Annotated in this window: 50 protein-coding genes and 1 tRNA gene (2 of these 51 cut by a window edge); 25 read left to right on the forward strand and 26 right to left on the reverse strand. The window is 46.6% G+C overall.

The genetic code is table 11. The features are described from left to right. Positions 1 to 126, reverse strand: the start of a protein-coding gene (gene nadA / locus DXN05_RS04980) for a quinolinate synthase NadA (RefSeq protein ID WP_245975126.1). It extends 861 nt beyond the left edge of the window; the window shows 126 of its 987 coding nt (coding positions 1-126); its start codon is at positions 124 to 126; its stop codon lies beyond the left edge, outside the window. Between the two features lie 621 nt (positions 127 to 747). Between nadA and DXN05_RS04985 the strand changes: the two genes are divergently transcribed. Next, positions 748 to 2,859, forward strand: a complete 2,112-nt coding sequence (locus DXN05_RS04985; RefSeq protein WP_116846075.1) for a peptidylprolyl isomerase — start codon at positions 748 to 750, stop codon at positions 2,857 to 2,859. 151 nt (positions 2,860 to 3,010) lie between these two features. Further along, a complete protein-coding gene (locus DXN05_RS04990; protein ID WP_116846076.1) occupies positions 3,011 to 3,523 on the forward strand; it encodes a DUF2480 family protein in 513 nt (170 codons plus the stop codon). On the opposite strand, the gene corA is transcribed toward DXN05_RS04990, so the two are convergent. The 3 genes from corA to DXN05_RS05005 all read right to left on the reverse strand — a co-directional run bounded on the left by corA (position 3,520) and on the right by DXN05_RS05005 (position 6,710). Further along, a complete protein-coding gene (gene corA, locus DXN05_RS04995; protein ID WP_245975127.1) occupies positions 3,520 to 4,629 on the reverse strand; it encodes a magnesium/cobalt transporter CorA in 1,110 nt (369 codons plus the stop codon). The genes DXN05_RS04990 and corA overlap by 4 nt on opposite strands. Positions 4,630 to 4,694: 65 nt before the next feature. Then, positions 4,695 to 5,069: a YccF domain-containing protein gene (locus tag DXN05_RS05000; RefSeq protein WP_116846077.1), complete on the reverse strand. Its 375-nt coding sequence runs from the start codon at positions 5,067 to 5,069 to the stop codon at positions 4,695 to 4,697. A 42-nt stretch (positions 5,070 to 5,111) separates the two neighbouring features. Then, a complete protein-coding gene (locus DXN05_RS05005; RefSeq protein WP_116846078.1) occupies positions 5,112 to 6,710 on the reverse strand; it encodes a Na+/H+ antiporter in 1,599 nt (532 codons plus the stop codon). A 263-nt stretch (positions 6,711 to 6,973) separates the two neighbouring features. On the opposite strand from DXN05_RS05005, the gene DXN05_RS05010 reads away from it, so the two are divergent. The 3 genes from DXN05_RS05010 to DXN05_RS05020 all read left to right on the forward strand — a co-directional run bounded on the left by DXN05_RS05010 (position 6,974) and on the right by DXN05_RS05020 (position 9,538). After that, positions 6,974 to 7,885 (forward strand): OmpA/MotB family protein, encoded by a 912-nt coding sequence (locus DXN05_RS05010; RefSeq protein ID WP_116846079.1) that lies wholly within the window; start codon positions 6,974 to 6,976, stop codon positions 7,883 to 7,885. A gap of 95 nt (positions 7,886 to 7,980) precedes the next feature. Continuing rightward, entirely contained in the window at positions 7,981 to 8,976 is a 996-nt protein-coding gene (mgrA, locus tag DXN05_RS05015; RefSeq protein WP_116846080.1) for an L-glyceraldehyde 3-phosphate reductase, read from the forward strand. Positions 8,977 to 9,043: 67 nt separating this feature from the next. Further along, complete coding sequence (locus DXN05_RS05020) at positions 9,044 to 9,538, forward strand: META domain-containing protein (RefSeq protein ID WP_116846081.1); 495 nt, start codon at positions 9,044 to 9,046, stop codon at positions 9,536 to 9,538. A gap of 53 nt (positions 9,539 to 9,591) precedes the next feature. On the opposite strand, the gene DXN05_RS05025 is transcribed toward DXN05_RS05020, so the two are convergent. The 3 genes from DXN05_RS05025 to DXN05_RS05035 all read right to left on the reverse strand — a co-directional run bounded on the left by DXN05_RS05025 (position 9,592) and on the right by DXN05_RS05035 (position 11,866). After that, entirely contained in the window at positions 9,592 to 10,332 is a 741-nt protein-coding gene (locus tag DXN05_RS05025) for a DUF72 domain-containing protein (protein ID WP_116846405.1), read from the reverse strand. An 88-nt stretch (positions 10,333 to 10,420) separates the two neighbouring features. Further along, a complete protein-coding gene (locus DXN05_RS05030; RefSeq protein ID WP_116846082.1) occupies positions 10,421 to 11,392 on the reverse strand; it encodes an EamA family transporter in 972 nt (323 codons plus the stop codon). Between the two features lie 6 nt (positions 11,393 to 11,398). After that, a complete protein-coding gene (locus DXN05_RS05035; protein WP_116846083.1) occupies positions 11,399 to 11,866 on the reverse strand; it encodes an Lrp/AsnC family transcriptional regulator in 468 nt (155 codons plus the stop codon). Positions 11,867 to 12,235: 369 nt separating this feature from the next. Here DXN05_RS05035 and DXN05_RS05040 point away from each other — a divergent pair. Then, positions 12,236 to 12,306: transfer RNA gene (locus tag DXN05_RS05040), tRNA-Gln, on the forward strand. 121 nt (positions 12,307 to 12,427) lie between these two features. Here the strand turns inward: DXN05_RS05040 and DXN05_RS05045 are convergent. From DXN05_RS05045 to DXN05_RS05060, 4 genes are all read right to left on the reverse strand, one after another. Beyond that, on the reverse strand, positions 12,428 to 12,982 hold the full coding sequence (locus tag DXN05_RS05045) for a carboxymuconolactone decarboxylase family protein (RefSeq protein ID WP_116846084.1): 555 nt from the start codon (positions 12,980 to 12,982) through the stop codon (positions 12,428 to 12,430). A gap of 9 nt (positions 12,983 to 12,991) precedes the next feature. Continuing rightward, positions 12,992 to 13,561: a carboxymuconolactone decarboxylase family protein gene (locus DXN05_RS05050; RefSeq protein WP_116846085.1), complete on the reverse strand. Its 570-nt coding sequence runs from the start codon at positions 13,559 to 13,561 to the stop codon at positions 12,992 to 12,994. A 133-nt stretch (positions 13,562 to 13,694) separates the two neighbouring features. Beyond that, the gene (locus DXN05_RS05055) at positions 13,695 to 14,732 is read right to left on the reverse strand and encodes an alpha/beta hydrolase (protein ID WP_116846086.1); all 1,038 of its coding nucleotides are present in this window, start codon (positions 14,730 to 14,732) and stop codon (positions 13,695 to 13,697) included. Positions 14,733 to 14,924: 192 nt separating this feature from the next. Further along, positions 14,925 to 15,437, reverse strand: coding sequence for a hypothetical protein (locus DXN05_RS05060; RefSeq protein ID WP_116846087.1), 513 nt, complete (start codon positions 15,435 to 15,437; stop codon positions 14,925 to 14,927). 219 nt (positions 15,438 to 15,656) lie between these two features. Between DXN05_RS05060 and DXN05_RS05070 the strand changes: the two genes are divergently transcribed. The 5 genes from DXN05_RS05070 to DXN05_RS05090 all read left to right on the forward strand — a co-directional run bounded on the left by DXN05_RS05070 (position 15,657) and on the right by DXN05_RS05090 (position 21,002). After that, positions 15,657 to 18,008, forward strand: a complete 2,352-nt coding sequence (locus DXN05_RS05070; RefSeq protein ID WP_116846089.1) for an ATP-dependent helicase — start codon at positions 15,657 to 15,659, stop codon at positions 18,006 to 18,008. Between the two features lie 158 nt (positions 18,009 to 18,166). Then, complete coding sequence (locus tag DXN05_RS05075) at positions 18,167 to 18,790, forward strand: hypothetical protein (protein WP_116846090.1); 624 nt, start codon at positions 18,167 to 18,169, stop codon at positions 18,788 to 18,790. Positions 18,791 to 18,917: 127 nt separating this feature from the next. Beyond that, positions 18,918 to 19,487 (forward strand): peroxiredoxin, encoded by a 570-nt coding sequence (locus DXN05_RS05080; RefSeq protein WP_116846091.1) that lies wholly within the window; start codon positions 18,918 to 18,920, stop codon positions 19,485 to 19,487. 74 nt (positions 19,488 to 19,561) lie between these two features. Continuing rightward, on the forward strand, positions 19,562 to 20,161 hold the full coding sequence (locus DXN05_RS05085) for a carboxymuconolactone decarboxylase family protein (protein WP_116846406.1): 600 nt from the start codon (positions 19,562 to 19,564) through the stop codon (positions 20,159 to 20,161). A 241-nt stretch (positions 20,162 to 20,402) separates the two neighbouring features. Next, the gene (locus DXN05_RS05090) at positions 20,403 to 21,002 is read left to right on the forward strand and encodes a NifU family protein (protein ID WP_116846092.1); all 600 of its coding nucleotides are present in this window, start codon (positions 20,403 to 20,405) and stop codon (positions 21,000 to 21,002) included. A gap of 55 nt (positions 21,003 to 21,057) precedes the next feature. Here DXN05_RS05090 and DXN05_RS05095 read toward each other — a convergent pair whose 3' ends face one another. The 4 genes from DXN05_RS05095 to uvrB all read right to left on the reverse strand — a co-directional run bounded on the left by DXN05_RS05095 (position 21,058) and on the right by uvrB (position 28,113). After that, on the reverse strand, positions 21,058 to 23,523 hold the full coding sequence (locus DXN05_RS05095; RefSeq protein WP_158559128.1) for an AsmA family protein: 2,466 nt from the start codon (positions 23,521 to 23,523) through the stop codon (positions 21,058 to 21,060). A 20-nt stretch (positions 23,524 to 23,543) separates the two neighbouring features. Further along, a complete protein-coding gene (locus DXN05_RS05100) occupies positions 23,544 to 24,281 on the reverse strand; it encodes a ParA family protein (protein WP_116846094.1) in 738 nt (245 codons plus the stop codon). A 125-nt stretch (positions 24,282 to 24,406) separates the two neighbouring features. Continuing rightward, complete coding sequence (locus DXN05_RS05105) at positions 24,407 to 25,708, reverse strand: sugar MFS transporter (protein ID WP_116846095.1); 1,302 nt, start codon at positions 25,706 to 25,708, stop codon at positions 24,407 to 24,409. Between the two features lie 362 nt (positions 25,709 to 26,070). After that, entirely contained in the window at positions 26,071 to 28,113 is a 2,043-nt protein-coding gene (gene uvrB, locus DXN05_RS05110; protein ID WP_116846096.1) for an excinuclease ABC subunit UvrB, read from the reverse strand. A 165-nt stretch (positions 28,114 to 28,278) separates the two neighbouring features. Between uvrB and treZ the strand changes: the two genes are divergently transcribed. Beyond that, entirely contained in the window at positions 28,279 to 30,117 is a 1,839-nt protein-coding gene (gene treZ / locus DXN05_RS05115) for a malto-oligosyltrehalose trehalohydrolase (protein ID WP_116846097.1), read from the forward strand. A gap of 3 nt (positions 30,118 to 30,120) precedes the next feature. Further along, positions 30,121 to 32,649, forward strand: coding sequence for a malto-oligosyltrehalose synthase (treY, locus tag DXN05_RS05120; protein WP_116846098.1), 2,529 nt, complete (start codon positions 30,121 to 30,123; stop codon positions 32,647 to 32,649). Between the two features lie 52 nt (positions 32,650 to 32,701). Here the strand turns inward: treY and DXN05_RS05125 are convergent, their stop codons facing one another. Continuing rightward, a complete protein-coding gene (locus tag DXN05_RS05125; protein ID WP_116846099.1) occupies positions 32,702 to 33,652 on the reverse strand; it encodes a sugar phosphate isomerase/epimerase family protein in 951 nt (316 codons plus the stop codon). Between the two features lie 95 nt (positions 33,653 to 33,747). Further along, positions 33,748 to 34,554 (reverse strand): phytanoyl-CoA dioxygenase family protein, encoded by an 807-nt coding sequence (locus DXN05_RS05130; RefSeq protein WP_116846100.1) that lies wholly within the window; start codon positions 34,552 to 34,554, stop codon positions 33,748 to 33,750. A 329-nt stretch (positions 34,555 to 34,883) separates the two neighbouring features. Here DXN05_RS05130 and DXN05_RS05135 point away from each other — a divergent pair, with 329 nt between their 5' ends. After that, positions 34,884 to 35,501: a GyrI-like domain-containing protein gene (locus tag DXN05_RS05135; protein WP_116846101.1), complete on the forward strand. Its 618-nt coding sequence runs from the start codon at positions 34,884 to 34,886 to the stop codon at positions 35,499 to 35,501. A 37-nt stretch (positions 35,502 to 35,538) separates the two neighbouring features. On the opposite strand, the gene DXN05_RS05140 is transcribed toward DXN05_RS05135, so the two are convergent. From DXN05_RS05140 to dnaN, 3 genes are all read right to left on the reverse strand, one after another. After that, on the reverse strand, positions 35,539 to 36,357 hold the full coding sequence (locus tag DXN05_RS05140) for a sterol desaturase family protein (RefSeq protein WP_116846102.1): 819 nt from the start codon (positions 36,355 to 36,357) through the stop codon (positions 35,539 to 35,541). 68 nt (positions 36,358 to 36,425) lie between these two features. Further along, the gene (locus DXN05_RS05145) at positions 36,426 to 36,806 is read right to left on the reverse strand and encodes a putative signal transducing protein (RefSeq protein ID WP_116846103.1); all 381 of its coding nucleotides are present in this window, start codon (positions 36,804 to 36,806) and stop codon (positions 36,426 to 36,428) included. Positions 36,807 to 36,870: 64 nt separating this feature from the next. Next, on the reverse strand, positions 36,871 to 37,986 hold the full coding sequence (gene dnaN / locus DXN05_RS05150) for a DNA polymerase III subunit beta (RefSeq protein ID WP_116846104.1): 1,116 nt from the start codon (positions 37,984 to 37,986) through the stop codon (positions 36,871 to 36,873). Between the two features lie 252 nt (positions 37,987 to 38,238). Here dnaN and DXN05_RS05155 point away from each other — a divergent pair, with 252 nt between their 5' ends. From DXN05_RS05155 to DXN05_RS05165, 3 genes are all read left to right on the forward strand, one after another. Further along, the gene (locus DXN05_RS05155; protein WP_245975128.1) at positions 38,239 to 38,712 is read left to right on the forward strand and encodes a regulatory protein RecX; all 474 of its coding nucleotides are present in this window, start codon (positions 38,239 to 38,241) and stop codon (positions 38,710 to 38,712) included. A gap of 10 nt (positions 38,713 to 38,722) precedes the next feature. Further along, on the forward strand, positions 38,723 to 39,673 hold the full coding sequence (locus DXN05_RS05160) for a lipid A deacylase LpxR family protein (RefSeq protein ID WP_116846105.1): 951 nt from the start codon (positions 38,723 to 38,725) through the stop codon (positions 39,671 to 39,673). Between the two features lie 96 nt (positions 39,674 to 39,769). Further along, complete coding sequence (locus DXN05_RS05165) at positions 39,770 to 40,849, forward strand: iron-containing alcohol dehydrogenase family protein (RefSeq protein ID WP_116846106.1); 1,080 nt, start codon at positions 39,770 to 39,772, stop codon at positions 40,847 to 40,849. A 44-nt stretch (positions 40,850 to 40,893) separates the two neighbouring features. Here DXN05_RS05165 and DXN05_RS05170 read toward each other — a convergent pair whose 3' ends face one another. The 3 genes from DXN05_RS05170 to DXN05_RS05180 are packed head-to-tail and all read right to left on the reverse strand — an operon-like array spanning position 40,894 to position 46,732. After that, positions 40,894 to 42,180, reverse strand: coding sequence for a metal-dependent hydrolase family protein (locus DXN05_RS05170; RefSeq protein ID WP_116846107.1), 1,287 nt, complete (start codon positions 42,178 to 42,180; stop codon positions 40,894 to 40,896). Between the two features lie 14 nt (positions 42,181 to 42,194). Further along, positions 42,195 to 43,505, reverse strand: coding sequence for a Xaa-Pro dipeptidase (locus DXN05_RS05175; RefSeq protein WP_116846108.1), 1,311 nt, complete (start codon positions 43,503 to 43,505; stop codon positions 42,195 to 42,197). A gap of 23 nt (positions 43,506 to 43,528) precedes the next feature. Further along, positions 43,529 to 46,732: a S41 family peptidase gene (locus DXN05_RS05180; protein ID WP_116846109.1), complete on the reverse strand. Its 3,204-nt coding sequence runs from the start codon at positions 46,730 to 46,732 to the stop codon at positions 43,529 to 43,531. A 346-nt stretch (positions 46,733 to 47,078) separates the two neighbouring features. On the opposite strand from DXN05_RS05180, the gene recA reads away from it, so the two are divergent. Both recA and DXN05_RS05190 read left to right on the forward strand, forming a co-directional pair. Beyond that, complete coding sequence (gene recA, locus DXN05_RS05185) at positions 47,079 to 48,128, forward strand: recombinase RecA (protein WP_116846110.1); 1,050 nt, start codon at positions 47,079 to 47,081, stop codon at positions 48,126 to 48,128. A gap of 448 nt (positions 48,129 to 48,576) precedes the next feature. Then, the gene (locus DXN05_RS05190) at positions 48,577 to 49,158 is read left to right on the forward strand and encodes a Crp/Fnr family transcriptional regulator (protein WP_116846111.1); all 582 of its coding nucleotides are present in this window, start codon (positions 48,577 to 48,579) and stop codon (positions 49,156 to 49,158) included. A 143-nt stretch (positions 49,159 to 49,301) separates the two neighbouring features. Here DXN05_RS05190 and DXN05_RS05195 read toward each other — a convergent pair whose 3' ends face one another. Then, positions 49,302 to 49,949, reverse strand: a complete 648-nt coding sequence (locus tag DXN05_RS05195) for a metallophosphoesterase (RefSeq protein WP_158559129.1) — start codon at positions 49,947 to 49,949, stop codon at positions 49,302 to 49,304. Positions 49,950 to 50,240: 291 nt separating this feature from the next. Here DXN05_RS05195 and DXN05_RS05200 point away from each other — a divergent pair, with 291 nt between their 5' ends. From DXN05_RS05200 to DXN05_RS05225, 6 genes are all read left to right on the forward strand, one after another. Continuing rightward, positions 50,241 to 50,834, forward strand: coding sequence for a TIGR04282 family arsenosugar biosynthesis glycosyltransferase (locus DXN05_RS05200; RefSeq protein WP_158559130.1), 594 nt, complete (start codon positions 50,241 to 50,243; stop codon positions 50,832 to 50,834). An 86-nt stretch (positions 50,835 to 50,920) separates the two neighbouring features. Further along, positions 50,921 to 51,379: a methylglyoxal synthase gene (locus DXN05_RS05205; protein WP_116846114.1), complete on the forward strand. Its 459-nt coding sequence runs from the start codon at positions 50,921 to 50,923 to the stop codon at positions 51,377 to 51,379. Beyond that, the gene (locus DXN05_RS05210; protein WP_116846115.1) at positions 51,376 to 51,900 is read left to right on the forward strand and encodes a GNAT family N-acetyltransferase; all 525 of its coding nucleotides are present in this window, start codon (positions 51,376 to 51,378) and stop codon (positions 51,898 to 51,900) included. The genes DXN05_RS05205 and DXN05_RS05210 overlap by 4 nt, the downstream gene beginning before the upstream one ends. Positions 51,901 to 51,946: 46 nt before the next feature. Continuing rightward, on the forward strand, positions 51,947 to 53,602 hold the full coding sequence (locus tag DXN05_RS05215) for an amidase (RefSeq protein ID WP_116846116.1): 1,656 nt from the start codon (positions 51,947 to 51,949) through the stop codon (positions 53,600 to 53,602). A gap of 38 nt (positions 53,603 to 53,640) precedes the next feature. After that, positions 53,641 to 55,884, forward strand: coding sequence for a transferrin receptor-like dimerization domain-containing protein (locus DXN05_RS05220; RefSeq protein ID WP_116846117.1), 2,244 nt, complete (start codon positions 53,641 to 53,643; stop codon positions 55,882 to 55,884). Between the two features lie 79 nt (positions 55,885 to 55,963). Continuing rightward, the gene (locus DXN05_RS05225) at positions 55,964 to 56,533 is read left to right on the forward strand and encodes an acyl-CoA thioesterase (RefSeq protein WP_116846408.1); all 570 of its coding nucleotides are present in this window, start codon (positions 55,964 to 55,966) and stop codon (positions 56,531 to 56,533) included. Positions 56,534 to 56,594: 61 nt separating this feature from the next. On the opposite strand, the gene rpiA is transcribed toward DXN05_RS05225, so the two are convergent. Both rpiA and DXN05_RS05235 read right to left on the reverse strand, forming a co-directional pair. After that, positions 56,595 to 57,278 carry a ribose-5-phosphate isomerase RpiA gene (gene rpiA, locus DXN05_RS05230; RefSeq protein WP_116846118.1) on the reverse strand — a complete coding sequence of 228 codons (684 nt, stop codon included), beginning with the start codon at positions 57,276 to 57,278 and terminating at the stop codon, positions 56,595 to 56,597. Between the two features lie 53 nt (positions 57,279 to 57,331). After that, positions 57,332 to 57,671, reverse strand: partial view of an NAD(P)H-dependent oxidoreductase gene (locus DXN05_RS05235; protein WP_116846119.1) — the 3' portion only. Its footprint extends 194 nt past the window's final position; the window shows 340 of its 534 coding nt (coding positions 195-534); its start codon lies off the right edge, out of view; the stop codon is at positions 57,332 to 57,334.

Consider the following 57,671-nt stretch of genomic DNA (forward strand, 5'->3'; position numbering starts at 1 on the left):
GGGCTCCTGGTAATAGTGCGCGAGCAGGATGGCATTTTTTTCTTTTTTCAACCGTTCTATTTCCGCGAACAGATCAATGGTGGGATCCACATCCACATCGAGGAAGCCGTTTTTTTCCAAATTCAATTTTGCTGTTGAAATGTTGATATCCATCGTATTATTATGTATTAATACATTATTTATATAAAAACCCTATTACTATTACGGGTGTGTATAACGGGATAACTTACTTATCCCCACAGAACAAAGTTAACTTTTACGGCATTATCCACCGTAATTCACAATTAGCTCACAATCAATAATTCAATAGGCAAAAGGATTTGCGGCATTTTTTAACAACGGGGGATATTTCAATGCGGGTTTTTACACAATACCCAATTCACAGGATATGCACTGTTAGTTAACTGGTGGAAATTCGTGTGCAAAAACCGGTATTCCGGCAATTTCTTAAAATTGGCTGAAATTGTTCCACCTGTATGCACTTTCGCAAAAGTCAAAAACCGGGTTTATCCACAGGAATATACCCTTGTTAACAGGTTGATGTTGAAAGGTGTTCCACGCTACCGGCGTGGAACCGGAATTTTTCCCCGGGCATGGCGGATGGCCTTAATGACGGCTTAAAAATCCGGCGGAACGGAAAAATCGGGAAAAGCAGCGGCCTGCTTAAATTTTAGCTGTTATCCACAATTTGTTCAAATGCCAGATTCCCCTATTTTTGCCATCTTCTTATAAACCTTATACTATAATATGTCACTAATCCAAAGGATTCAGGATAAGCAAAAATGGGTGTTCGGCACGATTGCAGCTGCACTGGTCATTTTTATTGTACAGGATGCTTCTGTTCACAGAGGCTCACTGTTTTCCAACGGCACTACTGTTGGTAAAGTAAACGGCGAAAAAATCGACAAGAAAGATTTTGAAGCCAAGATGGATATGATTACACAGATGCAGGGCCAGCAGGCACCGCCCCGTGAACAACTGATGCCAAACGTTTGGCAGTTCATGGTGGAAGAAACTATCCTGAAACAGGAAGAAGATAAACTGGGTCTTGTGTTTAACGGCAAAGAATTAAACGACATATTATTTGGTGATAATCCTCCTGCCTGGATGAAACAGCAGTTCACCGATCCGCAGACCGGTGAATATAAAATAGATGTTGCGAAATCAACTTTTGCGCAGATTAAAAAACAGAAGAACAACCCACAGGTTGCTGCTTTTTATGAAGCGTACATCCAGCCTACTATCGACCAGACGGTGCGTATGAAATATACCAGCCTTATTTCACAGGCAGTATATGTTCCGAAATGGATGTCACAGAAATTAAATGTGGATAACAGCTCTATTGCCAACATATCTTATGTATATGTCCCTTACAGCTCAGTAAGCGACAGCACTGTTAAAGTAAGCGACGATGAAATCAGCGCTTATGTAAAAAAGAACGCCAGCCAGTTTGAGCAGGAAGAAGAAACAAGAACGATTGCTTTTGTTAGCTTCGATGCTTCTGCGAATGGTGCAGACAGCGCTGCAGTGATCAGCCAGCTGAATACACTGAAACCTGAATTTGCTGCAACCGCAGATGCCAAATCTTTTATTGCCGCCAAAGGTTCTGAACTGCCTTACTACGATGGTTTTGTAACAAAGGTTAATATGAAAATGCCAAACGCCGATACGCTGATGCATTTAGGCGATGGCCAGGTATTTGGTCCTTATGCAGACGGCCAGAACTTTGTAATTGCTAAAATGGTTGCACGCCGTGTTATTCCCGATTCTGTAAAAGTGCGCCACATATTAGTGAAGGTAGCTGACCAGGGTGGCCAGCAGGTACTGAGCGATAGCATTGCCAAGAAAAGAATTGACAGCATTGAACTGGCTGTAAGAAACGGTGCTGACTTTGATGCCATGGTACAGAAATATTCTGATGACCCGGGAAGCAAAAGCACCAAAGGTGAATACACATTCAGCTCTACACAATACGGCAACCTGTCAAAAGAATTTGCTGATGTTGCTTTTTATGGCAACACGGGCGACAGGAAAGTGGTGAAAGTTGAAAACGCTTCTTATTCAGGTTACCATTATATAGAAGTACTCGAACAGAAAAATAAACAGGAAGCCTACCAGATTGCTTACATCGCAAAACCGATTGTTGCCAGCCAGGAAACAGTCAGCGCAGCAAACACAGCTGCCCAGCAATTTGCCGCCAGTGTAAAAGACAAAAAGCAATTTGAAGAAGCGGCCACCAAACTGGGTAAATCTCCTGCCCTTTCTCCTGAGATCAGGGAAAATGATTTCCAGGTAGCTACATTGGGTAACAACCGCTCTTTTGTAAAATGGATTTTTGAAAATAACCAGGGTGATATTTCTGCTCCTACCGAAATTGGCGAGCGCTATGTTGTAGCCATGGTTAATAATGTGAATAAAGCCGGCCTGCTTTCTGCAAGCGCAGCACGTCCGCTGGTGGAAAACATCCTGAAAAACGAGAAAAAAGCCAAACAGCTGATTGATAGCAAATTTAAAGGCAGTACCCTGGAGGCTTATGCACAGAGTGCAGGTACAACTGTACAGCGTGCAGATAGCGTTTCTTTCAGAACACCATTTATTGCAGGTTTGGGCAGCGAGCCTAAAATTGTGGGCGCAGCTTTCAACAAAGCACTGAGTGCGAAAGCTTCTGAACCAATTGCAGGTTCAACCGGTGTATTTGCTGTGAAAAGCGAAGGTATCAGCGCAAGCCAGTCTGGCGGCACCCCTGAAGATCAGCGCCGTTCACTGGAAGCCAACATGAAAGCGCAGATCGGTTACCGCGCACTGGACGCACTGCGTAAAGCGGCTGACGTAAAAGACAACCGTTCTAAATTCTATTAGTCGTTTTACCAGCATATTTGAAAAGGCCGCCCCGCAAGGGCGGTCTTTTTGTTTACCCCCTGTTTTTTCGGATTGCGGAAAATTAACAGTACTGCTGCTTAACCCGGCATGCCGGGGTGGCCGGGGTTGAAAATAGTTGGTAAATTTGCGTATGCAGGAACAGATTGTAAATAAAATAGCAGAAAGCGGGTTAATTACCCTTGACCTGGAGGAATATTACCCGAAAGAAGAGATTGTGGTGTTTGATATTAAAGACCACCTGTTTATGGGTATGATGCTGAAGGAAAAAGATTTCAGGGCATCATTGCAGGGGCTTGACTGGGAAGTATACCGCGGCAAAAATGTGGCAGTAACCTGCAGTGCCCAGGGAGCCATTGTTCCGCTGTGGTCGTACATGCTGGTAACCACTTACCTGCAGCCTGTTGCGAAATATGTAGCGTACGGCGATGCGAAAAGCCTGCTGAATACGCTATTTGTCAAAAATCTTTCGGTGCTGAAAGGTGAAGACTATACCGACAAACGCATTGTGGTAAAAGGCTGTGCCGATGTGCAGGTGCCAGAAGCCGCGTATCTTGAAATAACCAATATACTGCGCCCCTTTGCCAAAAGCATTATGTATGGCGAACCTTGCAGCACAGTGCCCATTTTTAAAAAGAAGCCTTAAACAGACTGTTTAAACCAGCCGCGTTTTTTAAACATTACCAGCATACCAATGGGGATAATGATCATTAAGATAACAGCGATGTAAAAACCCTTTCGCTGGTGCGTGAGCGGAATGATGTCGAAATTCATACCGAAGATGCCACCGATAACTGTTGCGGGCGCGAGCAGACAAGTAACAATGGCAAGCACCTTCATTACCTCGTTCATTTTGAGGTTCACCTTATTCAGGTAAAGATCCTGCAGGCTGGTCATCATATCGCGGTAGCTTTCTACCAGTTCATTCGCCTGCATAATGTGATCGTACACATCTTTAAAATATTTTGTGGTACTCTCCTGCAACAGTTCACTTTCACTGCGTATAATATTGCTGACCATATCGCGAACCGGCGCCACATTGCGTTTCAGCACAATCATTTCCTTGCGCATGTTATTAATACGGGCCAGCGAACGGCTGTCGTTGAAACGTGCAATGTCTTCTTCAAGCAATTCAATACGTTCTCCCAGTTTTTCGAGTACCAGGTAATAATGGTCAACAATCATATCGAGCAGCGAGTAACAGAGATAATCTGCACCGCTTTGCCGCAGCTTGGTATTTGCCACACGCAGTCTTGCACGCAGCGTATCGAACACATCGCGGTCTGCATCTTCCTGGAAGCTGATTAAAAAACCTTTGCCGAGCGCAATGCTTATCTGCTCTGTTTCTACCGAACTGGTTTCTTCATTAAAGTATAACATATTGAGCAGGCAGAACAATATGCCGTCAATCTCGTCTACTTTGGGGCGTTGGCCAATGCTCAGTATATCTTCTACCAGCAGGTAGTGAATGCCAAAATGCTGGCCAATGCTTTCCACATCCTGCTTGCGTAAGCCTTCAATGTTTATCCAGGTAATGTGATTGTTGTCTTTACATTCGAAGCAGTCAACAATGTGCTGAACAGCAAATTCTTTCAGTTCTGTTCCGTTATAATCAAAAATGGAGATAACGGTTTTTTCCGCTTCCTGCCTTACCGGGATAATGGTAGGGTTAACCAGCAGAATTTCCTTGGTTCGTTTGGTATTAATTAACGGACGAATCAGATTAAGATACTTGTTAACAGGCATGTTCATAACTGCATACTGTTTTTAAAACTGCTGCCGGCAGGCAGTTACCGTAAAATTAAGACAGCTTGGTATTACTCGTACCGGATATCTTTTCCAAACGGCATCAGCGACAGTTCTACCAGTTTCAGGTGCTGCATGGCAAAGGGAATACCGATAATAGTGATCGCGAGCAAAAACGCAAAAAGCAGGTGAATTATTGCTGTATAAAACCCGCCGCAAAAAAGCCAGATAATATTAAACAGCAAACTGAGACAACCGCCGCTACCATTGGTTGTGACAACTTTTTTGCCGAAAGGCCATAATACCAGGCCCGCAATTTTAAAGCATTGCAAACCGAAGGGAATACCGATAATGGTGATGCACAAAACAAGTCCGCCCACCACATAACCCAGTGCCGACCACAATCCCCCGAAGATGAGCCAGATTAAATTGCCGAGAATTTTCATAGTAACAGTAGTTTTGGTATGTTGGTTTTTAAATGGTTTTGATTACCTGCGCAGCCTGGCTTCTTCCAGGTCAAGCTCCAATTCTGTATTGCGTAGCAATTCATCTGAATATCTTTTTTCGTGGCGCATGCTATCGAGTTCTTTCCTGCGAATGGCTACAATTTCTAACAAAAAAGTACGGTAACGGGGCAGGAACGCGGGTGTGTTATCCTTGTTTTCATCGTCGAGTAAATTTTTGTTGGCTATTTCAATCATACGCGCGTAGCGGCCTTTCACACGGTTAAAAGCATCAATCTTGGCAACATCATCCGCATATTCCGATTCAATAAAATCCATTACAGCTGTGGCCATGCGCAGGCGGATGGCTTTCTGCTGCTGGCTTTCACTATCGCCGGCTTCTTCTTCCACATTCATCAACTTTACCAGGAAGGAAAGACTTAAGCCCTGCAGTACCAGTGTAACCAGTATCACGATAAAAGTAATAAACAGTATCAGGTTGCGGTGTGGAAAACTCTGGCCATTGTTCAGGGTAAGTGGTATAGATAAAGCCGAAGCCAGTGATACCACGCCACGCATGCCACTCCATGCAACAATGAAAACCGATTTCCAGGATGGCCGCTCTTCTACAGCGCGAACGCGTTTGCTGAATATTCTTGGTAAATAGGCGCCGGGGAATACCCAGATAATGCGGATAACAATAGTAAGCAAACTGATAATTACTGCATAGCCGATAACAGCTGTAATAGAATAACCTTCGAGGCTTTTGATGATATCGGGCAGCTGTAACCCAATTAGGATAAACACAATACCATTGAGCAAAAACACCAGTGTGCTCCATACACTGGTAGACTGTAAACGGGTACTATAGTTGAATACACGGTGTGAACAGAAAGAAGAAAACAAACCGCCGGCCACTACGGCAAGCACACCCGAACAATGAAAATGCTCGGCAGCGATATACATTAAATAAGGCGATATTAAAGTAATGGCCGTATCAATTGCGGGTGTGGTGGGTAAAAACCGGTGAACAAGATAAATAACATTACCCAGCAGTAACCCTGCAGCAATACCGCCAAGCGATACCGTAAAGAAATTCACTTCTGCCTGCCACAATACAAACTGCCCTGTAAAAACGGTGGCCAGTGCAAAACGGAAAACGATCAGGCTGGATGCATCATTAATAAGGCTTTCGCCTTCAAGTATGGTGGTAATTCTTTTCGGAATTTTTAAACCCTGCAAAACAGTTGTGGCTGCAATAGCATCGGGCGGTGAAACAATGCCACCAAGCAAAAAGCCAAGTGCCAGTGAAAAGTCGGGAATAATGGCATGCGCTACAAACGCGATGGTTGTGGCAGTAAATAATACCAGCACAAATGCCAGCATAAAGATGGGCCGCTTGTATCGCCAGAAATCATTCCAGGAAGTATTCCATGCAGCGGCATATAACAAGGGTGGTAAAAAGATAATAAATACAATATCAGGACTTAAAGATACGTGCGGGATATTGGGAATTAAGCTAATGCCCAGCCCTGCAAGTACCAGTAAAATAGGATATGAAATACGCAGCTTTTCACTGAGCATCGCCAGCATGGATACTACAAAAAGTAATGAAATGATGAGTAACAGCGTGTTTTCGAGCATGGCGGAAAGATAAAAACAAAGGTGAATAAATGAATTTAAATTAATGTATTTAAAACGCGCAGACTACTGAATTTCTATTTCATAAATAAGGATTTACAGATAATAAAAATAAAATATTTTGTTAACCCGCCACATTGTCTGTGATGCAGGTGCAATGGATAATTAAAAAAATTGGCACAATTATTCTATAGATACCTACAACCATATATAAGGTACAGCGGTTTAACCGTTGAAATACTTTTTTGTAAGTAAATTCAGTAAATATGAAACAACAGCTCATTCTGGCGGCACTATCTTCAACCCTTTTATTTGCATGTGTCAGCCCTAAAAAATTACATGAAGCAGAAGCAAGGTATGGCCAGCTAAACGGCGCCTATCTTGAGCTTCAGGGTAAACTTCGCAAATGCGAGCAAGATTCAAAAGATTCTGCCGATGCCTATGCACGCAGGGCATCTTCATACCAGCACAAAGTTGAAAGCATGAACGACCAGGTTGACATGCTGAAACAAAACAACAACCAGATATTGGGTCAGTTAAAAGATCTGTCAGTTATTTCAGGATCGCAGGCTGCCAGCATCCAGAAATCTCTGGAAAATATCGGTGCAAAGGATGCCTATATCAAAGATTTGCAAGGTGCCATTGCACGTAAAGATTCATTGAACATGGCACTGGTGATGAACCTGAAAGGCGCTATTGGTAACCTGAACGACCAGGACATTAACATCAAAGTGGATAAAGGTGTTGTTTACATTGATATATCTGACAAGCTTTTGTTTAAAAGCGGCAGCTACGATATAACCGATGCGGCTAAAAATGTATTGGGTAAGGTAGCAGCAGTACTGAACAACCAGCCCAACATTGAATTTATGGTAGAAGGCCATACAGACAATGTTCCGTTTAGCCGCGGTGTACTGGTTGACAACTGGGACCTGAGTGTGAAACGTGCAACAGCAGTAGTACGTGAGCTGCAGAACCATTATGGCATTACACCTGCACGCATGACAGCAGCAGGCCGCAGCGAGTTTGTACCCGTTAGCGCTAACGATACACCGGAAGGTAAAGCAGCCAACCGCAGAACAAGAATTGTTATTCTGCCTGAACTTGACCAGTTCTTTAAGCTGCTTGAAAAACCGGAAGCCGGCGGATCACAGCCCGTACCCCCACCGCAGAAATAATTTCAAGGGTTATATTATAATGAAAGTCCCCCGGCCTGGCCGCGGGACTTTTTTTGTTTGGACAACAGCACTTACATTTAGGAAAATTTGTATTCATGTATCAAGCAAACGCTGACCGTTATAACCAGATAGCATACCGCCGCTGCGGACGAAGCGGCCTGAAGCTGCCGGCTATTTCACTGGGCCTGTGGCATAATTTCGGCGATGTGGATGTGCAGGAGAACTGCCGCAACATGCTGCGCCTTGCATTTGACAATGGCATTACGCATTTTGACCTTGCAAACAACTATGGCCCCCCTCCCGGCTCTGCCGAAGAAAATTTTGGCCGCATACTGCACCAGGATTTCAGCAGCTACCGCGATGAGCTGATTATTTCTACCAAGGCGGGTTATACTATGTGGGATGGTCCGTATGGCGACTGGGGTTCAAAAAAATACCTCGTATCAAGTCTTGACCAGAGCCTGAAACGCATGAAGCTGGAATACGTGGATATTTTTTATCATCACCGCCCTGACCCTGAAACACCGCTGGAAGAAACCATGACAGCACTGGATTTAATTGTGCGGCAGGGAAAGGCACTGTATGTCGGTTTATCCAACTACCGCACGGCCGAAGCCACCAAAGCCCTGCAGATACTGCGTTCATTAGGTACACCCTGTTTAATACACCAGCCCAAATATTCCATGTTTGAGCGTTGGATAGAAGATGACGGTTTACTTGACCTGCTGGAAAAAGAAGGTGTAGGTTGTATTCCTTTTTCACCACTGGCACAAGGCATGCTTACCGACAAATACCTGAAAGGCATTCCGGCCGATTCGAGGGCAGCCAAAAGCCATGGGTTTTTACAGGAAAGCCAGATTACGCCTGAGAAACTGCAGCAGATACAGGAGCTGAACAAGCTGGCACAGCAACGTGGCCAAACACTGGCACAAATGGCACTGGCCTGGATATTAAAAGACAAGCGGATTACCTCTGTGCTGATTGGTGTGAGCAAAACACAGCAACTGGCAGATTGCCTGGATAGCCTGAAAAAAACAGATTTCAGCGAATCTGAACTGGCAGCAATTGAAAAAATTCTGCTGGCAGCTTAATCAATACCGGTAAAAGCAGGGAGTGGCAGGGAAATTGAACCGGTTTCCTTAGCCAAAAACAAGATCTATGAAATATATCATTGTAATAGGTTGCCTTATACTGGCAACCGCCTGCCATAATGCTTCGCCGGGAAGTAAATCGCCCGTTGCAGGGCAGGCAACAGCTGCAACACCAACATCAGGACAAATGAAAGATACCGCCGCAGCAACAGATACCTCTATTGCAGGTGAATGGTACCTGGTTCCGCAACTGGCATCAGACAGTGCTGCGGGCAAGCTGCCTGCCATTCGGTTTGATGTGGCAGTAAATGCATTTTCAGGTAACACAGGTTGTAACGTTATGCGCGGCACCTATGTAAAAGCCGGTGACAGCATCGTTTTTAACAAACAGGTGATTACCACGCGTATGGCTTGCATTGGTTACAACGAAAAAGCATTCCTGGATAATTTGTTCAGGGTAAACCGGTTTAAATTATCGGGTACCGAGTTGTGGTTGTATGAAAATGATGCCGTGTTGTTTAAATGGAGCAGGAAAATAACAACGCCGCTTAAAAAAGCATAGTACAACATGATTGTACTAAAAGCTATTCTGTGCCTTAGGGCCGGAATAGCTTTTTATTGCAATAGGGTGAGCAGTTGCCTGGCATTTTCAATAGCGTAACCGGAAATGTCGTTGTTGAAAAATGCCCACACGTTATGCCCGCTATTACGCCATTCTTTTATGTGTGCTGCAAAATACTGCAGCTGCTTACCGGTGTAAGCAGAATTATACAAGCCTTCGGGCCCATGAAACCGGATATACATGTGTTTGGCTGTGCTATATTCCGCATAGGGAAACCCTTTGCCAGACTGCGCTACCACGAAAGCGATATGGTAGTGCTTCATTAAACTGATACTCTCCTGCTGCAACCAGCTTTCGTGCCTTACTTCCAGGGCAAAATCGTATTGGTGATATTGTTTTTTAAGGAGGGAAAACAGGTTCTCGCATATGGCTGGATTGAAGCGTAGAGACGGCGGTAACTGGAGCAGTACCGGCCCCATTTTAGATTGCATCCTGTCAAACACATCAAAGAAACGCTGCAGGGGTACTTCGGGATCGTGCAGGTGTTTCATGTGTGTGAGATAACGGCTCATTTTGGGGCAAAATAAAAAGTGCGCTGGTGTTTTGTTTAGCCAGCCGTCTACTGCCGCTGGTTTTGGCAGGCTGTAAAAGCTGGTATTGATTTCCGTAACACCAAAGGTTTGCGCGTAAAACAACAGCCAGTCTGTGGGCTTCATTTTATCGGGATAGAATAATCCTTTCCAGTGTTTATAACTCCACCCCGATGTACCGATATGTAGATTGCCCTTGCGCATAAAGAAGCAGATACAATATGCCTGCCACGCATAAAAAAAGGGCAACTGCTGCAACAGCCGCCCTTTAAATAAAGCACCATAATTTGTTTTATGCCTTGGCCAAACTTCCCTGCCGCACTGATTTACGTGCCGCAGCTGCCTGGCGGTATTTGTTGAGATTAATAAGCAGCACACTCACCAAAATAATTACGAGGCCGGCAAGTTGTACCAGGCTCATGTGTTCATCTGCGAAAAATATACCCAGCAATACAGCCACAACCGGGTTAACATACGCATAGGTACTTACCTGTGTGGAAGGGCGTACCTGCAGCAGCCAAACATAAGCGCTGTATGCAGCGAGAGAGCCCATTACAATAAGGTAGGTTACCGCCAGCCATGCTTTTGCAGGAACAGCCTGCCAGTCGAAGTGTTTGGTTTCGCCCGAAAATGCTGCGCATATAATAAAAGCAATACCTGCGGCAAGCATTTGCCATGCAGTGTTTACTGTGCCGGGGCCTTTGGAAAAATAACGCGAGTACAGTGAGCCGCCGCTCCAGCTCATGGTGCTGAACAATAAGATAATTAAACAGGGAACCTGGTAAGGTGTTGCCGTGCCGTCTGAATGCAGCAGGCGTTCGCCAAACAACAACAGCACACCCACAAAACCAACCAGCAGGCCGCTGATGGTAAAACGGTTGGAGAAATTTTCTTTCCACAAAGGCTTATCAAGCAGTACAAACCAGAGCGGACAGGCCGATACCAGTACTGCTACCAGTGAACTGGTTAAATATTGCTCAACCCATACCACGGCACCGTTACCAATAAACAATAACAGCAGGCCGCTTATGATAGCAGGTTTAATGTTTTCTGCAACAAATAATTTTTCTCCCTTAATGGCGCACCAGCCCAGCAGCAGCAGGCCGGCAGTGGTAAAACGCATGGCTGCCATAAGCATAGCGGGAATGTGTGCTACCGCTATACGGATAAAGAAATAGGTAGAGCCCCAAACAATGTACACGGTGGCAAATGCCAGTATTACCAGCAGTTTGGGTGCAACAGGACGTGGATTTTCTGTAAGCATGAAGTGTTAAGTTTTAGGAATAACCAATTGTGTTTCTTCTTTCACTGTTTCCAATACAATCGTTGTTTTGGTAGATACAATGTCCTTTATCTGTGCCATGGAATTACGCATGAGGTGCATCAATGCTGCCGCATCGGCCACGCGTACTTTGGCGAGAAAACAATCTTCCCCGGCAATGCTGTGCACTTCCTGCACTTCGGGTATTTTGGCAAGCTCTTTACCGGTTTGGCCACAACCCATACCTTCCGATGTTTTGATATAGATGAACGCCAGCAGTTTTAGTTGCAGGGCCTGTGCATTAAGCCGGGTATTGTATTGAAGGATGACCTGTTTTTGTTCCAGCTTTTTTACCCGCTCGAGCACGGCAGACGGTGCCATGCTTAATTCCCTTGCCAGGTCGGCATTCGACATGCGTGCATTGCATTGCATCAGGTCAAGAATCTGGAGATCTGTTTTGTCAAGCACCAATTCCATGCCGTTGAATTTTCTGTAAAACTAGTGGGAAACGAATGAAAATTCTAAAAAAATGGATGAACGGCGAACATTGTTCAGTAAAAGCGGGTGAAAAAAGACAGTTGTGCGGTAGAAAAGGTGAATAGTGAAGCGTGGGGATCTTCTTTGAGGAAAGAAGGGGAACGAAAATTTTTTGGAGAAGGAAATGTATTATTTGCGTTCATTTATTTTTCTGACGTTACAAATGGTGGTTTAATGCAGTGACTGGGCTTTTAGCAGGAATGATAAACAGTGTTGTTAAGTGATTTTAACAACGGCAGGGAAAAAAGAAAGTACAAAGTGATTGTGGAATTTAAAGAGTTGCTATATTTGTGCCCCACAAAAAAGGATTGCCTGATAGTATAAGGGTAGTACATCAGTCTCTGGATCTGAGTGTCTTGGTTCGAATCCAGGTCAGGCAACAGAAAATAAGAATCCCGTCAATAATACTGACGGGATTTTTCATTACAATTATTCAATGTGTGGCACACGCCATTTGGTAAAACAAACGGGTAACTGTTGTAAAGTGGTTACCCGTTTTATTTATAGCGTAGCATACCTGTCTTCTGAAGGCATGTATCCTTTTTGCTGTAAAATGTTTGCAAGGCGATGATAAAAGGCTGGTTCTTCGGGGGTAACCGTTGCAAGCCCATCAACATACCGGTTGTACAAACTAAAAAGAGCGGCAATAAGCACGGTATCGTGCAGCTCTTTATCTGTGGCACCTTCATTTTTTGCAGTTTGCACCATGGCAGGTGTTACTTCCCTCCCGCTTTTTTGAACGGCTGCTGCAATGGTGAGCAATGCTTTCATTTTGTCGCTTACAGAAGCTGTGGCAATATTGTTTTTCACCTGCCGGGCAATAGCAGCATCTTCGAGGTACAGATCAGCTGCAGCCGTATGCGCTGCAGTACAAAACCTGCAGGCATTGCCATTGGATACAACAGTTGCAATGAGTTCCCGCTCTCCTTCTGACAAGGTAGATTCACCGCGCAATAAAATCTGTGTAAGCTGGCGGATAGGCAGTGCAGTATCTTGCCTGTAATCGAGCAGGCCGGTGATGCCGGGCAGGTTTTCTTTCAAAGTAATGTATGGCATAGCGCTGCATTAAACTTGTTCACCTTGTACTTTGAATGGTTTGGTATGATAACCTTCTGTGGCGCGCTGTTTGCCGATGGCATCGTACACGGCAGCATCATCGGGCGCCCAGGTGGCCAGCCCGTCAACATAACGGTTAAACATACAAAAAGCGGCTGCAATTAAAACCGTGTCGTGAATTTCGCGGTCGGTAGCGCCCTGCCCGCGTGCCAGTGCAATGTCTGCTTCTGTTACACTTTTACCATTGTGCTGTACTTTGGCAGCAATTTTCAACAGCGCTTTCATTTTGTCGCTTATGTGGGCAGTGGAAGGGTCGTTTATAACCTCCTGCACCAGCTGTGCATTACCACCCAGCTGGTATTTGGCAATTGCGCCATGGGTAGAGGCGCAGTATGTACATTCGTTCAGGCTGGATGTGTAGGTGGCAATGAGTTCGCGCTCGCCGGGTGTGAGTGTAGAGGTAGCTACCTCGTGTAACAAGGTTTGTACAAGGTCGTTGAGTGGCTTGGCTGTTTCGGGATTGTACATAAACAGGCTGCGGATACCGGGATATCCTTCGGGCAAGGCAATGTGTGGCATAATCGTGTGGTTTGTTAGCAAAAAAATGCTTAACAATATAAACAAATAGGGTGGTAAAACAAAAACGCCTCCCCTGCGGGGAGACGTTTTACTTACCTTACACTTCTCAAATTCAAACAAACGGATTCTTTATTTAGAATAAAAATTTTTTGAGCTGTGCACCTGCCTGCAGCATGGCAGATTGTACGGCAGGTACGGTAGCAATGGGGTTCAGCAGACCGTAATCGTGTATTAAACCTTTGTAATCGGAGATGGTAACATCCACACCGGCTGCATCCATTTTACGGCCATAGGCTACGCCTTCATCGTGCAGTACATCGTTTTCAGCAACCTGTACCAGGGCTGGTGGCAAGCCTGCCAGCTGTTCTTTGGTAGCCTGTAAAGGCGATGCATAAATATCGCTGCGTTTGCTGGCATCGGGCAGGTAGCTGTTCCAGAACCAGATCATCATGTTCCTGGTTAAAAAGCGGTCGCTGGCAAACTTGAGGTAAGATTCAGTATCGAAGTTTGCATTGGTAACAGGCCATAACAATACCTGGAGTTTTATTTCCGGTCCTTTTTTATCTTTTGCCATCAATGCAACAACGGCTGCCATGTTACCGCCAACGCTGTTACCGGCTACTGCAAGGCGTTTGCTGTCTGCATTAATTTCTTTACCATGTTCGGCTACCCATTTGGTTGCTGCATAAGCCTGGTTAATGGCAACAGGATATTGTGCTTCTGGTGAGGGTGTGTAGTTTACAAACACGGCTTCTGCTCCTGAATTTACAACCAGGTCGCGCACCAGGCGTTCATGTGTAAAAAAATCACCCAGTATCCATCCGCCACCGTGGAAGTACATAAACACGGGCAGTGCACCTTTTACACCTGCGGGGCGAACGATATTTAATTTTATAGTAAGACCATCCTGTGTGATGGTTTTTTCTGATTCTTCTATACCGGAAAGGTCAACCTTAACGGAAGACTGTGCGCCGGTTAATACTGCTCGTGCATCTTTGGGAGACAATGTTTCGAGCGGCTTTGCACCTGATGAATTTAAAACATGCAGGAATGATTTTATGCGTGTGTGTAAATTGGGATCACTGTCAGTAGACGCCTGTGCATTACCTGTAGTAAGCGAAAAAACGAGGGCTGAGAGAATGGTAGCTGATTTTAAGATTGCAGTTTTCATCTTGTTATCTTTTTGATGTTCCGATCATTTTGATAACACAAAGCTATACCTGTTAGAACGCGCGTTCAATGCACATCCCTGCCTTTGTATTGTACTTTTTACCACTACAGGCGCATTGTGCAGGGATTATTACCAACAGCAAAAAGGCCACCCGTTACCGGATGGCCTTTGTATTTTTTTCGGAGAAATAAACTAAGCTGTTACCTGCAGGTTGGTTTCAAAGCCTGCCTGCTGGGTTTTGTTAAGCCGGTATAATCGGATAAAAAACTGTGAACCCGCACCAACGGTGTTCATGGGTAAAAGGAAATATAAAAAGGCCTTGCCCAGTGTAACGGAGAAGAGCTGGCCGGATTGTACTTCATGAATATAAGCAAGCACATTTTCCTGTCCTTTGCCGGTAACAATAAAAACGGACATAATAAGCTGCACACCGAAGAGGATAAGCGCTACAAACATAAAAATGCTGGAAAGATGGGCTTCTTCCTGGTCTTTATTACCAAAGGCGAAATGGCGCAGGCTTTTTTTGAATTTGTAAAAAAATACAACCAGGAAAACGAGTACCATGGCATACATAAGTGCAGGTGTGTTGGAGCCGTTGTTCATTAATTCGGCGAACATCCATACCAGGTAAATGCTTTGGGAAAATATCAGCCAATTGCAGGTAGTGGTTAACCGGCGTACCTTGTTGAGTAAGGGGGCGTTCATATATATTGGATTTAGTGGTTGCGTTTGAGCCCGCAGGTTGAAATCTGCAACAAGATAGGTAAAAAACACATATGGTGAAAAAACCGGATTGATAAGCGCACATTAACCTGACTATCAATTTTATATACAGCATTGATTTTGAACAGCCTGCCGCAATGTTGAAAACTTCCGCAGGGGCAGCCGGGGTATTGAAAACGGAAACTTGTGTAAATTGCGGCCATGCAAGATTACCTGAAGGGATTGAATGAACAGCAAATGGCTGCGGCCATGCATATGAAAGGCCCGTTGATGATTGTAGCCGGCGCAGGCAGTGGCAAAACCAAAGTACTCACCACCCGCATTGCTTACCTGTTGGCCAATGGCGTTGATGCCTTTAATATACTCGCGCTTACGTTTACGAATAAGGCTGCGGCAGAAATGAAAGAGCGTATTACCAAAATGCTCGGCAACAATGAAGCACGCAACCTGTATATCGGTACTTTTCACAGTGTGTTTGCACGCATTCTGCGTGGAGAAGCACACCGTATCGGGTATCCCAACAGCTTTACCATTTATGACGGGGATGACAGCCGTTCGGTCATTAAAACCGTGATCAACGAACTGAACCTCGACGATAAACATTATAAACCCAACGTGGTGCAAAGCCGTATTTCACAGGCGAAGAACGCATTGGTTGGTCCGGCAGAGTATGCAATGGACAGTGCCATTCAGCAGGAAGACATGCGCTCTAACCGCCCGGCCATTGCACAGATATACCAGGCTTATGCAGCGCGCTGCTTTAAAAACGGCGCGATGGATTTTGATGACCTGCTGCTGAAAATGCACGACCTGCTTAAAAACTTTCCTGAAGTACTGCACCGCTTTCAACACAAGTTTAAGTACATTATGATTGATGAGTACCAGGATACCAACCCGGTACAGTACGAGATCACCAAACTGCTGGCAGCAGCCAATGAAAATATTTGTGTGGTGGGTGATGATGCGCAGAGTATTTACAGCTTCCGCGGGGCTACCATTGAAAACATCCTGCAGTTTCAGAAAGACTATGATGATGTAAAGGTGATTAAGCTGGAGCAGAATTACCGCAGCACCAAAAGCATTCTGCATGTAGCCAACGAGGTAATCAAGAATAACAAGGGGCAGATACCAAAAGACCTGTGGACTGAAAATGACGGCGGCGATAAAATTCGCCTGGTGCGCACAATGACCGATAACGAGGAAGGCCGTTTTGTGGCAGACACCATCCAGGAGCAGAAACTGCGCTATCATTATTATAACAGGGACTTCGCTATTTTATACCGTACCAATGCCCAGAGCCGCGCGTTCGAGGAAAGCCTGCGCCGTATGGGAATTGCCTACAAAATTTACGGGGGTCTCAGCTTCTACCAGCGTAAGGAGATCAAAGACATGATCGCTTACCTGCGTGTAACTGCCAATACGCGTGATGAAGAAGCGCTGAAACGTATTATCAACTACCCTGTTCGCGGCATTGGTAAAACAACCATTGAGCGTGCCGTGATTGTTGCCAACGAGCAGCAGATTACGTTATGGGAAGTGCTGAACCGGGCTGCTGAATTTGGCTATAAAGCCGGAACGCTGGAAGCCATCCAGAATTTTGTTACCATGATACGCTATTTCCAGAGCATGCTGGCAGATAAAAATGCATACGATGTAGCGGTGCAGGTAGGCAAACACACCAACCTGGTAAAAGAGCTGTTCAGTGATAAAACTACCGAAGGACTTGCGCGATACGAGAACGTGCAGGAGTTGCTGAACTCTATTAAAGAATGGACGGAAAGCCCCAGCAACGATGATGGCGAAGTAGGCGATAAAACGCTGGGTGTTTACCTGCAGCAAATTACCCTGCTTACCGATGCAGACAATGAAAAGGAAGACGCCGATGTGGTAAAACTGATGACCATTCACGCAGCAAAAGGACTGGAGTTCCCGGTTGTATTTGTTGGTGGTGTGGAAGAATCAATTTTCCCCAGCGGCATGAGTATTAATACACGGGAAGAACTGGAAGAAGAACGCAGGTTGTTTTATGTAGCGGTAACACGTGCCAAACACAAGCTGTGGCTGAGTTATGCCAATGCACGTTACCGTTTTGGCAACCTGGTGCAAAATGAGCCCAGCCGCTTTTTGGATGAAATGCCGGAAGAGTACATTGATAAAAGTTATGCCGGTGGCGGTGCACGCAACCAGGGTGGCATGAGTAACCAGGGTTCTGCATTTGAACGCATGCACCGTGGGTTTGGTAACGATGCCGCTGCTGCGGAAAGAATGTATGGTCCGCCGCCGTCAAAGAAAAAGGAAACTGCAAAACCCACCTACCTGCCGGTTCAGCCGCCTGCATCAAAAGTGGTGGAGCATAAACCTTCTGCCGATTTTATACCGAGCGATACCAGCAACCTGCAGGCTGGCCAGAAAGTAGAACACCAGAAGTTTGGTTTTGGCGAAGTGGTAAAAATGGAGGGATCATCGCACAACCCTATTGCCACAGTGCTGTTTAAAACAAACGGTGAAAAGAAAATCATGCTTAATTACGCGAAGCTGCGTATTGTTGAATAGAGCTGGCAGCCCCGGAAATATTTCCGGGGCTTTCCTTTTTAAGATGTAACCGTTACATAGGTATTTATTTTATTCTTTCATGCATAAGTATGCGCCAGGATACGCAGTGGGCTTGCTTTTCCCTTAAATAGTTGTATATTAAAGGAAAACTTATTTCTATGAAATGGTACACCCTGGTAGCCGCGCTTTTGTTGTGCGGAAGGTTGTTTGCACAGCAGACGGCATCTTCAACCTGTAATTTCAGTTTACTTTTTTCCGTTCACCCGGGCGAGGATAAAAACACGGTTATCGGGGAATTAAAGCAAGCATACCGGGTGACGCTGGTAAACACAGTATCGAACAGTATTAAGCCCGAGTATATACCGGCCACGCAGGATTCCATTTTAGTTGAAACGATGACCTATACACTTGATTCAAGTGCCTGCTTCCAGGGACATACAAGAACATTACGTATCAGTTTTGCAGACAACAAGCTGTTTAAAGTATATGTATCTGCCGAGTTTTCGAAAGACCAGTTTGATGAATTAAATACCAATCTTGAAGCACTGCGCAAAAACATCCAGCAAACGTATCCCTACGAGCGCGGTATAAAAATAAAGAGCAACGACATCAGCGGTTTTGGTTATACCTATACCAAGCAGAAAAACGGGAAAGGCAAGCTGGAAGCGGTTACCGTGCAATATGTATTGCAGAACCTGCCCGGTACACCACGCCAGTTTTACCTGCTTGAATTAACATGGAGCAACCTCAACAATACACGCATGCAGCGCTGGAATTATTGATAATGGTTTTTAAAATCTGATAGGTAAAATCTATCACGGCATAGATAAATGCGATTTTTTAAATGTTGATTATAATGCACTTTTGCACTGCCTCTGTTATTAATCAATATTGTAAAAACAATCACATATGAGCAACCGAGTATTATCAATTGGAAACGCGTTTCCTGCATTCAAAAAGAAAGCAGTAGTATCTATCGAAAAAGGCAAAGAGTTTATCGACATCACAAACGAGTACGCAGCAGCTAAAGGCAAATGGACGGTAATGTTCTGGTGGCCTAAAGATTTCACCTTCGTATGTCCTACGGAAATTGCTGAATTCAACAAAAAACACAGCGACTTTGTAGACCGTGATGCGGTTTTAATTGGCGCTTCTACCGATTCTGAATTTGTACACGCTGCATGGAGAAGGGATCACGCTGACCTGCGCGACCTGAAATTCCCTATGCTGGCCGATACTTCAAAATCACTGGCTGAAGAACTGGGCATTCTTGACGCAGAAGAAAAAATTGCTTACCGTGCAACCTTCATCATCGATCCACAGGGTATTGTACGTTGGGTAAGCGTGTATGACCTGAACGTAGGCCGCAGCGTACAGGAAGTTATCCGTGTACTGGATGCCCTGCAAACAGATGAGCTTTGCCCCTGTAACTGGAGCAAAGGTGAAGAAACCCTCACCAGCCAGCTCGCACTGAACTAAGCCATCAGTTTATATTTTGCATTATACAACAACGGCAGGGTTTTACTCCTGCCGTTGTGCTAAATACCATTATCATGAGTGAATCTGTAGCAATACAAAATGAAACCTTTGTTAACCTGGTCAATGACCTGAAGTTAACAGACTACACACCTTCTGCCAATGCACAGGCTTTACTGGCAGTAGATGCGCGTTATATTAAAGACCTCAAAATAAATGTGGGTAATGTGCTTAACAACGCGCAATACCTTAACCGCAAAGAATCTTTACTGCTGGCTTTATCGGTTGCAGTAAACGAAAAATTCGATGTGCTGAAAGAGGCGTTTACCACCCTGGCTACCGAAGCAGGCGCTACCGCAGCAGAAATTGCCGAAGTAATTGCCGCCACTTCGCTGATGAACACCAACAATGTGTTTTACCGTTTCCGCCATTTTATGCAGAAAGATTTTTATACCAACCAGCCGGCAGGTATTAAAATGAGCATTATGATGAACCCGGTGCTGGGGAAAGAGTTTTTTGAACTGCTGAGCCTGGTAGTTTCATCGATCAATGGCTGCGAAATGTGCGTAACCTCGCACGAACAGTCTGTTTTACAACACAACAGCAGTGAAAGCCGCGTATTTGAAGCGGTAAAACTGGGTGCGGTGATAAAAGGACTGATCACTGTATTGAGTTAATCATTGTTTGTTAACAATAGTAAAAGCCGCCTGTGAAGACGGCTTTTTTGTTTTGCAGCTACCGGCCATTGCATTAGTAATATATACAATATGATAACCGTGACAAACGTTCCACGGGGTTTCAGGAAGGGAAGGGTTTCGATTAGCGAAAAAATTGCAATTGGATGGCAGATGCAGTTATTCTTACGCATTGCTATTTCGCCGGGATTGTTACCTTTGTAATAAGGTAAATTGTTGTGTTATGATTCAAACAGGAAATCCCGTTATCAGCATTTATACAGAAATGACGCCCAATCCAGAAACCATGAAGTTTGTGGCGAATAAATTACTGTACCCGGGTAAAAGCATTGATTTTGCAGATGAAACACTGGCCGGCCCTTCTCCCCTTGCGAAAGAGCTGTTCAGTTTCCCTTTTATAAAAAGCGTGTTTATTGCCAGCAACTTTGTAACGCTTACCAAAACCAGCGATACAGAAGACTGGCAGGACGTGATACCCACCATTAAGCAGTTTTTGAAAGATTACCTCGAAAACGGCGGTGTGGTAGTGAATGAAGATGAAGTTGCCAAAGTAAAACAGGAAGCAACAAACACAGTTGCGGCAGATGATGATGATGTGGTTAAACGCATTAAAGAACTGCTCGACAATTATGTAAAACCTGCAGTTGAAATGGATGGCGGCGCTATCCAGTTCAAAAGCTACGACGATGGTGTGGTAAATCTGATGTTACAGGGCAGCTGCAGCGGATGTCCTTCTTCCATGATCACTTTGAAAGCAGGTATTGAAGGCATGATGAAACGCATGATACCTGAAGTAAAAGAAGTTGTGGCAGAAGCAGAATAAGTAGTATCTCACCTGAATACAACAATAACAGCAAAACCTGACGGCCTCCCGGTTGTCAGGTTTTATTTTTGTCCCTGTCTTTCCTGCGGAGTTTCTTGAACAGGTCGAGCCCGATTTTGATATTTCCCTTGAGATCGGTTTTTGCGCGCAGGTATACACTGGGGCCCACCTTACGGTCTACTCCCTGGTTTTTGGGTTTTTCATGTAAATCTTTCTGTTCCACAAAATTGCTGAGCGGCACCTGGATGCTGATATCAGTATTGCCTTTCATGCTGTACAAGCCTTCTACAAACAGGGTTAGTGCAGTGGATTGTACTTCCATGCGTTTGATGGTTATCTCGTCTTCTTTAATCAGCAGGCTGTCGGTTAATTCAGCAAAATGAATATTGCGCAGGTCACGGTCTTTAAACACATACTGCTGAATACGCCGTATAGGCTCGAAATTGATGAGTGCGCCGTCTTTCAGTGAAAAAAAGATGTTGCCGTTCACTGAATTGGGGATAAGTGCACTTTTGTAATTCACACCCAGGCTAACATTGGCAGTCATATCCATGGTGCCTTGCAGGTTTTGATAGCTCAGGCCAGACAATCCGAAGTTTTCAAATGCATAAAACAGTTTGCGCACGTCTACATTCTGCAGGCGTGTATTAATGTCGAGCACATGCTCTGCATTACCGGTTTGCCGAACATTTCCTTTTAAAGAAACATTGCCACCCGCATGCTGCACGGTTGCATTTTGCATTTGCCAGAAATTGTGTTTAAACGACATGGTGCCGTCCAGGTTGGTTGCGGTAAACTGGTTCAGCCTGATATAGGCGGCTTTTATGTTCAGCAGGAAAGTGCCTCTTTCGAGCAACTGATCGAACCGGAAAGCTGCCCTGGCCAGGTTTTGCTTGCTTTTTTTGCGTTCAATACCGCCCTGTGGTTTGCCGAACAGCGATTTAAAATCTTTGAGGTTCAGCGAATCGGAATATACATAACACAGCAGGCTCGATTTACCGGGGTCTGAAGAAGCCATGCGCCCGATATCGTTGCCCTGTATGGCCACTGTGAATTTGCTGGAACCAATATTGCATTGCAGCTTTTTTACTTCCACATCATTATCAGAGAAAGTGATTTCGCCATTGCAGTTGCTGAAAGTGAGGTTGCGTGGTTCGTAATGCACTTCGCCGTTTTGCAGCACCAGCTTACCGCTCAGGTTTTCCATGGCAGAAGCATCGGCTACCAGCGGGCCATTATACTGGAGTTGCAACCGGGCATTACCTTTTACAAAACGCAGGGTGCGGAGGCCGAACTTGTCGTCGAGTGCAGGAAAGCTGCATGAAGATGCGAAATCAAATACCAGGTTTGGATGTTCCAGGTTGCGTACGATGGTATTGTTGCCTTTCAGTAAAATACCACCCCAGTCGCCGGTGAATGTGTGCAGGGTTATGATGGAGTTGCCGTCTGTGCGCGGCTGCCCCAGTGTATCTTCATTAAAAAAGGTACCGGTAAAGCTGCAGGTATTGAAAGCAATGGCCGGTGTTACCAGCGTATTATTGGTAGTAGCCCAGTCTACCTTTACCAGCGGCGTAGTGCCCGATGCCATAGAACCTTCGATGTGTGCAGTTACATCTACGGGCTGCAGCAGGTTAACCCTGAATAAGGCACGCTGTATATTGGCCGTAAGCAGTTCACCTGCCTGCCGGTAACCCACCTGTTTTGTTTTTACGAGCAGGTTGAAATGCGATTGTGCGGTATCGAGTGTAAATGAACCCTGCAGCTCAAAAGGATGTTTGTCAATATCAATTTTAGAAGCAGGAAAGCTGATGGTTTTAGTGGCCGTGTTTACGTGCAGATCCCACCGGCCTTCAATAGATTTATTAAGGAGGTATTGCCCTTTTGCAAGGTTAAAACCCAGCCCTTTTAAAATGGCTCTTTCGCGCAGGCGAATATCAATTACCGTATCTCTCTTATGCAGTGAAGCCGTTGCATGCTGAAAGAGTATTTCAAAATGTTTTTGCTTTACGGCATCTTCCGAAATGGCAGTGATATTATTGAGCTCAACCTCTTTTACAAATACTTCCTTTTTCCTGTTGCCTGCATTATTGCTTTTAACAGGCATTAATGCGTATTTGTTGCTGTAGCCGGTACTGTCTGTTGCAATATGCACAAAGCCGTTGCTCAGTGTTACTGCCCGCACGTTAATGCGTTTGCCCAGTACATCGGTTAATGCAACGCGTGTAAAAATCTTTTCAATGCTCACCAGGGGTACGTGGTGCAGGGTATCGGTAATGGTAAAGTTTTCCAGTGTTATTTCTACCTGGGGAAAATGCGCCCAAACATTTACCCGCACATTCTGCAGGTGTACATCACCTTTTAGGCCGGTAGTGAGTTTCTGGTTAAGCTCAGCAAGCAGTTTTTCCTTATTGCCTGAGATGTACAGCTGCAAACCCAGCAACAGCAAGGCATACAGCCCCATTAATGCCAGCAGTGCAATAGCAGTCACGCGCACAATTTTATGATGAAGCCAATCTCTCATATTGCTGGTTATCGACGCCATTACAGGCAGGTACGTTTTATTTCGGTCCAAAGATCGCGGTAGCATTGAGCAGCATAACTGCTGTTCGCATATTCAAACAGCGGTTGCTGGTGTACGCCCATTTTTTCCACATCGCTGAGGTAGGGAATATAGTTTTTAAAGAACACATTGTTTTTATAAAACTGCTGCACGGTTTCGTGGTGCAGGTTTTTACGGTGATCTACCATGCTGAAGAAACATTTGATCTTCTCGGTATGCAGGTCATTGTCTTTAAAATATTCGAGAATAGTATCGTACGAGCGGATAGATAAAGTGGTGGGTATGTTGGGCATCAGCACCCAGTCTGCCGCATGAAATATGTTTTCGTGCAACAGTGATATGCCGGGCGGACAATCAAGAAATATAACGTCGTAAGATTTTAAACCCGCGAGCAGGTTCCTGAGCCTTTTCTTGCTTTGTTTGGCTTCGTCCAGTATAATATCTGCATGCCTTGCAGAAAGATCTGCGGGTATCACCCAAAGGTTCTCAAATTCAGATCCATGAGCAGCTTCCTGGATATCGAGTTCTTCTGTAAAAATTTTGCGGGTTGCATTTTTCACAGCTGTTTCCGTATGAAAATAGAAGCTTGCTGCACCCTGCGGATCAAGATCCCATACCAGCGTCTTCATCCCATCTGCAGCAGCAAGATAAGCCAGGTTAACGGTGGCTGCGGTTTTTCCTACGCCACCCTTCAAATTATACAAGGCGAGAGAGGTCATATCCGATTTTTTATAATGGAATATACGAAAAGCAGGCCGAAGCACCTTATAACCAGGGCTTAAATAAAAAACCGGGCAAACGGTTTAAAGCCATTTGCCCGGTTTAAGGAAGCATACAAATGCGGTTATTGCCGCAAACCGGCCTTGTACCCTTTCACTGCATAAAACAGGATAAACAGGTAACAGGGCAGCAGCAAAACATACGCGTGGCGTGTATCCCAAACCTCGGCCAGTTTGCCGTACAACAGTGGCAACACGGCGCCGCCGGCTATGGCCATAATCAGCAAAGCCGAACCTGTTTTGGTAAACCTGCCCAAACCATGAATGGCCAGCGGAAAAATAGCTGGCCACATTAATGAATTGGCGAGACCGAGTAAGGCGATAAACGCCACAGACAAATAACCCTGCGTAACAATGGCCAATACAGCAAATGCCACACCTGCTATGGAACAATACTGCAAAGCTTTTTGCTGGCTCAGGTACCTGGGAATGGCAACAATGCCAATCACATAACCCACCAGCATACAGGCCAGTGTGCCCTGTGTAAAAAAGCGCGCATTTGAAAGCGGTATGCCCAGTGATTTGCCGTAGTTGATAATGGTATCGCCTGCCATTACTTCAACCCCTACATACAAAAACAAAGTAATAACGCCCAGCACCAGGTGCGGGAACTGGAATACACTCGTTTTACCGGTGTTGTGATCGGGCACTGCGGCATCCGCACCATCATCATTGATATCGGGAAGTGAGGAGCGCAATACGGCAACGGCCAGTATTACCAAAGCAATGGTGATAATGATATAAGGATTGATCACCCTCCCGGCCAGCTCGCTGAGTGTGGCTTCGCGGGTAGCGGCGTCCATTTGCAGCAATTTTTTCTCCAGTCCGTCGGCATCACTTAAAGCGATGTAACCGAATATTAAACCGGCGAGTATGCCTGCCACTTTATTACAGATGCCCATAATGCTGATGCGGGTGGCAGCACTTTCGTGCGGGCCAAGTATAGCAACATACGGATTGGAAGCGGTTTGCAACAGGGCAAGACCAGTGCCTATAATGAACAGGCCAACGAGAAAAAGATCGAAGCTTCTTGCTTTGGCAGCAGGGATAAAGATAGCGGCGCCAAGGGCCATTACCAGCAAACCCAGGGCCATGCCTTTTTTGTAACCTGTTTTTCTTAAAACCAGTGAAGAAGGGACTGCCATAACAGTATAGGCAATAAAAAATGCGGTGGCAACCAGGTACGACTGTACATCAGACTGTAGCTGGCAGGCAATTTTGAGGTAGGGAATCAGTGTTCCGTTCACCCAGGTAATAAACCCGAAAATAAAGAACAGTGCGCCGATAATCAGCAGTGGTCCCAGCTGTGTTTTCTTTGCTGTTGTGTTTTTCAATACGTCTTGTTGCAGTTCAATAGTTGTAGACATTGGCTCGTTTGGTTTTGGCTTGTAGAAAATTGGGCAGGGCGAACATTTAACAGTAGTATCTGCCGGGGGCAAATTGTAATGAAGATAATTGCCGCGGAGCAAGCGGCCAATAAAAAAAGAATAACTAATATTTGTTAGTCTGAAAAAATGCCCTTTTCTTTGCCATCCGTTAACGAAACATTAACGGAATGATTGCCGCCGAAACTAACGATTGCTTGTATTGTTTGCTTGCCTGAAAAATGAACGATCCGACTGATTACCGGACGTTCGTATTCAAAGTTCCTTATGGTTTTTTAAAAAGTATAAAGGGAGCCTGGGTCAACCGGCTCCCTTTTTATTGGGGGAAGTGTGTAGTATGCTGTTTATGCTTTCATACCCTCCAGCTCTTTCTGCATCCGGAACATCTCATCGCGCAAACGCGCTGCTTCAATAAAATCGAGATCACGCGCTGCTTTTTCCATTTCCTTTTTCACTTTGCTGATGGCTTTTTCCATTTGCGGAATGGTTTTGTACACCACCTGTTCTTCAGCGGCCTGCGAGGTAACAATATCGCGATCTGCAGGGATGGCATATGCACTTTTTTCGTCAAAGCCCTTAATATCCAGAACAGAAGTTTGTTTCATAATCTGTTCAATAGATTTTTTCACGGTTTTGGGAACAATACCATGTGCGAGGTTGTGGGCAATTTGTTTTTCACGGCGGCGATCTGTTTCATCTATGGTACGCTGCATGCTTTCAGTCATGGTATCGGCGTAGAATATTACCAGCCCATCTGCATTACGCGCTGCACGGCCTGCCGTTTGCGTTAATGATTTTTCATTGCGCAGAAAACCTTCCTTGTCTGCATCAAGAATAGCCACCAGTGACACTTCCGGTAAATCCAACCCTTCGCGCAGCAGGTTTACGCCCACCAGCACATCAATTTCGCCCAGGCGCAGCTGACGCAGTATTTCCACCCTTTCCAGGGTATCTACATCGCTGTGTATGTACTTTGATTTGATGTTGATGCGGTGCAGGTATTTATCCATTTCTTCGGCCATGCGTTTGGTAAGGGTAGTCACCAGCACGCGGTCGCCTTTTTTTACCCGTTTGTCAATTTCATCGAGCAGGTCATCAATCTGGTTAATACTGGGGCGTATTTCAATGGGCGGCTCCAGCAGGCCTGTGGGGCGAACCACCTGTTCTACCACCACACCGCCGGTTGATTCCAGCTCGTAATCGCCTGGTGTGGCGCTCACAAATACCGTTTGGCCAACCATGCTTTCAAACTCATGAAAGTTAAGCGGACGGTTATCGAGTGCGCTGGGCAGCCTGAATCCGTAATCTACCAGTACCAGTTTGCGGCTGCGGTCACCGCCGTACATGCCTGCAATCTGCGGAACAGTCTGGTGGCTTTCATCAATCATACACACAAAATCCTTCGGGAAATAATCCAGCAAACAGAATGGCCTGGCACCGGGGTTACGCCTGTCGAAAAACCGGGAATAGTTTTCGATGCCGTTGCAATACCCCAGCTCGCGGATCATTTCAAGGTCGTACTGTACACGTTCTTTGATGCGCTGGGCTTCAATGAGCTTGCCCATGCGGGTAAAGTATTCGGTTTGCTGCATCATTTCATCCTGTATCTCGTACATAATCTGCTGCTGCATATTTTTTGGTGCGAGGTACAGGTTGGCCGGGAAGATGGCGGCATTGTCCAGCGGACTGATGCGTTTGGACGTGTTGATCTCAATACTTTCCAGCTCTTCAATTTCATCGCCGAAGAATGTTATGCGGTAACCATAGTCGGCATACGGCAGGTTAATATCCACAGTGTCACCTTTTACGCGGAAGGTGCCGCGTTTAAAATCTACCTGTGTGCGTGAGTACAAACTGTTCACGAGTGCATGCAGGAAAGCCTGGCGTGAAATAACCTGCCCGCGCTGAATACGGATAATGCCGTTTTCAAACTCGGTGGGGTTACCCATACCGTAAATACAGCTCACGCTCGCCACCACCACAATATCGCGGCGGCCGGTAAGCAGCTGGCTGGTAGCCTGCAGGCGCAGCTTGTCCAGCTCTTCGTTAATGCTTAAGTCTTTTTCTATGTAAGTATCACTCACCGGCATATAGGCTTCCGGCTGGTAATAATCGTAGTAGCTTACAAAATAGCCTACGGCATTTTCAGGGAAAAACTGTTTAAACTCACCATACAGCTGCGCCACCAGCGTTTTGTTGTGTGTGAGTACCAGTGTGGGCCTTTGAATATTGGCAATCACATTGGCCATGGTAAAGGTTTTTCCTGAACCTGTAACACCCAGCAGGGTTTGAAATCGCTCACCATTTTGTAAACCCTCGGTGAGCTGTGCAATGGCGGCAGGCTGATCACCGGATGGCTGGTAAGCAGAATGTAATTTAAATGGCATGTGTTTTCTCCTAGCTGATAAAATTACTAAAAATAATAGCAACGCGGAAGGGATTAACAAAATTGATAACGCCCCGTTTGTAGCAAAACTTCCGCAACGGCTGCCTGGTATTTTCGGGTATTCATCTAAAACACAGTTTGCACAGAGTTTGTTGCGTTTCGCAACATGAGCCACCATTCCCTTTATCAGCGCACCGGCGCATTTTATAACCAGAACGGCGATTGTGATTTTGTTGTATGGGCACCGTTTCGCAAAAAAGTGGATGTGTGTATTACGCATCCGCAACCGCAAACCTGGCCCATGCAGCAGGATGATTTCGGTTATTGGTCAGTTACCCTTCCCATTGCACCGGGTGCACGGTATGTGTTTATACTGGATGGCGAATTGCAAAGGCCAGATCCCGCATCATTATCGCAGCCCGATAGTGTGCACGGTGCGTCGGAAGTCGTGAGCCGTGATTTTGAGTGGCATGATGCAGACTGGGCCGGCATTGAAAAGCGCGACCTGGTTATTTACGAATTGCATACCGGCACTTTTTCTCCTGAACATACTTTTGAGGGCATTATCAATAAGCTTGATTACCTGCAACAGCTGGGCATTACTGCCATTGAATTAATGCCGGTGAACCAGTTTCCCGGTAAGCGCAACTGGGGATACGATGGCGCATACCCCTTTGCGGTGCAGCACAACTACGGTGGCGTGCAAGGTTTAAAACGGCTGGTTGATGCGGCGCACCTGGCAGGCATTGCCGTAATACTCGATGTGGTGTACAATCACCTGGGGCCAGATGGCAATTACCTGAACGATTTCGGCCCGTATTTTACCGATAAATACAAAACACCCTGGGGTGCTGCATTGAACTACGATAGTGCCTGGTGCGATGGTGTGCGTAATTACTATCTGCAAAATGCATTGCAGTGGCTGGATGAATTTCATATTGACGGGCTGCGAATGGATGCGGTGCATGCCATCTGGGATTTCAGTGCACATCATTTTATGCAGCAACTGAAAGAAGCTGTGCAGGCGCTGGAGCAGCAAACCGGGAGCAAAAAAATACTGATCGCAGAAATAGACTTAAACAATACCCGCTACATCAACCCTGCAGAAAAAGGCGGCTACAACCTCGATGCGCAGTGGATAGATGAGTTTCACCATGCAGTGCACAGTGTATTAACCGGTGAAGTGAATGGGTATTATGAAGACTTTGGTAAAATGCTGCATATTGAAAAGGCCTTTCGCGATACCTATGTGTACAATGGCAACTACTCTGTGCACCGCAAAAAAAACTTCGGCTCCTCAGTTGTTGAAAACCCCTATGACCAGTTTGTGGTGTTTACACAAAATCATGATCAAACAGGCAACCGGTTAATGGGCGACAGGCTGGGCACACTGGTTTCATACGAGGCACTGAAACTGGCAGCTGCCGCTACGCTTTTATCGCCTTATATTCCGTTGCTGTTTATGGGAGAAGAGTATGGTGAAAAAAATCCGTTCCTGTTTTTTGTAGATCACGAAAATGAGCAGCTTGCTGAAATTGTGCGCAAGGGGCGCAGGGAAGAGTTTGCCTATTTTAAGTTCGAGGGTGATTTTCCTGATCCGCAGGATGTAAGCAGTTTTGACAGATCTGTATTGTCGTGGAATATACAGGAGAACCCTGCAGCTACAATGCTGGCGTATTACCAAACATTGATACAGCTGCGCAAAACGCATACTGCCTTGCAGGGCCGCGGGCGAAACAGTATGCAGGTACAGGGCTTTGGCGATAGCAAACTGCTGGTACTACAACGAACACATCAGCACAGTGAGTTGCTGATCTGTTTCAACTTTGACAAAGCGGCTGCCGACTGGGAGCCTGGTGTAAATTTCGCCTTAACCAAATTATTTGATTCCGCTGCAACGGAATGGAACGGTCCCGGCAGTGCAGCTGCATCGCTGGTGCAACCGGGAGAGCGCATTGAGGTGCAGCCCGAATCTGTTGTGGTATTTGAAAAACACAATCACTAATCTATGAAAGTTCCCATTGCTACATATCGCGTTCAGCTGCACAGTGGTTTTACGTTCCGCGACCTGAAGCAAATATTGCCTTATCTCAAACAGCTCGGCATCAGCACTATTTATGCATCGCCCATTACCACCGCGGTAAAAGGCAGTATGCACGGCTATGATGTTACAGACCCGCTGGTGATTAATCCTGAAATAGGTACCAGGCAAGAGCTGGAAGAAATCAACGGGCAGCTGAAGGCATACAATATGAGCTGGCTGCAGGATATTGTGCCCAACCACATGGCGTTCAGTAGTGACAATGCCCGCCTTAATGATGTGCTGGAAAGGGGCGGTCATTCTGCCTATCACCGCTTTTTCGATATCAACTGGCACCACCCCAACCCTGAAATCTGCGGTAAGCTGATGGTACCATTTCTTGGCTCGAATGCAGAAGAGGCTGTTGATAAAAAAGAAATACAATTGCAATGGCTGCATAATAAATGCGTGGTAAAGTATTTCGACAATGTGTACCCGCTCTCCTTTCCTGCCTACCGCATTTTGCAATCCTATGCTTCCTCCGGTCCGCAGCAGGGCATCGATTATTTAAACAGCCACCCGGATGCACTGAAACATTTGCTGCAGCAACAGTTTTACCTGTTAAGCTGGTGGAAAAAAGCTGAGTTGCAGATGAATTACCGGCGCTTTTTTACCGTGAACAGTTTAATATGCCTGCGCATGGAAGACAAAGCCGTATTTGATGAATACCACCCGCTGATTATTGATTTGTATAAAAAAGGACTGATACAGGGCGTGCGCATTGATCATATCGACGGGCTGTATAACCCCGCTGCATACGTAGAGCAATTGCGTAAGGCATTGGGTGATGATGCCTATATTATTGCTGAGAAAATATTGGAGTACAGTGAACAGTTGCCGCGCAATTGGGCATTACAGGGCACCAGCGGGTACGAATTCCTGGCATTTACAGCACAACTGCTTACCAACAAAAAAGGAAGTGCGGAACTGTGTACATTTTACCAGTCGCTGGTGCCTGCTACACCAGCCTACAACGATATGGTGTTTGAAAAAAAGCATCATTTCCTGCTCGATCAGATGAATGGGGAGCTGGATAACCTGTTAGGCCTGGCCGCAACATTGCAATTGGTGAAAGAAGAGGATGATACCGAGGAGCTGAAAGAAGCGTTGGGCATGTGGATGGCAGCTTTCCCGGTGTACCGTATTTACCCGGATGCATTTCCGCTTGATGCTGCCTCGCAACAACTGATGGATATAGCTATGGAACGTGCGCAACCCAAGGCGCCCTCCCTGCAGCACGGGTGGAAATTACTGCAAGCCATTCTTACACCGGAAGGTAATGCGCAGGATGGCCCAAAGCTGCTGTTCCTGAAAAGACTGATGCAGTTTACCGGTCCGCTGGCTGCAAAGGGAGTGGAAGACACCACGTTTTATGTGTACAACCCATTGATCGCGCACAATGAAGTAGGCGATAGTCCTGCGCAGCTGGGCATCAGTATAGAAGATTTTCACAGCAAAATGAAGGCGCGCCAGCAGCATACGCCGCTTTCCATTAACACGAGTTCTACCCATGATACCAAGCGTGGTGAAGATGCGCGTATGCGTATTGCCGTGTTAAGTGAACATGCAGCTGAATGGATAAAGGCCGTTACGCATTGGCAACAGGTAAATGAACCGTTGTTGCAGGTGGTAAATGGTAAACGTGCACCATCGGCCAATGATGAATATTTTATTTACCAGTCCCTTATCGGCAGTTTTCCGCAAAGCCTGCAATGTGACGAAACTTTCAGGGAGCGGATGCATGCGTTTATGATAAAGGCCTTACGCGAAGCAAAGGTGGAAACCAACTACGGCGAACCCAATACGGCGTATGAAGATGCCTGTATTGAGTTTATTGACGGGTTGTTAAACCCTGGTCATGCATTTCTGCAGCATTTTGTTGGTTTTTTAGATGGGTTGCTTGACGATGCCGGTCAGTTTTCACTGGTGCAAACGGCCATTAAACTCACCGCGCCCGGCATACCGGATATTTACCAGGGCTGCGAATTATGGGACCATAGTTTGGTAGACCCCGATAACCGCCGGCCTATAGATTATGAAGTGCGCAGGCAATTGCTGGAGGCATTGAAGGAAAAAGAGCATGTTGCTGCGGCGCTGGAATGGGCGGCCGAAAACAAACGGCTTGGCGCACAAAAATTATATCTCATTAAACAGCTGCTGGGTTTGCGCAATGCCAATACCCAGTTGTTCAGCACCGGTGAATATATTCCATTGGAGGTAAGCCGGGAAAGAATTGCTGTTGCCTATGCCCGTATTCTGCAACCCCGCTGGGTTATTACGGTTGCGCGCATGGGTATTGGAGAAGACATTGAAGATGTTCAATTGCAATTACCCTGGAACAGGCCCAGCCACTGGCAAAACATATTAACCGGTGAAACGGTGCAGGCAGAAAACAACACTATTCAGCTGCAGGATTTACTGCGGCATTTTCCCGTAGCGGTGCTGGTTGGCTCATAAAAAAAGCCTGTGTTGTTTGCGCAACACAGGCTATATACATTGGTATGCCGGTTTAAATTTCGGTCACCACTTTTTCGAGCAATGCTTTTGTTTTGCGTATGCCTTCTTCCTCGCTCAGTTTTTCTCCCTCGTATTCAATACCCACGTATCCTTTAAAGCCGGAATCTTTTAATATTTTCATCATGCGGGTATAATCTGTTTCTATGCAGTTACCCGATGCATCAAAGTCATAGGTTTTGGCGCTGGCCCCTTTGGCGTATGGCGCCATTTCAGATACGCCTTTATAACGGTCATATTCTTCCAGGCATTTGCCGCCCCATGGTCCGCCGCCTTCGCGTTTTACGCAGAAGTTGCCGAAATCGGGCAGAATGCCTACGTTTTTCATGTTCACCTGTTTAATGGTTGAACTGAGCCATTCGCCATTAGAGGTAATGCCGCCATGATTTTCAACGATCACATTGATGTTTTGTTTGGCTGCATATTCACCCAGCCTGCCAAGCCCGTCTATAGCGGCTTTCTGCACATCGGCATCGCTGCCCTGGCCAAAGGTGTTTACGCGAATGGTAATACAGCCCAGGTGTTTGGCCGCATCAACCCATTTATAATGATTTTCTACAGCCTGTTTTCTTTTGGTGTCGTCAAGATCTGCCAGTGGGCCTTCCCCATCAACCATAATAAGGTGGTTGGTAACGCCATTGTCTTTACAGCGTTTCAGCAAATCATTTAAATAAGCGGTATCGGTAGCTTTGTCTTTAAAAAACTGGTTTACGTATTCCACCGTATCAATACCATATTGCTGTTTGGCCACCACGGGAAAGTCGAGGTTGTCCATTTTTTTAGCGAACAGCAATTTGTGAAATGACCATTCGGCGAGCGAGATTTTAAAGAAATTGTCTTTGGCTGCAGCGAAGGTTGCTGATTGTGCGGAGGCTTGTTTAATCAGGCCCACACCGGCTGCTGCCCCGGTTACCTGCATCAGGAATTGGCGTCGGTTAGTTTGCATGTAGTTGTAGTTTCAGATGTAAGCAAAAAAAATGCAGCCCACCGTTACCGGTAAGCTGCATTGAATATACAAAAAGGCTTTATATGATGGTTCAATTATTTCACCAATCCTGCAAAACGCTGGTACAGCGGAGTGGTGCTGTTTTCGTTTTTGGGTGCATATTTGCCTGCAATGATGGGCACATAAATTACCCTTCTGCGGCTGGCCTCACCTGTTACTGATGATTGCGCCACGCGATGCCACAAGCGGCCATCATGCACGGTTAAATCGCCTGCTTCAGGAATAACAGCCCATTCGTTTTTATCGGGTTTGTTATCGAGGAAATATCTTTTCCTGAACAGCATGTTGTACAGGTTTTGACGATGTGTTCCGGGAATAATACGCAAGCCACCGTTTTCGGGTTTCAGGTTGCTCAGGTGAATACCTACGTTTAACATGGGATTCAGTTTCTGACCCAGGAAAATATCCCGCAATCCGTCGGTATGCCAGCCCATGCGCGAAAACTTGCTGTCAGGCCCATTTACATAGTGATTAAACACCATGCCGTCTTTTTCGTTCTCGCCTATTCTTGCATCCGGACCAATAAGGCCGAGCAGGGTTTGCAGGCGTTTGTCTTTAATAAACCTGTCCAGCAGCGGGTGGTGCTGGTTAATGAATGCGAAACGCTGAACAATGGTTTCGCCGTTTAAATCCTTGCCGTATTTAATGGGCACGCCATTTATTTTTTCCACCCTGTCGGCAACCCAGCGTTGCTCAACTTCTTTTGATGCAGCGATAATTGCATTTACCGTATCTGCCGTAAGAAAGTTTTTGAAATGAATAAAACCATAGTGGTCAAAAAAGGCAAGCTGTTCCTTTGTTAACTTATCTGCCAGGGTAAACGTTTGGTATGAAGATGCCATAATGAAATTTTGCTAATGAAAATTGTTGTTACAGGCCGGTTATTGTGCCATCGGTCTGCCACAACAACAACAGTAGATTTTGTACCCGGTAATATTGGCCGGAAAGGTTTTGTAAGAAAAAATGCAGACTGTTTTCATTAGTTTGAAATAGTCTACTAAATTAGTAGACTTGATCCAGTCCACCAAATCAAGTTACAAATTACTGCAATTTAACGCAGAAATATCCCCTCTGAAGTTAATTTTTACCTCAAAAGTTTGGCTTTTTACTTTCTGCTGACATAGGGCTGACACAAACGTGTGTTTGTTTTGTAACATAAAAACACTGGTATATGCAAAAAACAGACTTCAGCAAATTATACCCTGCCTACTATAAAGCGTCTGCCAAACCGGCCTTGCAACGGTTTAACACCTGTACACATTTATCACTCGCCGGTGAAGGAGATCCCGGGGCGCAGCCTTTTCAATACGCCATTCAAACCCTGTATGCAGCTGCATTTGCTGTAAAGCAGCTATACAAAAGCCGGGAGGAAGATTTTGTGGTGCCCAAGCTGGAAGCCCTGTGGTGGACCAACAGCGGCAAACGTGGTATGGATGTGCAACGCAGTGAATGGTGCTGGCAACTGCTGATACGCATGCCCGATTCGTTAACACAAACAATGTTAACCGGCGTACTTAACCAGGTGATGGCGCAAAAGCAACTCCCCATGCTGCGCTATGTACAGTTACAACACACGCATGTGGGTAATTGTGCGCAAATATTGCACATTGGTCCGTACAGTGCCGAACAGCCAACACTCGACCGCCTGTATGCTTACATTGCGGCCAGGGAGCTGGAAACAACCGGCAGACACCACGAAATTTATTTATCCAACCCGCTTAAAACCGCACCGCATCAACTTAAAACCATTTTACGGCAGCCGGTAAAGCTTACGCTGGAACACGGCTGAACAAACATTCAACAGTTTAGCAGTACTGCGTGGTTTGTTAATAATCTGTTTTAATGTTTTTATCAAACGGCAGCAGCAGTTGTTGTTTCAGGCTTTCATCGTTACGGCCTTCAAGCACATCAAGGCCATATTGCAAAGGGTAAGCAGGTGCACGATGGTAAGTGCCAAACAACTTATCCCAGAAAGGAAAAATATTGCCGTAGTTCGAATCGGTCTCAGGGCGTATGTAATGGTGATGAATGCGGTGCATGGCAGGCGTTACCAGCAGCCAGCCAACGGTGCGGTTAAACCAGGGTGCAAGTTTTATATTGGCATGGTTAAACTGCGAAAGTACCACGCTTAAACTTTGGTACAGCATTACCAGCCACATGGGGGCACCGGCAACTATTACGGCCAGTATGGTAAATACGGCCCTGAAAACACTTTCTACCGGGTGATGCCTGTTGGCTGTGGTGGTATCAACATGGGTATCGGCATGGTGTATCATGTGAAACTTCCACATCCATTTTATTTTGTGCTGTATCCAGTGTATACAATAGGCACCTATTAAATCAAGCACCAGCAAACCAATGATGAGCTGCGCCCAAACAGGCACGCCAATCCAGGGTAAAATACCTGCACCATGCTGCTGGCACCAGTCGCTGCTGAACACCAGCAACAATGCGAATAAAAAATTAATGATGATGGTGGTGAAAGTGAAAAAGAAATTGATGCCTGCGTGCCGCCATTTGTTGTAACGGAAGCGTGTTAGCGGAACGGCAGATTCCATTAACCAGAAAACGGTAATGCCGCCGGCCAGTATCAACGCGCGGTGCGCAGACGGGATATGCTGAAAATAATGGATAAGCTGATCCATGGCAATGCAATCTTGTACCCGTAATCTACAAAAAAACGGCGAGTGTTGAACCGGCTGCCGGCAACAATTTAAGCTTCAAACTGATAGTTGCACACCGGGCAGGAATAATGCATGGTAGCAGGTGCCGGGTTGAATGATAATACGGACAGCAGTTTGGTAAATACATTCACCGGGTTTACTGTTACACGCAGCTGCAGCTCTTTGCTGCCGCAGTTGGGGCAAATGCGTTGGGCCAGTTGTTGTGCGAATAATTGCTGCAACAACTCAAAGGCGCGTGGCGCATCGGTTTCTGTAACCTGGAGTTTGATTCCGCCGATGGCATTGTTTAATGCCGGGTTGATGGTGGCGCTGTATTCATCCTGCAGGAAAGCGGTGATGCCATGCTCCTGCAGGTAGCCCAGTTTTATGTGCGCCTGCACATAGTTGTCGAATGTTTGAAGGGTGACCATTTCGGCGTACAAGGTACAAAAAAAGCGCCCTGAGAGGGCGCCTTCTATCAAGAATGGGTTAGAACTAACTGTTGAGCATCAGTGGCATTACCAGCATCAGCAACTCTTCTCCTTCTGCCTGTTCAATGGGTTTGATGATACCGGCCTTGGTAGAAGTAGACAATTCTACTTTTACCTCATCGCCATCTGCGGCATTGAGCATTTCGATCAGGAATTTGGCGTTAAACGCAATCTGCAGATCAGTACCATCGTACTGGCAGTTCATGCGTTCGTTACCTTCAAAACTGAAATCAACATCCTGCGCAGCCAGCTGCAGTTCGCTGCCGCTGATGTTCAGTGCTACCTGGTTGGTGCTTTTGTTACTGAATACGCTTACACGGCGCAGTGCGCTCTGGAAATCGGATTTGGTAACAATCAGTTTGTAAGGATTATCTGTAGGGATCACTACTTTGTAATCAGGGAAACGTGCATCGATAAGGCGACAGATCAGCTGTGTTGAACCTTGTGTTACAAACAGGTGGTTGCTGTTGTAGCTTACGGTAAGCAGATCGTCGTTGTCGGGCAGCGCGTTCTTCAGCAGGTTCAATGGTTTTTTGGGAGCAATAAAGCTGTCGGCACGCGGGCAGCTTACATCGGTTCTGCGGTAACGAACCAGGCGGTGCGCATCAGTTGCTACAAACTGGATGGCATCTTTGCTTAATTCGAAATACACACCTGTCATAGCCGGGCGCAGGTCGTCGTTGCTTACGGCGAACAGCGTTTTGTTGATGGCAGTTACCAGTGCACCGCTGGGCATGGTAAAGCTGTTGGTATCATCAGCTGCAGGTTCTTTGGGAAAGTTATCGGGGTTTTCGCCCATCACCTTGTACTTACCATTGTCGCTGGTAATTTCAAGGGCGAAATTTTTGTCGATGTTGAATGTTAATGGCTGATCAGGAATGTTTTTCAACGAATCGATCAGGATTTTGGCAGGGATACACACTTTTCCGTTCACCTTGCTTTCCACATCCATTTGCACGCGCATTACGGTTTCGAGATCGGTGGCAATAATGGTGAGTTTTTTATCCTGGATCTCGAAAAGAAAATCTTCCAGGATAGGCAATACTGTATTGGCATTGATTACCCCGCTGATTTGCTGTAAATGCTTTAACAAGGAAGAAGAGGATACAATAAATTTCATAGTTACACTACCATTTTTATGTGCGGCAACAAACCTACAGTAAAATGTTAATATAAAAACACCCGTTAGCTATATAAATGGCTTTTACTATAGCAAATGTGCATTATATGTGCGGGAAACGGCCTTTTTACCCGCCTGTTCATTAATTTTGGCGACAAAACCGCCGGGCCGGCTATGATTTTGCTATTGCTGTTTTTACTGCCGGCACACTGTACACGCCCAGCTTATTTCCCATAAAACCGGTTACACCAATTGTATACAAAAGGTAATATATCAAAAGAAAAGGCCATTCCTAAAATACGGCATTATTGCGCCTACCAGGAGCGCAGTCATGAAGAGGTAAAAACAAAACTCTATGGCATGGGTTTATACAAATCTGATGTAGAAACCATTTTGGCGCAACTGATAGAAGAGGATTACCTGAACGAAAGCCGTTACGCAGAACAGTTTGCGGGCGGGCATTTCAGGACAAAGAAATGGGGCAGGAAAAAAATACGGTATGAGCTTTCCCTCAAAAGAGTGAGCACGTATAATATTAACAGGGCCATAAAAAGCATTGATGAAGATGCTTACCAGGCCATGGTGCTGCAGCTGGTAACTGCCCGCTGGCAGCAGCTGGAGAAAGAAACGCCGCTGGTGCGCAAAATGAAAACCACCAGTTATTTATTGCAAAAAGGATTTGAGCCGGAACTGATACAGGCAGCCATTCAACAGATGCCTGTTTAAATTAAAGGGTATGAACAGCAGACCAGGTTATGTAACAGCATTACTTTTTTTTCTTTTCTCTTTTGCAGCCACTGCACAGCAGGAGCAGCCGGTGGCTTACCGGCACCAGTTTACACTAACCAGTGACAACGACTTTTACCTGGCATTGTACAACGACCGCTATTATACCGAAGGATTGTTTTTTAACTACAGCTGGGCAGGCCGCGACACACTGCAGAAAAAACTGTACGCCGTTGAACTGGGCCAGCTGATGTACAACCCGTACGATTACCTGAAAGCCGGCACTGCGGCTATTGACCGGCCCTATGCAGGATACCTGTACCTTTCGCTGAAACAAACACGTTTTCTGGCAAACGACCAGGTGCTGCAGTTTGGCGTAAGTGCGGGTATTACCGGCAAACCCTCTCTGGCAGAGGCTTTGCAAAAATGGTATCATCACCTGGTGGGTTTTAAACGGCCTACCGGATGGGCCTACCAGATAACTGCCGAACCCAGCCTTAACCTGCATGCATTATACGCTGCAACCTTGCACACACACGATATACATTTTGCTATAAAACCCGTGGCCGAAATAAACCTGGGCAACGCATTTAGCAATGCACAAGCGGGTTTAATACTGCAATGGGGTGTGTTTGAAAACAACAGCGAGAGCGCTTTATGGAATGCAGGCATCAGCAGCACACCAAGGCATACCCGCAACCCGCACGAGTTTTTTGTATACCTGCACCCCCAACTGAACATCAATGCTTATAACGCCACCATACAAGGCGGTTTGTTTACAACCAACAAGGGCTACACTACCCCGCTTTCGGTGGTGCAGCCCGTGGTAACCCTTGGCGCCATGTATGCACGTAACCGGTTTACTTTTGGTGCTGCGGCTGTACTGCAGGGCCGTGAAACAAGAACACAGCGCGAGGTACAGGAATATGGCAGCCTGCAAATTGGTTACCGGTTTAATTAATATAATTTCCCCGTTAAAAACCAGCCGGCAGTTTAAAGGCTTAACAATTCCTTCTGCCGGGTTTTGGCTTAACTTCGCATCTTTAAAATTTGAACCATGGCACAGTTTCGCAATTTCAGGATGGTGAATTATGTTATATATGGTAAAGGATCGTTTGACCAGCTGGATGAAATTCTGGCCCCGCAGCGCAAGGGCGACGCGCCGATGATCTTTTTTGTAGATGAATATTTCCAGGACAAACAGGCGTTCTTATCCCGCATACCACTGCGCGGAAAAGATAAGATTGTAATGATAGATGTTACCTACGAACCCAAGACTTCGGGTGTAGATAAACTGCGCGATGATTTGCAGGCAGAATTTGGCCAGGTATCTGGCATTATTGGCATTGGCGGCGGTTCGGTAATGGATACTGCCAAGGCCGTGGCATTGATGATGACCAACCCGGGCTCAAGCGCCGACTACCAGGGCTGGGACCTGGTTAAAGTACCCGGTGTGTATAAAGCCGGTATACCTACCATTGCCGGTACCGGTGCCGAAGTAAGCCGTACCTGCGTTTTAACAGGCCCTACGCGCAAACTGGGCATGAACTCTGATTTTACAACATTCGATCAGATTGTGCTTGACCCCACTTTAACTGCCAGCGTACCCGTTAACCAGCGTTTTTATACAGCAATGGATTGTTTTATTCATTGCGTGGAATCGTTGAATGGTACTTACCTCAATGCTTTCAGCCAGTCTTACGGCGAAAAAGCACAAACATTATGCGAAGAAATTTTCCTCGATAAAGCAGTATGGGATGAAGATGCCGATGAAAAGCTGATGATGGCATCTTATGCCGGTGGTATGAGCATTGCCTATTCGCAGGTGGGTGTGGCACATGCGGTGAGCTATGGCCTGGCTTACGTGCTGGGTACCAAACATGGTATTGGCAATTGCATTGTGTTTGACAAGCTGGAAGAATACTATCCTGACGGCGTGGAGAAATTCAAACGCATGGTGCAGAAACATGGTGTGGATATTCCGCAGGGCATCACCAAAAACTTAACGGAAGAACAGTTTGAAACCATGATCAATGTATCATTGGGCATGAAACCGCTGTGGGAGAATGCACTGGGCAAAGACTGGGAAACCATTATGACGCGGGAAAAACTGCGCAAATTGTACGAGCGACTGTAAACAGGATGACCTTATATTAAAAAAGCGGCCCGCGGGCCGCTTTTTTATTGCTTGTATATTTTTCCCTCTTTCATTACAAAACTTACCTGCGTAAGCAGCTTCACATTTTCGAGCGGGTCGCCATCTACAGCGATAATATCGGCCATTTTACCAGTGGCGATAGAACCGCGCTCCTCTTTAATGCCCAGCAGGTCGGCTGCCCGGCTGGTGGCACACTGAATGGCTTCCATGGCAGGCATACCTGCTTCGGTCATGTATTGAAACTCGATGGCGTTTTTACCATGTGCGTACACACCGGCATCTGTACCAAAGGCTATTTTTACGCCAGCCTTGTAGGCTTTGGCAAAAGTACCCTGTATACGCGGGCCCACTTCCATGGCCTTTTTTGCAACAACAGCCGGGAAGAAGCCGGGTATTTTGGCAGAATCTGCTACGGATTTGCCTGCAATAATGGTGGGCACAAACCAGGTGCCGTATTTTTTTGCAAGGGCAATATCATCATCATCCATATAAGTACCGTGTTCAATGGAAGTAACGCCACCCAGGATGGCACGCCTGATGCCTTCTGCACCGTGGGCATGGCAGGCAACGGCCATACCATAGTCTTTGGCTGTTTCCACCACGGCTTTAATTTCATCTACTGTAAACTGGGCACCCGAGCCGTCTTTGCTTAAATCAAGCACGCCACCGGTAGAAGCAATTTTAATAACATCGGCACCTTTTTTAAACTGGTAACGCACGGCTTTTACCAGCTCCTCTTTGCCATTGGCTACGCCATCTTCAGGGCCGGGTATTTTAGACAATTTATCGGGGCGAATGCCAACAGATTCGTCCATATGACCGCCGGTGGCAGAAATGGCATTACCTGCAGTTAAAATGTACGGTCCATCGGTTAGGCCGCGGTTCACCGCATTGCGCAGGGCAATGTTTACGCCGCTGCCGCCGAGATCACGCACAGTGGTAAAACCTGCGAGCAGGGTTACTTTGGCGTTAACGGCTGCGCGGTAGGCAATATCAGCGTCTGTTAACGTAAAGCCTTCCTGGAAACTGGTTTTGCTGTACTGGCTTTCAAGATGCACATGGCAGTCGATTAAGCCCGGCAGCACTGTTTTGTTTTTGAGATCAATGATCTTGTCAGCTGCGCTACCACTGGTAAAGCCATCCTGTATGGCGGTGATGGTTTTATTTTCTACCACCAGGGTAACATTGCTGCGTGGTGATGCAGCCACCCCATCAATGAGTTTACCGCACTGGATATACATTTTTTGTGCAAAGCCCGTGCTGCCAATGAGCAAGCTTAACACCAACAGGCTGAGACGTGTTTTTATCATAGCATTTGTTTGGGTTATGGTTTAGCCGTGGTTTCGTTTTTATACACCTTGCCGTCTTTCATTACAAAGCCCACCGTTTCGAGTGCGCGCACATTGTCTAACGGGTTTTCCTTTACCGCAATAATATCTGCCAGTTTGCCTGTTTTTATTGAGCCGACTTTATGCTCCCATCCCAACAAGGTGGCTGCATTGATAGTGGCGGCTTGTATGGCCTGCATAGGTGTTAAGCCAAACTGTACCATCCATTTAAACTGGCGGCCATTGTAACCGTGCGGATACACGCCCGCATCGGTACCAAAGGCAATTTTTACACCGGCTTGCACTGCCTTGCGAAAGCTTTCACGTTGTGTTTTGCCAACCAGCCGTTCTTTGTTGATGATTTTATCAGGGTAGCCGAGGCGCTTGTATTCTGACAAAATGTATTCATCGTTATAAATATCGGCTACCAGGTAAGTGCCGTGTTGTTTCATGAGGCTGATGGCTTCATCATCTAAAAAACTGCCGTGTTCAATAGAAACCACACCGGCATTCACGGCCATTTTAATGGCTTCGGTACCGTGCGCATGTGCGCAGGTTTTTTTGCCCCATAGTCTGGCTTCATCAACCAGTGCATTCATTTCTTCCTGCGTGTATTGCGGGGAACCAACGCTTTCTTCTTCGGTAAGTACACCGGCACTGGCGCCAAACTTAATAACATCGGCTCCGTACTTTATGTTATAGCGCACCTGTTTGCGTATTTCATCCACACCATTGGCAACGCCACTCATGCCTTTGGGCTGTTCAAATTCGATGTAGGGCGAAAAGCCATTCAGGTCGCCATGACTGCCGGTTGAGCCGATAAAGAAAGTGGCTACCTGCATGCGCGGACCAGGCACATCACCGCGATTAATGGCATTGCGTAAAGAAACATCAATAAGGGAAGAAGCGCCAACATCGCGAACCGTGGTAAAACCGGCTTCCAGTGTGCGTTTGGCGTATATGGGTGCTACTATGGCATAATCAATGGGTGTTTTACGGAAAATATCATCATAATAATTATCACCGGGCTGGGCAGTTAAATGGGTATGGCAATCAATTAAGCCGGGTAATACAGTTTCGCCGGATAAATCAATTACAGCAGCACCTGCAGGGATAGCAATATCACCGCCAACAGACTGAATGGTATCGTTCACCACCAGTATGCGCTGATTAGCCAACACTTTACCGGTTTCTGTATCGACGAGTTTACCGGCTTTGATTACCGTAATGGTTTTGGTTTGCGCCATAGCCCAGCCATTGAGCAAAATGGCGCATAACAGGAAGAAAATTCTTTTCAGCAATTGCATGGTATGTATTTATGTAAGCAGTATTATTTAATTTCTTTCAGCAATTCGGTTACGGCAGCCTGCAGCTGCTGGTCTTCGCCCCTGTTTACTTTTTCGTACTCGTTCATCAGCACAATGTCTGGTGTTGTCTGGCGGTTTTCGAGGTATTGGCCATTCATGTTTTTAACACCCAATGGCGGCACGCCCCAGCGAATGCTGTTATCCTGCAGGGTTTCCCAGCCCGCAAACGTACAGGTGCCTGGTGTAGGCATACCCACGAGTTTGCCCAGCTGCAGGTTTTGGTAGCTGAAGGCAAAGCAATGACCATCGCTGTAATTGGCTTCGTTGGCCAGGGCGATAGAAGGTTTGTTCCAGCGGAAGGTTGGTTCGTACGCCACGGTACGGTTATCGGTGGTGTATTCAAGAAAACGTTTGCCACTTAAAAACATGGCAAGATCGGCAACCAGGTCGCCGCCGCCATTAAAACGCGTATCTACAACCAGGCCTTTTTTACCCGCATACCTGCCCATAATATCGGCATAGGCCGAGCGGTAGGCATTGTCGTTCATGCCGGGGATATGCACATAACCCAAGGAGCCATTGCTCAGTTTATCTACTTCATCCTGGTTGCGTTTTACCCAGCGTTTATACAGCAGGCCATTTTCTTCACCCAGTGAAACGGGCTTTACCAATACTTCACGGCGGGTACCGTTTTCGTTGAGGGATAACAGCGTGTTTTTACCGGCCTTGCGGTTCAGGTACCAGGCAATGTCTTTCGTGGCAACCAGTGTATCGCCATCTATTGCTTCGATGAGTGTACCGGGCTGTATGTTTAAGCCGGCCTTGTCTAACGGGCCATCTTTAATTACTTCTGCTATTTTAACTGCATTGCCTTTATAGGTATTATCGTAAAACACACCGAGCGATGCAGTGGCATCGCCATTTGCATTGGTATTGTAGGCAACTGCACCGCTGTGCGATACGTTCAGCTCGCCCAGCAGTTCGCTGAGCATTTCTGCAAACTCCAGGTTATCGCCAATATGCGGCAGGTATTGTTCGTAATCGTGTTTCAGTGAATCCCATTGTGCACCATGATAGCCTGCGGTGTAAAAGGTTTCTTTTGTTCTGCGCCAAACGTGCTCGAACATAAAACGCCGTTCTGCTGCCACATCGAGGTTAATGTCGCTGTTAATGCGAACGGTTTCCTGTTTGCCGCTGCCGGCGTCTATTTTTAAAATGCGGCCGTCTGCAAGAACAAAGAGGTTTTTCTGGTCTTTATCCCATAACATGCCGGCGCGTTCTGCATCGAGCGATACCAGCATTTTGGTTTCGTGCGTACGCAGGTTGGTGGTCCACAGGTTGTAGTCTTTTTCAAAACGGGCCAGGTAAAACAGGGTTTCGCCGTCTTTGCTTACCACGGCATCTGCAAGGTCGCTTGAGCTGATGGTGAGTTTGGCCTTACGGTATACCAGGCCATCCCAGTCAATGGCAACGGTTGTATCCTTCTTAGCCTTTTTGGAAGAATCAGCCTTGGCTGCTTTTTCTTCCTGTTCTTTCAGCAAGGCAGCATCTTCCTTGTTCAGTTTAAAACGGTCCCATGCAGCCTGGGTAAAGAACATGCCATAAATATCTGCCTGGCTCCCGCCGCTGTTGGCGTAGCTGCGCATGCCGTCGCGGTTGCTGGTCCAGATCATCATTTTACCACCCATCATCCATTTGGGGTCGCCATCCTGGTAACCACTTTGGGTAAGGTTGCGGATAGTGCCCTTGCCATCGGTGCTGATTAAACCAACTTCAGCATTGCTGATGCCTGCTTCGCTGTACTGAAACAACAGCCACCTGCCATCCGGGCTCCAGGTAAAATACTGGTCATTATCGCCCATGCTGAACAGGGCCTCGGAAGTTAAAATAGTACGCTGCTCTTTCGATGCGAGGTTGAATATTTTCAGCGTGTTACGGTTCTCCACAAAGGCTATTTCTTTTCCGTCAGGAGAATACAGCGGCTGGTAATTTTCCTTGCTGTTGGCAATGAGTGGTGTTTCTTTCAGCACGGTAGAGGCAAAGAAATAAGGTTCTTCTTTTCGTATAATGGATGTTTGATAAATTTTCCAGCTATGGTCGCGTTCGCTGCTGTACAACAGCGTACGTCCATCAGGCGAAAAGCTTACGCTGCGTTCCTGTTCGGGCGTATTGGTAATGCGTTTGGTAGTGCCGCCTTCGGTATTGGTTACAAACACCTCTCCCCTGAAAATAAAGGCCACTTCCTTGCCATTGGGCGAAACAGCCAGTTCACGTGCACCGCCTGTAACCTGTACAATTTTTTCGTTGTTGGTTTTGGTATCGGCGGTAATAAGCACATCCAGCTTCCTGGGTTCTGCACCGGGTTGCAGCGTGTACAACTGGCCATTGTAGCTGAAACACAAAGTGCCGTTATTGGCCCTGCTTAAAAAGCGAACCGGGTGTTTGGTGAAATGCGTTATTTGCTGTGGTGCGGCGGGGTTGCTGACAGATAGTTTAAACACATTAAAACTGCCCGCGGCTTCGCTGAGGTAATAGAGCGACTGGTCATTGTCGGCAAAAACCGGGCTGCGGTCTTCCCCGTTAAACTGCGTGAGTTTGGTATGGGTGCCGGTGGCGCTGTTGTATAGCCAGATATCGCGGGTAATGGAAGATGTATGGTGTTTGCGCCAGGCATTTTCACCGCCTTTTTTATCCTGGTATACAAACTGCGTTCCGCTGGTATTGTACTTCACTTCTTCTGCGGGCGTGGTAAGCACCTGTTCTGGTCGGCCACCGTTAACGCTTACCTTGTACAACTCGGGCTGTGAGGCAGTGGGAAATTGCCGGTTGGAAGCGGCGTCCATACGGGCAGCGCCGAAGAGAACGGACTGGTTATCGGGACTGAAATCGTATGGATACTCGGCGGCTGAATGGCAGGTGAGCCTTTTGGCCGGGCCGCCGTGGGAGGGCATAATAAACACATCAAAATTGCCATAGCGGTCACTGGCAAAAGCAATGTATTTGCCATCGTGGCTCCATACAGGCATAAAATCGTGGGCTTCGTGCAAGGTGAGCGGGGCAGCTTCGCCGCCGGCTGCCGGCACTGTATACAAATCGCCTTTGTAGGTAAAAGCAATGGTTTGGGCATCGGGCGAAATGGCGGCATAACGCAGCCAGCCGGCCTGCGTTTGGGCATAGGAATACGGAATAATTGCAAGCATCAGGCCTGCAAGCAGCAATTTTCTCATAAGTGTTTGAATGAGAAAGGAAGATAAGACAGAAAGGGCGCATTATAAAACCTGAAATCATTGGCCGGCCGGGAATATGCGTACAGATTTTTCCGGGTTGCATAAATGGAATTCCTGATGCGGGCAGTACAAACGGGTAAAAGTGCCTTGCTTTGCAGGCAGTAGTATATAGTAAGAACTTCAGGAGGTTGAAATAACGGGCCGCTCTTTCCAGGGCGGCTATTTTTGTGCACTTTTAGCAGGAAGCCAAAAATTTTGACAAAAAAATGCTAAGAAAATTAGTGTGTATAATTTATTTAACCTACTTTCACATCCTTGTTAATTTTGAAGGATAAAACAGCGCAATATGTCAAACGCAGATAAACTCAAGGCACTTAAACTGACCATGGACAAAATCGATAAAGATTTTGGTAAAGGCAGTGTAATGATGATGAATGAACGTGGTGAGAAATTAATGGAAGTTGTTTCTACCGGTTCTATTGGCCTGGATACGGCTCTTGGTATTGGTGGTTTACCCAAAGGCAGGATCATTGAAATATACGGGCCTGAATCATCCGGTAAAACAACCATTGCCACGCACGTAATTGCAGAAGCCCAGAAAAAAGGTGGTATCTGCGCCATTATCGATGCCGAGCATGCGTTTGACAGCACCTATGCCCAGAAACTGGGTGTAGATGTGGACAACCTGCTGATTTCGCAGCCGGATTATGGTGAGCAGGCGCTGGAAATTGCCGACCGGCTTATTTTGTCCGGTGCACTGGATGTAGTGGTGATTGATTCTGTTGCCGCACTGGTTCCCAAAGGTGAGCTGGAAGGCGAAATGGGCGACAGCAAAATGGGTCTGCAGGCACGCCTGATGAGCCAGGCCCTGCGTAAACTCACGGCCACCATCAGCAAAACCAATACGGTTTGTATTTTCATCAACCAGCTGCGTGAAAAAATCGGTGTTATGTTCGGTAACCCCGAAACCACTACCGGTGGTAATGCCCTTAAATTCTACGCATCTGTACGTTTGGATATCCGCCGTATGGCACAGATTAAGGATGGTGACGAAGCCATTGGTAACCGTGTAAAAGTGAAAGTGGTGAAAAACAAAGTAGCACCTCCTTTCCGCAGCACAGAGTTTGACATCGTGTTTGGTGAAGGTATCAGCAAAGTGGGTGAAATTATTGATATGGGCGTAGAGCTGGGTATCGTAAACAAAAACGGCAGCTGGTTTAGCTACGAAGGTAACAAACTGGGCCAGGGCCGTGATGCAGTAAAACAATTGATTCTTGACAATCCCGAACTTTCTGCTGAAATCGAAGGAAAGATAAGGGCTAAAATAATGGATGCGCAGGCTGGCACACCGGCCCCTGCTGCTGAGAAAGCTGCAGCCATCGCAGAAAAAGATTAAAGTTTTTGATTTTTTGGGTTAGTAAGTATTACAAAACCACTCATTTCTATGAAGTGGTTTTTTTGTGCGCATACCCTATGTGCGTATAAGTAGTATCGGGTAGGTCGGCGACGTTTGTTGTAGAGGCTGTGCGCATCCCGGAAGGGGAACCAGGCAAATAACACCGTTGAAGATATTGTATGCCTGTGTTATTGTACGGCAACAGTTGTGGTTGAGTTTTTATGCGAAAGAGGGTTATATGCCCCTTGTTCGTTTCTGTTTTTGTCGTTTTGGCTAAACGGGTAGGTTCGCCCGTGGCTCGTCGGATGTTCGCCTTGGGATCGTTCAAGGGTTTACCCTGGTTTGCGGGAACAAATGTCTTTTTGGGATACACCGAAAAAACAGGGTGATGACTTGTTCTCTTTGTCTTGCACCGGGTATTTAAGCGGAATTGAATATTTTTGGCGCTATGTATGCGCTGCTGCGTGAAAACCTAAGCCGGAAGGCCAATTTTACAGAAGAACAGTTTGAACAAATAGAACAAGCAGTTCAGGAGGAAGTACGGGTAAAACGTAAAACGAAGATTTTATCCGAAGGAGAACCGTGCAATAACATCTGGTTTGTACTGCAGGGTTGTTTCCGCACCTATACAATCGATGCAAAAGGGCTGGAGCATGTGATTATGTTTTCGTTCCAGGATAACTGGGTAAACGACCTTTACAGTTTTACCACCGGCAGGCCTACACTAATGAATATTGAAGCCATTGAAGACAGCGTGGCGATCCGTTTTTCCAAAGAAGGTTTTGAACATTTGTATGCTGCCGTTACCCCGCTTGAACGGGTAATGCGCCTGCAGATCCAGAATGCTTATATTGCCCTGCAGCGAAGGCATTACGCTACGCTGAGCAGCAGCGCTGAAGAACGTTATGCAGAATTGCTGCAATCGCAGCCCGGCATTTCACAGCATGTACCGCTGATTTATATTGCCTCATACCTGGGTATTACCCCCGAAAGCCTGAGCCGCATCAGGAAACAGTTGTCGTTGAAATGAATATTGCGTTATCAATGTTGTTTAATTAAGCGGATTGATATTTTTTACCGCAAAGTTCACAAAGAGGCTGTTAACTAAATGACATTATTTCGCTATGGCAGCGTAAGTTCAAGCTGTTATTGGATTCTTTAACTATCAAACGATCAATTAATATCCCGCTTGTCTGTTTTAATGGAGATCGTTTCGGCATAGGCGCCGTTGGCGGTTACCTGTAAGGCAGATAAGGCTTGTCCGTAACAGGCACCTGTATCAATGTTCCAGCTATTGGTTTGTGCTGCATAAGAAGGGGCGCCCATGGTGGGTGTATGCCCGTGTACCTGCAGTTTGGGCAGTAGCAATAAAGGCAGGCGGTTCCATAGCAAACTGGCGGGGTCGTCTTCATTGTATGGATCGATAGTGGCGGCAGACAGGCCGGCATGGCTTACAAATACCTGCTCATTTTCCCAGCAAAGCGGCAGTGTGTTAAACCAGCGGATGTCTTCAATCATATCCCTGCCGGTATCGCCATAGCTGTGCATTGTTTTCAGTGCATATTGTGTAAGCCAGGTAAGGTTAATGCCATTGTATAATTGCTTGGCCATTTCTGCTTCGTGGTTGCCTTTCAGAAATATGCTGCCGGAATAGGTGGTTTGCAGCTGGCGGCAATGCGCTACCACAGGCGCAGCAAAATTGCCCCTGTCAATAAGATCGCCCACCTGCAACAACTGCTCACTTTGCGGATGCCAGTACTGCAGCAATTTGAGGAAGGTATAATAGCAGCCGTGTATATCGCCGATAATAAATAAATCCATAGGTTCCGGATGTGGATGGGTGTTATAGTAAGTTACAAAATTTGCCAGGTTTGGTTGTTGCGGCACCGGCATTTTTAAAGGCAAATAGGCAAAGTGTGCCTATTATTGAAGGATACCTGCAGCAACTGTTTTTTGTACAGGCATGCATGGGGTATTCCGAATGAAAGACAGTTGCTGTATCTCTTTTGCCAGTCAATGGTACAAATTGCCGAAGCAGAACTTTTAATCATTCTTTCATGTGCACACAGGCAGCGCTTACCTGTTTACTATTGCCTTTGTAAAAAAAAGGGCATGCACAACAGCGCACTGGTGATAGTGGTAAAAGACCGGGAAGCATCCGGTAATACCCGTTTGGCAGAAGCTATTGGAGATAACGCTGCACTGAGAATTTATGAACAGTTGCTGCAGCACACGCATTTTATTGCCCGGCAGTTGCGCGTACACCGTTATGTGTATTGCAACCGCTATATTGAAATGGAAGATATCTGGTCTGCCGGCGGTTTTAAAAAATGCCTGCAGGGCAATGGCGATACAGGGGAAAAACTGCTGCAGATTTTTAAAGAAATATTTGCCAAAGGATATGAACATGTAGTAGTGATAGGTGCAGACTGTATTGACCTTGACCGCACGCATGTAGAAGAAGCATTTCACCTGTTGCAGTATTATGATGTAGTGATTGGCCCGGCACAATACGGCGGCTATTACCTGTTGGGCATGCGCCAGCTGTTCCCGTTTTTATTCAGCCACAAAGCCTGGAGCACACCGCTGCTGTTGCAGCAAACACTGGATGATTTAGACAGCAATCATATATTTTACCACCTGCTGCCTGTTTTAAGCGACAGCGATGAGGGCAAGGAGGAATACCTGATGCACCACCGCCAGTAATTATCCGCTTAACTGGTTTATTTCCACCCCGTTATTTTATGTATTTTGCATGGCGCACATACCGGTAATGGCATGTGCCTTTTGCTATGGAAAAATTTAAAACAATTACGCCCCGTAAACGCATTGCACTGGTAGCCCACGATAATAAAAAAGACGACCTGATCAGCTGGGTACAGGAGAATGCTGCCGAACTGGTAAAACACGAATTGATTGCTACGGGAACTACCGGTAAAATGATCGAATCAACATTGGGTATCCCGGTGCGCAGGGTATTAAGCGGCCCGCTGGGTGGTGATCAGCAGCTGGGCGCTATGATTGCAACCGGGGATATAGACCTCATGATATTTTTCTGGGATCCCATGGAAGCACAACCGCACGACAGTGATGTAAAAGCACTGCTGCGTTTGGGTGTTGCCTGGAATATTCCCATGGCCAGCTGCCGCGCTACGGCCGATTTTATCATCAGTTCGCCATATATGCAACAGGAATACCTCGCCGTGGTTCCGGACTATGGCGGATACCTTTCACGCAATATCCAGAAATGACGCATCCGCAATCACTGCCTGTTATTGTTCGCCCCTGGCAAAAAGAAGATGCACCCGGGCTCGCCTATATTTCCAATAACCGCAACATATGGAACAATGTGCGGGATGCACTGCCTTTTCCCTACACCTTAACCGATGCACAGCAGTGGATACAGCTTTGCGCCACACAAACGCCTGCACGCAATTTTGCCGTTGAATACAAAGGTGAAGTTGCGGGTAGCATTGGCTGTGTGCCCGGTGAAGATATTTACCGCAAAAGCATGGAAATAGGTTATTTTATTGGTGAACCCTTTTGGGGGAAGGGCATTGCTACAGAAGCAGTGCGGCAGCTGCTGCAGCATATCTCAGAAAACTTCAGCATGTCGCGGCTGTTTGCAGGGGTATTTGCCTACAATACTGCTTCGATGCGCGTACTGCAGAAAAACGGCTTTTACCTGGAAAGCGTGCGCCGGCAGTCAATTTACAAAAACAACCAGCTGCACGATGAATATGTATGGGTGAAGCTATTGCAACCGTGGTAACCTGCCTGTGTTTACGTATATTTAAGCTCATCAATATTCTACTGCTATGAGAAAACAGGTGCTGGTGCTGGTTTGCCTGCTCCCCTTTTTGCAAACCCTTCATGCGCAGGACACCATTGCGCCCGCAGATTTAAATACGGCCGCAAGGTTGTTTGATATGCATTTTACCCAACCGGAAATAGATTCCATGTACGATGGTGTAAAAGACACGCAAGACAAACTGCATCGCTATTTTCACAAAAAATACCTGCCCAATAATGTACCCATGAGCCTTTGGCAAAACCCCGCTACTACTGCGGCTGCAGCCAATGCCGATACAGCCATTAACCAATGGCCCATTCCTGCAGGTGTTCAGCTGCCGGCCAATAAAAATGAACTGGCCTTTTATTCCATTCCGCAGCTGGCATCGCTGATCAAATACAAAAAGATCAGTTCGGTTGAACTAACCCGCTTTTTTATCAACCGGATTAAGCAATACGGCGATAGCCTGCATTGTTTGATTAGCCTTACTGAAGATATCGCCATGCAGCAGGCCCAACAGGCAGATGCAGAAATTGCAGCAGGCAAATACCGCGGGCCGCTGCACGGCATTCCCTACGGACTGAAAGACTTATTCGCGGTAAAAGGCACCAAAACCACCTGGGGCGCTGCGCCCTTCAAAGACCAGGTGATAGAAGAAGATGCCTATGTATACACCCGCCTGCGTAATGCGGGAGCTGTGCTGGTAGCCAAACTTACACTGGGTGCATTGGCCATGGGCGATAAATGGTATGGCGGCAAAACCCGCAATCCCTGGAACCTGGAAAACGGTTCTTCCGGTTCATCGGCAGGCTCTGCTGCTGCAACGGTGGCCGGCTTGCTGCCTTTTGCCATTGGTACAGAAACATGGGGCTCAATTATTTCACCGGCATCAACCTGTGGCGCAACGGGTTTACGACCCACGTTTGGCAGTATAAGCCGTACAGGCGCCATGGCATTGAGCTGGAGCCTGGACAAAATTGGCCCGCTTTGCCGCAGTGCAGCAGATGCGGCCATTGTGTTTGATTATATCCGCGGAACAGATGGCAAAGATCTTTCTGCCGCAACACATACGTTTCACTTCAAATCCAAAACGGATATTCATACCCTGAAGATTGCCTATGCACGCAATTATTTCAGGCGGCTGAGAGATAGCAGCAACAACGAGTTTGCTGTGCTGGAAACATTCCGTAAAATGGGGGCGGAACTTATTCCCATTGATTTTCCTGACAGCGGCATTTATGTGAAACCTACCATGCCCATTATTATCGGTGCAGAAAGCGCTGCAGCGTTTGATGAATTAACCCGCACCAACCTGGATGACCAGCTTACTTACCAAACCAAAGACGACTGGCCTAACAATTTCCGTACCTCGCGTTTTATCAGCGCAGCAGACTATGTAAACGCATGCAGGCAGCGTTTTGTATTACAGCAGCGCGTAAACGCAGTGCTGAGCCAATATGATGCAGTGATTTGTCCTAACTGGGCAGGCAACGAATCGGCCATTACCAATTTAACCGGCAACCCGGCCATTTGTTTCCCCACCGGTTTTAATGCGCAAAAGCTGCCAACGAGTATCAGTTTAATCGGCAAACTCAACGGCGAAGCGGCATTGCTGCAATTGGTAAACCTGTACCAGCAGGCCACCTCGTGGAACAAACAACATCCGGCATTATTTCAATAACCGTGTATTTATTCAAGCAAGCATAAACCGACTTTTACATGAAGAAACATTTTGTTGGCGGGGCATTGGTGCTGGCCTTTGCAGCACAGGCCCTGCAGGCACAGGTAACCACACCGCCGAAAACGGTGCTGGGTTTTTCTGACAAAAACAGCAGCGGTCAATTACAAACAGAAGCCCTGTTTGATAAGCAGCTGGATGCAGCGAATATCGGCGCCAGCATTAAAACATTTTCTGCGTACCCGCACCATATCGGCTCGGCCGGTGGCAAACAGGTAGCAGATGCTGTGGCTGCGCGTTTAAAAGAATATGGATTTGATACAAAGATTGAAACCTTCTGGGTGCTGTTCCCGGTGCCTAAAACAAGAGAGCTGGAAATGACCGGTACTGCCAAATACAAGGCACTGCTGAAAGAGCCTGCTTTAAAAGAAGACGCCACATCGGGCCAGAGCGAACAGCTGCCTACCTACAACGCATGGAGTGCAGATGGTGATGTTACCGCACCGCTGGTATTTGTGAACTATGGCTTGCCTGCAGATTATGAAGAGCTGGAAAGAATGGGTATTGATGTAAAAGGCAAAATAGTGATTGCAAAATACGGCCGCTCCTGGCGTGGTATTAAACCCAAGGTGGCACAGGAGCATGGTGCTATTGGTTGTATTATTTATTCTGATCCTAAAGATGACGGTTACTTTGCGGGCGATGTATACCCCAAGGGCGCTTTTAAAAATGAATATGGTGTGCAGCGCGGTTCGGTGATGGATATGGTCATTTATCCCGGCGACCCGCTAACACCTAATGTGGGTGCAACACCCGAGGCGCAAAGGCTTGACCGCGCCAATGCCACCAACCTGCTGAAAATACCGGTACTGCCCATCAGTTACCACGATGCCCGCCCGCTGCTGGAAGCGCTGGAAGGCCCTGTGGCACCAGAAAACTGGCGCGGCGCATTGCCCATTACTTACCATGTTGGTCCGGGAACGGCATCGGTGCATTTAAAGCTCGCGTTCGACTGGCAGCTGCGCCCCTGTTATGATGTGATAGGAACCGTGCAGGGAGCTGCTTATCCTGATGAATGGGTAATACGCGGCAACCACCACGATGCATGGGTAAACGGTGCGGGTGATCCTATCAGCGGTCTTGCCGCGATGCTGGAAGAAGCAAAAGCCATTGGTGCTTTGCTGAAAACCGGCTGGAAGCCCAAACGTACGCTGGTGTACTGTGCATGGGATGGTGAAGAACCCGGTTTGCTGGGTTCAACCGAATGGGTAGAAACACATGCAGAAGAGCTGAAACAAAAAGCGGTAGTGTACATTAATTCTGATGGCAATGGCCGCGGCTTTTTGGGTGCAGGTGGTTCACATGCGCTGGAACCCTATATGGAAGAAATTGCGAAAACTGTAATTGACCCGCAAACCAATGTGAGCGTGTTTGAGCGCAAGCGTGCGGATGAGCTGGTAAATGCATCTTCAGTAAACGCGAAGAAGGAGTTGCTGAAAAAACCATTTACCTTATCAGCACTTGGTTCAGGATCTGATTTCTCTTCCTTTCTGCAGCATGTGGGCGTGCCTGCGCTGAACCTGGAATATGGCGGTGAAGATCCTGGTGGTGAATACCATTCTATTTATGATTCGTACGATGATTACCGCCGCTTCAAAGATCCCACATTTGCCTATGGGGTGGCGCTGGCACAAACCGCAGGCCGTGCAGCATTGCGTATGGCAGATGCGGATTTGCTGCCGTTCAATTTCAAAAACCTCTATAGTACCATTAACGGATATGTTACTGAATTAATGACGCAGGTAGACCAGCTGCGCGAAAGCACAACTGTAGAAAACCAGCTGATACGCAGCAAGGCCTATAAACTGGCAGCCGACCCGCTGGATACCTACAATCCGCCCAAGGTACAGGACGAAGTGCCATACCTTGATTTTTCTCCTTTGCAGAATGCCCTGCGCGACCTGGAACGTGTAACCCGTGGCCTGTCTGATTCGCTGAACAAAACTGTGAACAGCAATGTAGATCATGGCCCGGTAAACAAACTGCTGTACCGCTCTGAGCAGGAATTGCTGTTGCAGAAAGGGTTGCCCTACCGCGACTGGTACCGCCACAGTTTGTATGCGCCGGGTTTGTATACCGGTTATGGTGTTAAAACCATGCCCGGCATACGCGAAGCCATTGAACAGCGCAAATGGGAGCAGGCGCAGCAACAGATTATGATGGATGCCAAAGCCATACGCCAGCTGGCCGATCATTTATACCTGATTGCCAAAGTAACCAGTTAAGTGTAATTTGCATCGCCAGGTTACAGGCAGCAGCGGTTTTACTGCTGCTGCTTTTTATTTCACCTTATGTTTATATGTTATGGAAGGATTTAAACCCGTAAGCCAGTCAGAAACCGTTATTACAGAATTAATGATACCCGCCTACGCCAATTTTGGCGGCAAAATTCATGGCGGTACTATTTTATCACAGATGGACAAAGTGGCCTATGCCTGTGCAGCTAAACATGCGGGCACCTATTGTGTAACGGCATCAATTGACGCGGTGGACTTTCTGGCGCCTGTTGAAGTGGGTGAACTATTGTCGTTGCGTGCGCGGGTAAATTATGTGGGCAACAGCTCGATGGTGATCGGCATTCGTGTAGAATCGGTGAATGTAAAAACAGGCGTGCTGAAACATACCAACACCTCGTACTTTACCATGGTGGCGCAGGATGATGATCACCGCACCATACAGGTACCGGGACTAATCCTGGAAACAGCAGAAGATGTGCGCCGTTTTGCAGATGCCATCAATCGCAAAAAACTGAAACGCCATTATAAAGCAGAAACAGAGAAAATAAAAGGCGAACTGTGTATGGAAGATATTGTGCGCATGCTGGAAGGTGAGCGCTGTATGCTGCAGGGCGATATCAACATTTTAGCACTATAATGCGGCAATAAAATTAATGAACAGCTATTCCATACCATTGAATGGAACAGCTGTTTTTATTTTACCTGCTTTTGGTATCAATGCGCCCGTCGCTGTGACCGGTGATAACCATATCGGCCATGCCATTGAACAACCCTGTTTCTACCACACCGGGAACCAGGTGCAGGGCAATGTTCAGGTTAACGGGATCGGTGATTTGCTCAAAATAGCAGTCGAGAATATAGTGACCGTTGTCGGTGATAAACGCCTGCTCGTTTTTCTGCCTGATCGCTGCTTTAGTGCAGCCCATTCCCATCACTTTGCGGTGCACCTGTTTCCAGCCGGAGGGGATCACTTCTACCGGCAGGGGAAACTTGCCGAGGGTGTCAACCATCTTATTTTCATCCACAATAATGATAAGCTGTTTAGATGCAGCTGCCACCATTTTCTCCTGCAGTAAGGCGCCGCCGCCACCTTTGATCAACTGCAGCCGGGCGTCTACTTCATCGGCACCATCAATGGTAAGCACCAGCTCATTTACGGCATTCAGTTCAGTTAAGGTAATGCCGAGTTCGGTAGCAAGCGTTTGCGTTTGGCGCGAGGTAGGCACAGCCGAAAACTGCAGGCCCTGCTGTACCCGTTCGCCCAGGGTTTGCAGCAGCCAGTATACGGTAGATCCGGTACCGAGGCCTACTGTCATCCCGTTTTCAATAAAATCGGCGGCATAGGCGCCTACGCGTTTTTTGGTATCTTCTGCGTTAAACATGCTCAAATTTATTTACTATTCAGTTAATACATGCTGAATAACCCTGCTGCAGGTTATGCAAAAACAGTGCGTATGTGCTGCAGGTAAGCCTGTGCACTTTGTTGTATGGCCTCATCACTTACCTTATGCCCCATGCCATACACGGCAAACAGGGGTTCAAACTGCATTCCGCAGTAAAGTGCGGTTAATTCAAACGGCCTAACCAGTTCGTGCAATGTGTATTTATGTTTACCGTCTGTTGCCAATTCGTGTTCGGGTATGCCGCACGAAATGGCGAGCATCAGTTTTTTGTGCTGCAGTTTATCGCCACCGGTACCGTATGCCCAGCCGCGATTAAAAATATCATCGAACCATTTGCGCAGCATGGGCGGACAGCTGAACCAGTAAAAAGGA

Origin of the sequence: Deminuibacter soli (assembly GCF_003412455.1) — a bacterium.
GTDB lineage: Bacteria > Bacteroidota > Bacteroidia > Chitinophagales > Chitinophagaceae > Deminuibacter > Deminuibacter soli.

Coding starts and splice junctions, on each gene's coding strand:
- DXN05_RS04985 (WP_116846075.1), top strand. CDS start 748: ATGTCACTAATCCAAAGGATTCAGGATAAGCAAAAATGGGTGTTCGGC.
- DXN05_RS04990 (WP_116846076.1), top strand. CDS start 3,011: ATGCAGGAACAGATTGTAAATAAAATAGCAGAAAGCGGGTTAATTACC.
- corA (WP_245975127.1), bottom strand. CDS start 4,629: ATGAACATGCCTGTTAACAAGTATCTTAATCTGATTCGTCCGTTAATT.
- DXN05_RS05000 (WP_116846077.1), bottom strand. CDS start 5,069: ATGAAAATTCTCGGCAATTTAATCTGGCTCATCTTCGGGGGATTGTGG.
- DXN05_RS05005 (WP_116846078.1), bottom strand. CDS start 6,710: ATGCTCGAAAACACGCTGTTACTCATCATTTCATTACTTTTTGTAGTA.
- DXN05_RS05010 (WP_116846079.1), top strand. CDS start 6,974: ATGAAACAACAGCTCATTCTGGCGGCACTATCTTCAACCCTTTTATTT.
- mgrA (WP_116846080.1), top strand. CDS start 7,981: ATGTATCAAGCAAACGCTGACCGTTATAACCAGATAGCATACCGCCGC.
- DXN05_RS05020 (WP_116846081.1), top strand. CDS start 9,044: ATGAAATATATCATTGTAATAGGTTGCCTTATACTGGCAACCGCCTGC.
- DXN05_RS05025 (WP_116846405.1), bottom strand. CDS start 10,332: ATGCGCAAGGGCAATCTACATATCGGTACATCGGGGTGGAGTTATAAA.
- DXN05_RS05030 (WP_116846082.1), bottom strand. CDS start 11,392: ATGCTTACAGAAAATCCACGTCCTGTTGCACCCAAACTGCTGGTAATA.
- DXN05_RS05035 (WP_116846083.1), bottom strand. CDS start 11,866: ATGGAATTGGTGCTTGACAAAACAGATCTCCAGATTCTTGACCTGATG.
- DXN05_RS05045 (WP_116846084.1), bottom strand. CDS start 12,982: ATGCCATACATTACTTTGAAAGAAAACCTGCCCGGCATCACCGGCCTG.
- DXN05_RS05050 (WP_116846085.1), bottom strand. CDS start 13,561: ATGCCACACATTGCCTTGCCCGAAGGATATCCCGGTATCCGCAGCCTG.
- DXN05_RS05055 (WP_116846086.1), bottom strand. CDS start 14,732: ATGAAAACTGCAATCTTAAAATCAGCTACCATTCTCTCAGCCCTCGTT.
- DXN05_RS05060 (WP_116846087.1), bottom strand. CDS start 15,437: ATGAACGCCCCCTTACTCAACAAGGTACGCCGGTTAACCACTACCTGC.
- DXN05_RS05070 (WP_116846089.1), top strand. CDS start 15,657: ATGCAAGATTACCTGAAGGGATTGAATGAACAGCAAATGGCTGCGGCC.
- DXN05_RS05075 (WP_116846090.1), top strand. CDS start 18,167: ATGAAATGGTACACCCTGGTAGCCGCGCTTTTGTTGTGCGGAAGGTTG.
- DXN05_RS05080 (WP_116846091.1), top strand. CDS start 18,918: ATGAGCAACCGAGTATTATCAATTGGAAACGCGTTTCCTGCATTCAAA.
- DXN05_RS05085 (WP_116846406.1), top strand. CDS start 19,562: ATGAGTGAATCTGTAGCAATACAAAATGAAACCTTTGTTAACCTGGTC.
- DXN05_RS05090 (WP_116846092.1), top strand. CDS start 20,403: ATGATTCAAACAGGAAATCCCGTTATCAGCATTTATACAGAAATGACG.
- DXN05_RS05095 (WP_158559128.1), bottom strand. CDS start 23,523: ATGAGAGATTGGCTTCATCATAAAATTGTGCGCGTGACTGCTATTGCA.
- DXN05_RS05100 (WP_116846094.1), bottom strand. CDS start 24,281: ATGACCTCTCTCGCCTTGTATAATTTGAAGGGTGGCGTAGGAAAAACC.
- DXN05_RS05105 (WP_116846095.1), bottom strand. CDS start 25,708: ATGTCTACAACTATTGAACTGCAACAAGACGTATTGAAAAACACAACA.
- uvrB (WP_116846096.1), bottom strand. CDS start 28,113: ATGCCATTTAAATTACATTCTGCTTACCAGCCATCCGGTGATCAGCCT.
- treZ (WP_116846097.1), top strand. CDS start 28,279: ATGAGCCACCATTCCCTTTATCAGCGCACCGGCGCATTTTATAACCAG.
- treY (WP_116846098.1), top strand. CDS start 30,121: ATGAAAGTTCCCATTGCTACATATCGCGTTCAGCTGCACAGTGGTTTT.
- DXN05_RS05125 (WP_116846099.1), bottom strand. CDS start 33,652: ATGCAAACTAACCGACGCCAATTCCTGATGCAGGTAACCGGGGCAGCA.
- DXN05_RS05130 (WP_116846100.1), bottom strand. CDS start 34,554: ATGGCATCTTCATACCAAACGTTTACCCTGGCAGATAAGTTAACAAAG.
- DXN05_RS05135 (WP_116846101.1), top strand. CDS start 34,884: ATGCAAAAAACAGACTTCAGCAAATTATACCCTGCCTACTATAAAGCG.
- DXN05_RS05140 (WP_116846102.1), bottom strand. CDS start 36,357: ATGGATCAGCTTATCCATTATTTTCAGCATATCCCGTCTGCGCACCGC.
- DXN05_RS05145 (WP_116846103.1), bottom strand. CDS start 36,806: ATGGTCACCCTTCAAACATTCGACAACTATGTGCAGGCGCACATAAAA.
- dnaN (WP_116846104.1), bottom strand. CDS start 37,986: ATGAAATTTATTGTATCCTCTTCTTCCTTGTTAAAGCATTTACAGCAA.
- DXN05_RS05160 (WP_116846105.1), top strand. CDS start 38,723: ATGAACAGCAGACCAGGTTATGTAACAGCATTACTTTTTTTTCTTTTC.
- DXN05_RS05165 (WP_116846106.1), top strand. CDS start 39,770: ATGGCACAGTTTCGCAATTTCAGGATGGTGAATTATGTTATATATGGT.
- DXN05_RS05170 (WP_116846107.1), bottom strand. CDS start 42,180: ATGATAAAAACACGTCTCAGCCTGTTGGTGTTAAGCTTGCTCATTGGC.
- DXN05_RS05175 (WP_116846108.1), bottom strand. CDS start 43,505: ATGCAATTGCTGAAAAGAATTTTCTTCCTGTTATGCGCCATTTTGCTC.
- DXN05_RS05180 (WP_116846109.1), bottom strand. CDS start 46,732: ATGAGAAAATTGCTGCTTGCAGGCCTGATGCTTGCAATTATTCCGTAT.
- recA (WP_116846110.1), top strand. CDS start 47,079: ATGTCAAACGCAGATAAACTCAAGGCACTTAAACTGACCATGGACAAA.
- DXN05_RS05190 (WP_116846111.1), top strand. CDS start 48,577: ATGTATGCGCTGCTGCGTGAAAACCTAAGCCGGAAGGCCAATTTTACA.
- DXN05_RS05195 (WP_158559129.1), bottom strand. CDS start 49,949: ATGGATTTATTTATTATCGGCGATATACACGGCTGCTATTATACCTTC.
- DXN05_RS05200 (WP_158559130.1), top strand. CDS start 50,241: ATGCACAACAGCGCACTGGTGATAGTGGTAAAAGACCGGGAAGCATCC.
- DXN05_RS05205 (WP_116846114.1), top strand. CDS start 50,921: ATGGAAAAATTTAAAACAATTACGCCCCGTAAACGCATTGCACTGGTA.
- DXN05_RS05210 (WP_116846115.1), top strand. CDS start 51,376: ATGACGCATCCGCAATCACTGCCTGTTATTGTTCGCCCCTGGCAAAAA.
- DXN05_RS05215 (WP_116846116.1), top strand. CDS start 51,947: ATGAGAAAACAGGTGCTGGTGCTGGTTTGCCTGCTCCCCTTTTTGCAA.
- DXN05_RS05220 (WP_116846117.1), top strand. CDS start 53,641: ATGAAGAAACATTTTGTTGGCGGGGCATTGGTGCTGGCCTTTGCAGCA.
- DXN05_RS05225 (WP_116846408.1), top strand. CDS start 55,964: ATGGAAGGATTTAAACCCGTAAGCCAGTCAGAAACCGTTATTACAGAA.
- rpiA (WP_116846118.1), bottom strand. CDS start 57,278: ATGTTTAACGCAGAAGATACCAAAAAACGCGTAGGCGCCTATGCCGCC.